Origin of the sequence: Allobosea sp. WAO (assembly GCF_001509835.1) — a bacterium.
Taxonomy (GTDB): domain Bacteria; phylum Pseudomonadota; class Alphaproteobacteria; order Rhizobiales; family Beijerinckiaceae; genus Allobosea.
On record NZ_JXTJ01000020.1, the window covers coordinates 57,672 to 115,342 of the forward strand.

Consider the following 57,671-nt stretch of genomic DNA (forward strand, 5'->3'; position numbering starts at 1 on the left):
CGCATCAGCCGCATCGCCGCAAAGGAATAGCCGGCGGCGATGCCGGCGCTCGTGCCGATCGCGACCGAGAGCAGGAAGCCGAGGCCGGCGCGCTGCGCCGTCTCCAGCGCCGCGACGCGGAAATCGGGCTCGCCGATCAGCCTGGCGACCTCCCTTCCGGTCTCCAGCGGCGAGGGCAGCACGAAGGAGCCGTAGATCTCATGCCCGGCCTGCCAGGCGGCGGCGAGACAGAACAGCCCGGCGGCACCGGCCCAGCCCGACCAGAGATAGCCGCCGAGCCAGCCGAGGAAGGCGAGGATGGAAGCCATGCCGTCAGAGGGCGTAGAAGCCGTCGCCCGGCAATTTTCCGCCGATGATGCGGGGATCGCCCTCGGCCAGCGCCGCGAACAGCTTCTCCAGATCGGGACGCGCGGCCGAGGCCGGCTGGGCAACGAGATTGCTGAACGGCACGGCGCGCGCCAGCACGGGGCCTGGCAGCTGGAACAGCGCCGCGGCTTCCGAGGCGACGGCCGAGGGATCGGCGAGCACCCCGGCGAGCGCCGCCTCCACCGCCTGCTGCAGTGCGCGGATGCCGGCCTCGCCGATCTCGCGGCCAAGCGGGTCGCTGACCGCAAGGCCGGCCTGCGGCAGGCTCGCCGCCCCGGTCGCTTCCTGCCAGGCCAGGCGCGTATCAATGGCGCGCTCAAGCCCCTTGCCGCGCAATCCGGAGAGCAGGAGGGCGCCGGCCGAGGCCGGTTCGGAGAGCAGCGCGGCATCCGCCCGGCCGGCGAGCAGAAGCTGCACCGCCTCGGGCGGCGTGCCGGAATAATCGATGCTCAGTGCGTCGGGCGCGATGCGGCGGGCGGCGAGCAGGCGCCGGAAGATGAAGTCCGGCATGTCGTTCTTGAACGGCACGACGACCCGCTTGCCCTTGAGGTCATCGAGCGTCTTCACCGTGCCGGCAGGCGCGACGACGCTGAGCAGGCCGTGGGTCAGGATGTTGACCAGCTTCAGGCCGAGGCCGCGATTATGGAGATTGGCGGCGGCGTAGCTCGGCATCACCACAGCCTTCATCGTGCCGGAGGACAGGCCGGCGCGCATCTCGTCGGGCGTACGCCAGATCCGGACCTCGACCGGCATCGGAAGTGCCTTCAGCGCCGCCTCGCGCGCTGCGGCGACCAGCAGCAGGCCGGGCGTCGCCGGCGGTCCCCAGAGCAGCAGCGGCTCGGCCGCGCGCGCGACATGGGGCATGGCGAGGCTGGCCGTGGCGACGGCGAGGAAATGGCGGCGGTCGAGCATGATGCCCTCCTTGACGCGGCCGCACCGGCAGCCGCGCGGTCTGGTTCGGTCAGGTTTTCAGAAGGTCGCCTTCAGGCCGGCATAGAAGGCGCGGCCGGTTCCCGGCAGGAACGCGGCCTGGTCCGGCCGCGCCTGGTCGACGATCAGCGTCGAGGCGGCATAGGTCTTGTCGAGGAGGTTGGTGACCTCGCCGAACATCGTCAGCCGCTCGTTGAACTGGTACTCGGTGCGCAGGTCGAAGAGCGCATAAGGATCGGCATAGAGCGTGTTCATGTTGTCGACCGGGGTCTTCTCCGGATTCCAGCGCAGCGCCGCCTGCAGCATCCAGGCCTCGGTCGCCTGGTATTGCAGCGTGGCGTGGATGACGTGGCGGGGCGCGCCGGCGACACGGTTGTCGCCGCGCACGGGATCGTAGACGAAGCGGAAGTCCTGATAGGTATAGGCGAGGCGCCCGGTCAGCCGCTCGAAGATCTGCGCGCCGAGGCCGAGCTCGACGCCGAAATGCCGGGTCTTGTCGGCGTTGATCGCGCCGAGTGAGGCGCCCGTGGCGTCGCGCAGGCTGAGCAGCTCCTTGTCGACCCAGGAATAGTAGACGACGCCGTCCCATGAGAAGGTGCCGTGCCGGCCGCGCCAGCCGCCCTCCAGCGTCGTCGCCGTCTGGGCCTTGAGGTCGGGTGTCGAGAAGGCCGCGGCCGCCGCCATCGGCGCTGCCGGGTTCGGGCGGCCGGGGCTGCTGTTGGGCGTGCCATTTATCGTCGCCAGCAGATCGTCATGGGTCGGCGGCTCGAAGCTGCGCGAGACCGCAGCATAGACGATCTGGTTGGCGTCGGGCCGCCAACTGGCGCTGAGGCTCGGGCTCCAGCCGTCATAGCTGCGCGAATAGGTCGTGCTCTGCGTCGGCACTGAACCATTGGGTAGCAGCGTATAGGGCGAGGCCGGGCTGTAGGCATTGGTCGGCCGCCGCGCAGGGAGGTAGGTGTCCGAATTGTCGCGCGTCGCATAGGCATAAGACAGAGCCGGCGAGATGGTTACGTTCTGCCAGACCGGGATATTGGCCCCGACATAGAGCGAGAGCGTGCTGGCATCGAGATCGCTCTCCCCGAACAGCGCTCCGCTGACGCCGCCCTGGTTGAGGTAGTTCTCGCGCTTCGCCGAGCCGACCACATACTGCGCCGTCGTCTCGAACAGCGGCAGCGCCGCGCTCTCGACCGGCTTGTAGGCGTAGCGGGCGACCGCCGTGAGATCGCCGCCCTTGGTGACGCGCACGCCCGATGAGATCGGGAACCGGAACATGTCGTCGGTATAGGTGTAGCCGAGCCCGAGATCGACGAGATGCGGCCCGTATTCGGCGGTGGTGCGGTTGCCGATGAAGAACTGCTTGGCTTCGCGCCGAGGCTTGTCACGCAGCACGTTCGGGCCGGGATCGACCGCGACGCCACGGACCACGCGCGGGCCGCCATGGACCTGCTTCGGATCGAGACGCAGGCCCTGCTTGGTCAGCGGACCCGACACGTCGAAGCTGAGATCGGTATAGCCGGCGAAGAAGCGCGTCTTGATGGTCTCGCTGAGGGCAATGCCGACATTGGCGCTGGCGCTGATGCGCTGTGAGTCGTTGTAGGTGCGATAGCCGTTCGAGCGGCTGACATCGGCCTGGAGCAGCCCGTCGACGCCGTCCTTGCGGAAGCCGGTTTGGCCCGAGGCGTTGAACTGGCCGAAGCTGCCGCCTGAGATCTGCACTTTCGAGCCCGGCGCGCTGCTGCCGGTCGGCGAGACGAAATTCAGCGCACCGCCCAGCACGGTTGCGCCGAGCCGATGCGCGGTCTGGCCGCGATAGACCTCGATCGACTGCGCCTGGCCGGGATTGGCGAGCCCGACGATATAGGATCCGTCGGCCCGGTTCAGCGGCAGTCCGTCTCGCAGGACGAGGATGCCGCGCTCGACCGGGTTCTGCTGCAGGCCCGAGCCACGAATCTGGACCCGCGGCTGGTCGTTGCCGCCGAAGAACTGCTGCACGACGACGCCGGGCGCATTCTGCAGGGCCTGCGCCAGGGTCGGGTTGCCGCTTTGCGGGATGTCGGCCTCGGTCAACAGCGTCGCGCCGCCCGCCGTGGCGAAGAAGCGCTCGCGCACGAAGCTCGGCACGCCGTCAGCCGCCCCCTCGACGACGATGGTGTCGAGGCTGATCGTCGAGCCCGGCGAGGCGGATTGGGCGAGGCAGGCCTGGCCGGACACCGATGCCAGCAGCGCGCCAAGCATGAGCCGATGCACGAGGTGAGCACGCGTAGCGGCGGTGGGGGCGGTGTCTGAGGTCTTCTCGGTCATATCGGCTCTCGTCGGCGTGTCGTGAACGGGCGTGCAGAATCGGCGGGCAGCGCGGGCTGGCGCTCCGTTGCGGGACGGGGTAAACATGAATTTCAGATGGCTCTTTTCTAACTCGGAGCCCGCGACCTTGTAAACAGTGTTTCTGGGTCGATCTGTATAATCGCCCTGCCGTCGACCAATTTGAGCAGGATCAAACACAGGACGGCATCGAGATATATTTGAATTACTCAAATATAGACAAGCTATCTACCATTCATCGGCATCGTTGATTATTGAAACAACTCTCAAGCCCGACTGCCCGCACCACGAGCCCCGGAAGAACGATGCGCCTGACCCAATTCAGCGAGTACGCGCTCCGGCTGCTCGTCTTCGTCGCTGCCCACCCTGACCGGCTGGTCACGATCGAGGAGGCCGCAAAGGCCTATGACATCTCGCGGGCGCATTTGATGAAGGTAGCCAATCTCCTGGTGAGGCAGGGCTTCCTCAGCGGCGTTCGCGGCCGAGCCGGCGGGCTCGCGCTCGCCCGCGCCCCGGATCGGATCACGCTCGGCGAGCTGATCCGCGCCACCGAGCCGGCATTCTCCGTGGTCGAGTGTTTCGGGGAGGCGGAAGGGCACTCCGCCCTGCGCCTCGACCATTGGCGAGGCATCCTGACCGGCGCCATGGACGAATTCCTGGCGGAGCTCGACCGGCATCGTCTGAGCGATCTGCTCAACGAGCCCGCGGGATTCGGCCTGACACCGTCGGCCGCTGAAGGCTCGGCGGCATGAATTTGCGCAACGACAACGACCTTGCTTCGCGCCAAAGCTAGGCTTGGAGCCCAGTAGCTGCGCCAACTCCTCAAACGACAAGACCGAGATCAGAGGCATCGCCATGACGTTTCCGTCGTTCTTTCTCGAAGCCCCACGGCTCAGGCTGCGGGATCCGCTGGCTGCCTTTCTCGGCTCTACGACGGATGGTGTTTTGGAATACCGCTATGAGGACGCGGTCAGGCTCGCCGGCCATTCCTGCCCCGCCGTCGCCGGAGCCTATCTGATGGTCGTGCACGGGCTCGACTATCTCTATGACGAAGAGTTGCCGGAGCGAGGCGGCATCGATGTCTTCATGCGCGACGGGCGCGAGCAGGGCACCACTGGCGTTCTCGCCTCGATCGCCACCCTGCTCACCGGCGCCGCCGCCGAGACCGGCTTCCAGGGCATAGGCCAAGCGCAGCGGTTCGCCCGCCGCGGCCTTCTGGCCTTCGACGCACCGATCGAAGGCGTGCTCGCCCTGCGCCGACGCGACACCGGCGTCGGCGTGGCGATCGACATCGACACCGGGCATGTGCCGCACCATCCCGACATGGCAGGGCTGATGCCGCGAGCGGTCGCGGGGCAAGCCGACTCGGCCGAGCAGGCCCGCTTCGCCGAACTCTGGCAGGAACGCGTCCGGCGAATCCTCGTCGACCATGCCGACGACCCCAAGCTGGTCCATCTCTATGATTGGGAAGCCAGCGATGACTGATCGGATCTGGCCGGACGATCTCGTCGCCTACAAGCGCACGCCTCCCTTCACGGAAGCGACCGTGCCCGCCGGGCTCCTGCGAGCCCACGAGACCAAGCCGGGCGTCTGGGCGCGCCTGCATGTCACTGAGGGCGCGCTGCGCTTTCGCGATCTCGTCACCGGAGTGGAACGCCTGCTTTCGCCGGGCATCCATCCCCTCGTCTTCCCGGCCTCGCCGCACGAGGTCGCGCCCGACGGCATGGTCCGCTTCTTCGTCGAGTTCCTGCGCCAGCCGTGACGGCCACTCGGCAGGGTATCCCGACTGCCCCTGCTAGGGCCTCCCGTTCTCCGCTGTCAGATACGCCCACATCCGCTCCCGGATGGCGCCCGCCCACGTCGCGCGCTGCAATGCTTCCGCTCCGCTCAGGATCGCGCCGCCCTCGGCGAGACCGGCCGCTCTCGCCTCGAACTCGACGCGCGCAGCGTCCTCGAGATACCAAGTCAGCACCACCGCCTCTTCGAGGCTCGCCCCCGCGGTGACGGCACCGTTGCCGCGCATCACGATGGCGCGGGCTGCGCCGATCTGGTCGGCGAGCGCGGCGGCCTGCTCGTCGCTGCGCAGCAATTGCGGGTCGTCCCAGAGCGGCGGCTGCGGCGCGAAATAGGCGCCGAAACCATGCCGCGCCCGCGGCGTGAGCCGGGCGGTGCCCAGCGTCATCACCCGCTGCGGCATCGAGCGGGCGACGCCGCCGACCTCGGGCCGCCGCCGATAGATCTCGCGGTGGATGCGGACCTCGCCGAGCACGCCGTCCGGCAGCGGCCCGTCGAGCGGGACGACGCTGCAGGCATCCTCATCCGCGACGAGCCCGAGCGGCTTTGCCGGCGAGACCAGGAAATGCCCCTCGTCGAGGCGCATGCTGCAATGGCCATAGGCATGGACGAGGCCATGGCGGGCCAGAGCGCGCCCGGCCTGCCGGACCAGATCTTCCTGAGCGGCGCTCGGCCGCACTGATGAAGCGCTCACTTGTTGAATTCGGCGATGTTGGGCTTGGCGCCCCATTTGCAGAAGCCCCTCGGCTCGAACACGTATTGCCGCTCGCGCCAGAGCAACTCGTCGGCGATCTCGCGCACGCCGCTCGAATACTCGAAGACCATGCCGTCCGGCCCCTCGAAATAGAGGAATTTTGCCGAGGAGGTCGGATGCCGGCCAGGGCCGAAGACCATGCGCACCTGCCGGTCCTTCAGGAACTGGTGCGAGCGCATGATGTCGTCGCCGGTCTCGACCTGGTGGTTGATATGCTGGATGCCGGGCTTCGCCGAGGGGAAGAGCGCGATGGTGTGGTGGACTTCGTCGATGCGCAGCAGGGGGGCATCGCCGATCCGGTCGGAGACCTGGGCATTGGTGACCTTGGTCCAGAACGCCTCGTCGCGGGCGAGATCGCTGGAACAGAGGCCGACATGGCTGAAGCCGGTGATGCCGGCATCGCGCGCGCCGTGATAGCGCCGGCTGCTGTAGCCCGGCCGCCAGGCGAGCTCGATCGGGTTGCCGGTCGGGTCGCGGAAGGCGATGAAATCATGGACCTTGCGCAGCGCCGCCTCGGAAGCCGTACCACGCCGGACCGGATGGCCGAGCGCTTCGAGCTGTGCTGCGGCTTCATCGAGGTGGAACTGCTCCTCGACCTCGAAACAAACGACCTGGTCGCCCGGATCGCCCTCGAAATAGCAGAGCGTGTGTTCGCGCTCGTCCGATTTGAAATAGACCGAGCCCTTGGCGCGCTCGGCGACGTCGAGGCCGAGATACTCGGTGGCGAAATGCGTCGCGCCCTCGAGATCGCGGGTCCCGAGCCGGACATAGGAAACATCGGCAAGCTTGATCATGGATCGCTCCTTCCTGCCGGTTCAAAGCCGGCGAAGACGCTTCACTGATATTCGGGGATATGCGTGTCGCTGCCCCAGGCGCAGAAGGAGTCGCGCTTGCGCGGGAACTGCCTGGCGCGGCGCGGCGCGGCGAGCCGCTCGCCCTCGGCGACATAGGAGAAGTTGACGCCGTCGGGGCCGGCAAAGCTCAGGAAGAGCTGCTGCGAGGCGGCGCGCCTTCCGGGACCATCGACGATGCGGGCCTGGGCGCCGCGCAGGTGATAGGCGTTCTGCATGACGAGATCGACGTCCTCGACGCCGAACTCGATGGAGAGGATTCCCTTCTCCTGCGAGGGATGCACGGCGATGCGATGATGCGCCTCGTCGAAGCGGATATAGGCGGCCTCGCCGACCCAGTCGCTAACCTTGCCGCCGAGCAGTTTCGTCCAGACCTGCTGGTCGGAGGCGTCGGGCGCGCCACGCAGCGCGATCCCCTCCAGCCTGGTGATCCCCGCATCGCGGGGGCCGTGATAGCGCCAGCCGGATTGCAGCGGCCTGACCACGAGCTCGATATCGTAGCCGGCCTTCATGCGAAACGAAACGAATTGCCGGACTTTTCTGATGGCGCAGGCCTCGGCGTCGCCGCGCGCCACCACGAAGCCAGCCTCCTGCAGCACGCGCTCGGCATGAGCGAGCCCATCGGGATCGCGCACCTCGAAGCCGATCGCCTGGCCCGCATCGAGCCCGTCGACATAGACCAGCGTGTGGTCGCGATAATCGGAGCGAAAATAGGCCGCCGTGTCGGTGCGGTCGACGAGTTGCAGGCCGAGGATGCGCGAGGCGAAATCGGCGGCGCCCTTCAGATCGGCGGTGCCGAGCCGGACATAGCGCAATTGTTCGATGGTGATCGCGTCGCTCATAGCCCGAGATGCTCTCTTTGAAGGTCCTTGTCAGCCAGCAGCACCGCCGACGGCCCGTCGAAGACGACGCGGCCATGGTCGAGGACCAGCGCCCGTTCGGCGAGCTTCAGCGCCATGGCGAGGTTCTGCTCGGCGATCAGCAAGGTATAACCCTCGCCGCGCAAGCGCCCGACCGTGCCGATGATGACCTCCTCGATCGCCCGCGGCGAGAGGCCCTCGCTCGGCTCGTCGAGCACGATCAGGTCGGCCTGCGTCAGCAGGGCACGCGCGATCGCGAGCAATTGCCGCTCGCCGCCGCTGAGTGCGCCGCTGGAGAAGGAGCGGCGCTCGGCGAGGCGCGGGAAGTCCTCGTAGATGCGCTCCTTGACCCAGCGCCGGTTCGGCTGCTTGCGCGACCAGAGCGCGGCCATGGTCAGGTTTTCGTCGACGGTCAGGTTGGCGTAGACGCCGCGGCCCTGCGGCACCAGCGCGACGCCGAGCCGGGCGATGCGATGCCCCGGCCAGCCGGCAACCTGCTGCCCCTTGATCGCGATGCGCCCGGAAACCTGTGGCTCCAGACCGAACAGGGCCGAGCAGAGCGTGCTCTTGCCGGCGCCGTTGCGGCCGAGCAGCGCCACAGCCTCCCCCTTGGCCAGCGAGAAGTCGACGCCGTGCAGGACGCGCACCCCGTCATAGCCGGCATCGAGGCCGGAGACTTCGAGATCGATGGCGGGGCCCGCCACGCTTTGAGCTTGCGCGGACATCATGCGGCCTCCCCGAGTGTCGCGCCGAGATAGGCAGCCTGCGCACCCTCATGCGCCTTGATCGCGTCCGGCGTATCGCAGGCGATCAACCGGCCGAGATCGAGCACGGCGACGCGATCGCAGACGCCGAAGACGATATCGAGATCATGCGCGATCAATATGGTGGAAACGCCGTCGCCGAGCGCGCGCACCACCTCGACTAGGTGTTCGCCTTCGGCGCGCGAAAGTCCCGCCGTCGGCTCGTCGAGCAGGAGCACGCGCGGGCGCATCGCCAGCGAGACCAGAACGTCGACGATGCGCTGCTCGCCATAGGAAAGGCCTGCGACCGGCAATTCGGCCCGCTCCCGCAACTGGGCACGGGTCAGCAGGGCGTCCGCCGCCTCATCCGCCGCCGCGACGGCCTTGCCGCTGCCGAACCAGCCATAGCCTTCCCCTGTCCGCGAGCGCGCGGCCAAAGCGAGGTTCTCGCGCACGCTGAGCTCCGGGAAGGCCATGCTCTTCTGGAAGGTGCGCACCAGCCCGGCACGGACCCTGGCATCGGGCCTGGACCTGGTGATGTCTTCGCCGGCGAAGGCGACCCGCCCCTGATCAGGGATGAGGAAGCCGGTGACGATATTGAACAGCGTCGTCTTGCCGGCACCATTGGGGCCGATCAGGCCGAGGCATTCGCCCTGGCCGAGCGTGACCGAGACGTCGCTCAGTACTTTCAAGCCGCCGAAGGATTTTGCGACGCCCTCGATCGCGAGGGCGGGAACAGCGTTCGCGCTCATGGCCGGCCCTCATCGTTCGTCCGCCGTCCGAAGGCCGCCTTCAGCCCGGCGACGACGCCCTTCGGCATGATCATCACGGTCAGCACGAAGACGAGGCCGACGACCAGCTGCCAGCGATCGGTATAGGACGAGACATAGGTCTGGATGCCCAGATAGATCGCCGAGCCGATGAAGGCGCCATAGAGCGAGCCGACACCGCCGATCACCAGCATGATGATCATCATCGCCGACATCGTCCAATGCACGGCGTTGGGGCCGACATACTGGTTGACGAAGGGATAGAGCGCGCCGGCCGCGCCGGCGATGCCGCCCGACGCGACGAGCGCCATCAGGCGGATGCGCGGGATCGAATAGCCGAGCGCGCTCATCCGCAGCTGCCGCTCGCGCGTGCCGAGCAGGGCCCGGCCGATCGGCGCATTGACGAAGGATCGGGCGGTAAGCCAGGCGGCGAGCGCCAGCACCACCGAGGCGAGGTAGAGCGCGACGCCGTTGTTGAGCGGGATCGTGGCGAAGCCGGTGTGCAGCGTCAGCACCGGGAAGCCGCGCAGACCGTCGGCGCCACCGGTGACCTCGCGCCAGTGGAACACCACCTCCCAGACGATCTGGCCGACGATCAGGCTGAGGATCAGGAAGAACAGCGCAATGGTGCGCATCACCACGACGCCCATCAGGAGCGCCGCCGCCATGCCCGTCACGATGCCCACAGCGAGCATCACGACGATGTCGGCGCCGAGCGCCTGCGAGGCGACCGCAGCGACATAGGCCGCCCCGCCGAAGAAGACGGCATGGCCGAGCGAGACCAGCCCGCCGAAGCCGACCAGAAGGTCGAGGCTGAGCACGGCCGTGCCGATGATCAGGATCTCGGCGAGAAAGCGCAGCTGATAGTCGCCGGCGAACAGCAGAGGAACCGCGGCGGCGAGAGCAAGGAGCGCAGCCCTTGCGGCGAGCGGCAGGCTTCGCCGCTCACTGGCGGGGCGCGCTTCCACGCGGCCGGTCCCGTCGGCGATCGAGCTCATACCTGCCTCACCTTCTTGGCGACCAGACCCTCGGGCAGCGCCACCAGCAGCGCGGCCATGATGGCGAGGGCGACGACGTTCGAGAATTCCGGCACCCAGACCTTGGAGAAGGTCATGGCGAAGCCGAGCAGCAGCGCGCTCAGCACCGTGCCGCGGAAGGTGCCGAGCCCACCGGCGACGACGACGATCAGCGCCAGGATCAGCACCTCCTCGTCGAGGCCGGGATAGGCGGAGAGGATGCCGGCGCCGAGCGCGCCGGAAATGCCGCCGAGCCCGGCCGAGATAACCAGCACGGCGGTGAAGATCCGGCGCGTGTCGAGGCCGAGCGTCTCGACGAAGCCGCGATCGGTGACGCAGGCCCGAACCACCGCGCCCCAGATGGTACGGTCGATCACGAACCAGAGCGCGAAGGCGAGCGCCGCGCCGAAGCCGATGATGAAGAGCCGGTAGATCGGGAACGGCATGTCCATGATGAAGACGACGCCGCGCAGCGCTTCCGGGATCTCCGCCGACAGGATCTGCGCGCCAAAACCCCAGCGCATCAGATCGGCGAAGATCACCGACAGCCCATAGGTCAGGAGCACCTGCATCAGATGGGTGCGTGCGTAGAATTGCCGGAACGGGAAGCGCTCCAGCAGGAAGCCGGCGAGGCCGGCCGCCGCGAAGGCGACCGGGAAGGCGAGCCACCAGGGCGCGCCGGAGGCCAGCCAGTAGACGCCGACATAGGCGCCGAGCAGGAAGAAGGAGCCGTGGGTCAGGTTGACGAAGTTCATCAGGTTGAGCACCACCGACAGGCCGAGCCCGGTCAGCAGCAAGAGCATCGAGAACGACAGCGCGTTCAGGCTCTGGACGGCATAGAAGCCCACGGAAACGCTCCTTCGCCGCGTCAGGCCACCGGGCCGGGGTCGCGCACACCCTTGTAGGTATGGATGACCTGGTTGACCGGGACGCCACCGGCGCCTTCCTTGACCTCGTTGACGTAGATATCGAGGATCGCCTGGTTGTTGCGCGGGTCGAACGGCATCGGCCCGAACACCGTCTCGACTTCCCTAGCGAGCAGCGCTTCCTTGACCTTTTCCTTGTTGGAAAGGTCGCCCTGGACGCGCTCGACCGCAGCCTTGATCACCTGGCCAGTGACATAGCCGGCCGTGCCCATCTCGCCCGGCATGGCGTTGCGCGCCGCCTGATAGGCCTTGGTGAAGGCAGCCGAGCTCGGCGCAGTCGGCGACTGGTTGCAGGTATTCAGACCGCCGAGCGCCGCTTCCTTGACCGCCGAGACCACGTCTTCCTGGTCGAACAGCGCGCCGCTGCCGATCAGCTTGACCTTGCCGCGCAGCCGGTACTCGCGCATCTGGCGCAGGAAGCGCACCGCATCCGAGCCGGCGAAGAAGGAGAAGATGAACTCCGGCCGCTCGGCCGCGATCGTCGTCAGCAGCGGCCCGAAATCGGTGGTGCCAAGCGGCGCCCAGAGCTGCTTGCCGACCTTGCCGCCCTGCTGCTGATAGCTCGCGACGAAATCGCCGACGGATTCGCGGCCGGCGGCGTAGTCGGCGGCGATGGTCAGGCAACCGGACTTGCCGAGCTTCTCATAGGCCCAGAGGCCGGCGGTGTGGCCGAGCATCCAATTGGTCTTGGTCGGCCGGAAGACGAAGGGGCTCGCCGCCTTGCGGGCGAGATCATTGGCCGAGCCTGCCGAGATGAAGGTCAGCGCCTTGGCCTCGGTCACCACGTCGCGGACGGCGAGCGCCACGGCCGACGAGATCACGCCCGAGACGATGTCGACATTGTCCTGCCCGAGCAGCTTGCGGAACTTGCGCACGCCCTCGTCCGGCTTGGCCTGGTCGTCCTCGACGATCAGCTCGACGGCGCGGCCTGCGAGCTTGCCGCCATTCTCGGCCAGGAACATCTGCATGCCCGCCCGCATGCTCTCGCCGAGCGCCGTGAACGGACCGGACAGCGAGGTCACCATGCCGATCTTCAGCGGCTTGTTGGCGGTCTGCGCCAAAGCCGGCGCCGCGATCGTGCCGCTCAAAGTCGTAGCGCCGGCAGCGGCGAGGAAGCTGCGACGGGAAAGCGGAAAGCGCTCGATCATGGGACGTCCTCCAACGGGGCGGTCTTGATGCCACCCGATTTCCGCCATCCGACCAGATCGATATTGGGCTGTCAATCTTATTTCGATATTTTTTCAGAACCGGCGACTGAGACAAGCCGGAAAGCTAGGTCAATAAGCCTTATACTTCAACAAATAGGCGACGAATCTCTGATTATCGCCCTCTTCATAGAAAGTCTCGCGCCCTCCTCAGGATTGTAATTTCGAAATTTTCTGCTAGAGAGAGGCGACCGACCATAGGAGCTCTGCGCTTCGGCATGTCCCCTTCCGACAAGACCCTGGCCGACCGGACCTACCGCCAATTGCGCGGCGACATCGTCAATGGCCGCCTCGCGGCCAGCAGCAAGCTGAAGCTGGAAGCCCTGGCGCAGGACTATGCAGTCGGCATGTCGCCGCTGCGCGAAGCGCTGGCCCGGCTGATGGGCGACCTGCTCGTCATCTCGGAGGGCCAACGCGGCTTCTGGGTGGCGCCGCTCTCCCTCGATGAGCTCGACGATGTCTCGCGCGTCCGCGCCCTGATCGAGACGGAGGCCCTCAACGCGGCGATCCGAAACGGCGATGCAAACTGGGAGCGCGAGGTCACGGCGGCGTTCGAAGCACTGGCCGCGGTCGAGGAACATCTGCCGCACACCAGCGACGCCCTGCCGCCGGAGCAGCTCGAGACCTGGGAGGCACGCAACCGCGCCTTTCACGCCGCGCTCGTCTCGGCGGCGGGCTCGCCGATGCTGATCAAGCTGCGCGACCTGCTCTACCAGCAATCCGAGCGCTATCGCCGCGTCTCGCTCAACGTCTCGCGCGGCTGGCGCAACGTCCATGACGAGCATCGCGCCATCTACGACGCCACAATGCAGCGTAACGCGCTGCGCGCCTGCCGGATGACCGAGCTGCACCTTGCCCGCACTGCCGAAGAGGTGCGCAAGGCGATGGCCACGCTGGCCCAGGACGATGATCGGATTTCCGGAGGCAAGGCATGAGCGGTTTTGATCTGACCGGCCAGACCATTCTGGTCACCGGCGCGGCCGGCGGCATTGGTGCGGTGACGGCGAAGGTCCTGGCAGGCCTCGGCGCGAAGCTCGTCCTCACTGACCGCATCTCCTGCGTCGCGACGATCGCCGGACTTGGCGAGAAGACCAGCGCAGCCCGTGAGATCGTCGTCGACCTGCTCGAAGAGGATGCACCGCAGCGCCTGTCGGAGCTGGCTGGGCCGATCGATGCGGCCGTCCTCGGCGCAGGCATCTACCGCCCGGTCGACTGGGATGCGGATGGCTGGGAAGAGGTCGCCGAGACCACCCTGTCGCTCAACCTGATGGCACCGATGCGGCTGGCGCGCGAACTCGTGCCCGCCATGGCGGCGCGCGGCGGTGGCCGGGTCGTCCTCGTCGGTTCGATCGTCGCCGCGACCGGCGGATCCTTCCCCGGCGTCGGCCCGCACTACGCGGCATCGAAGGGCGGTCTGCACACGCTGGTGCGCTGGCTCGCCGCTCGCTTCGGCGGCCAGGGCGTACTGGTCAACGGCATCGCGCCGGGGATCACCGACACGGCCATGGTCGGGGTTCACGACCTTTCGGCGGCGCTGGCGAAGCATCCGCTCGGCCGCGCCGCGCGGCCCGAGGAGATCGCCTGGCCGATCGCCTTTCTCTGTTCACCGGCGGCGAGCTTCGTCTCGGGCGCCATCCTCGACGTGAATGGCGGCGCGATGATGCGCCCATGACGACAACGACAACAAACCGGGAGTGAGACGATGAACAGCGCCGTTCCGCGCTACAAGGGTGCTGCCGCAGGCGCAGAGACCGCCCGCCTGTCGCATTTCATCGACGGCCGCTTCGTGCCGGCCGGCCGCAGCAGCTTCGAGAACCGCCATCCGGCAACCGGCGAGCTGATCAACCTCGTGCCGGAGGCCGACTCGGCTGCGATCGACGATGCGGTGAAGGCCGCCAAGCGGGCTCTCAAGGGCCCCTGGGGCAAGATGAGCGAGCAGCAGCGCTCGGCCATATTGCGCAAGGTCGCCGACGGGATCATGGCCCGTTTCGACGATTTCCTCGCCGCCGAGGTGCTCGACACCGGCAAGCCGAAGAGCCTCGCCTCGCATATCGACATTCCGCGCGGCGCCGCGAACTTCAACGTCTTCGCCGACCAGGTGCTGACGCTCTCGACCGAGACCTTCCGCATGGCGACGCCGGACGGCGCCGGCGCTCTGAACTACGCGATCCGTGGGCCGCGCGGCGTCATCGCCGTGGTCTGCCCGTGGAACCTGCCGCTGCTGCTAATGACCTGGAAGGTCGCGCCGGCGCTCGCCTGCGGCAACACCGTCGTGGTCAAGCCCTCCGAGGAAACGCCGACCACCGCGACCATGCTCGGCGAGATCATGAACGAGGCCGGCGTGCCACCCGGCGTCTACAATGTCGTGCACGGCTTCGGCGAGGACAGCGCCGGCGAATACCTGACCAGCCACCCGCTGGTCGACGGCATCACCTTCACGGGCGAGACCCGCACCGGCGAGGCGATCATGCGCGCTGCCGCCAAGGGCGTTCGCCCGGTCTCGCTCGAGCTCGGCGGCAAGAACGCCTCGCTGGTCTTCGCCGATTGCGACATGGACAAGGCGATCGAGGGCGTGACCCGCGCCGTCTTCGCCAATTGCGGCCAGGTCTGCTTGGGCACCGAACGCGTCTATGTCGAGCGGCCGATCTTCGCTGAGTTCACGCAGCGCCTGAAGCAGGCGGCGCAGAAGCTGACGCCCGGCAACCCGTTCGAGGCCGCGACCACGCTAGGCCCGCTGATCAGCCAGGTCCATCGCGACAAGGTGCTGTCCTACTATGCCAAGGCGAAGGCCGAGGGTGCCGAGATCATCACCGGCGGCGGCGTGCCCGAGCTTCCGGCTCCCTATTCCGCCGGCTCCTTCGTCGAGCCGACGATCTGGACCGGACTTCCTGAGGATTCGGCCGTGATGCGGGAAGAGATTTTTGGGCCCTGCTGCAACATCGTGCCCTTCGACGAGGAGGATGCCGTCATCGCCCTGGCGAATGACAGCCCCTACGGCCTCGCCACCTCGATCTGGACTGAGAACCTGACGCGGGCCCATCGCGTCGCGGCGCAGGTCGAGGTCGGCATCACCTGGGTGAACTCCTGGTTCCTGCGCGATCTGCGCACGCCCTTCGGCGGCTCGAAGCAATCCGGCATCGGCCGCGAGGGCGGCGTGCACTCGATGGAGTTCTACACCGAGCTGCGCAACGTTTGCGTCAAGCTCTGAGTCCTCTTCGCTTTCTTCATCACATCCGGCGGCCGCAAACGACCGCCGTCTCCACAAGCGCGCTCAGCGCCGCAAATCACAGGAAACGTCCATGCTGACCGAAGCCCAGCGCGCGCAGGTGGTGCGCTCCCTGCTCGAGAGCCATCGCACCAAGAAGCAGGGCGAGCGGCCCTCGCAGATGTTCCCGGAGATCAAGATCGAGGACTCCTACGCGATCTCCTCGGCGGTGGCGCAGGAGCGGGTCAAGGCGGGAGCCCGCATCATCGGCCACAAGATCGGCCTGACCTCGAAGGCGATGCAGGCCTCCTCGAAGATCGACGAGCCCGACTATGGCTATCTCTTCGACGATCTCATCTTGAACGACGGCGCCAAGGTGAAGTTCGAGGATTTCTGCGTACCGCGCGTCGAGCCGGAACTGACCTTCATCCTGAAGGAGCCGCTGAAGGGGCCGGGCATCGGGTTGATCGATGTGCTGCGGGCGACTGAATATATCGTGCCCTCGATCGAGATCATCGATGCGCGCGTCACCGAACCGCGCAAGATCTTCGACACGGTCGCCGACAACGGCGCAGCCGCGGGCATCGTACTCGGCGGCCGGCCGGTCCGGCCCGAAGATGTCGACCTGCGCTGGGTCGGCGCGATCTTCTACCGCAACTCCGAGATCGAGGAGACCGGCCTCGCCGCCGGCGTTCTCGGCCACCCCGCCATGGCGATCGCCTGGCTCGCCAACAAGCTCGCTCCGTTCGACATCACCCTGCAGCCGGGCGACCTGATGCTGTCCGGCTCCTTCACACGGCCGGTCTGGGCGGCTAAGGGCGATACGCTGCACGCCGATTTCGGGCCGCTCGGTAGCGTCTCCGTGCAGTTTGTCTGAGAGGGAGCGCCATGGATCTGCCCCGCAACGCCTTCAAGGCCGCGCTCGCCCGCGGCGAATTGCAGATCGGGCTGTGGAGCAGCCTGTGCAGCCCGATCGTCGCCGAGATCATCGGCTATAGCGGCTTCGACTGGATCCTGGTCGACACCGAGCATTCGCCGAACGAGCCGCCGGCTGTGCTCGCCCAGCTCCAGGCCTTGCAGGCCGGCACCGCGACGCCGATCGTGCGCCCGGCCTGGAACGATCCGGTGCTGCTGAAGCGCCTGCTCGACATCGGCGCGCAGGCGGTGCTGGTGCCTTTCGTGCAAAACGCCGAGGAAGCCGCCAAGGCGGTCGCCGCCTGCCGCTATCCGCCGGCCGGCATTCGCGGCATCACCGTGAGCGGGCGCGGCAGCCGCTATGGCCGCGTGCCCGACTATCTCAAGCGCGCCGATGCCGAGATCTGCGTGCTCGTCCAGGTCGAAACCGGCGAGGCGCTGGCGCAGCTTGAGGCGATCGCCTCGGTCGACGGGGTCGATGGCGTCTTCATCGGTCCCGCGGACCTCTCGGCGTCGCTCGGCCATATCGGCAATCCCGGCCATCCCGAGGTACAGGAAGCGATCAAGGGCGCCGCGGCCCGCCTGACCGCGATCGGCAAGCCGGCTGGCATCCTCACCGCCTCCGAGGCCGACGCCCGCCGCTACATCGAATGGGGCTACCGCTTCGTCGCCGTCGGCTCCGATCTCGGCCTGCTGACCAAGCACGCCGACGCGCTGGCGAAGACGTTCAAGTCGTAACGCGGCGACATGTCCGAGCGGATAGTTCTTCTGCCGTGACACGGGTGCCCAGAAGATCGCAACCGGGGGGCACCTCACGCCGCCCGGCAGCTTGCCGCCCGCGTTGGGGTAAAATGGCCCTCAGGATGCCAACGTCATCCTGACGAGCAACCCCGCCGGTTCAGCCGCCCGCCGATCCGTCGCGCTCACGCCGGGAAACGATCGCGACGTTGTCTTGCAGCCGCTTCACGATCAGCTGCATGACGGACAGCGTCATGTCCGGGAACTCTTCCAGCAAGGCGAGGAACACCTCTTTGCGAAGCTTCAGCGCCGTGAGCTCGGTAGTTGCACGGACGGTCGCCGAGCGCACCTCTCCTGTGACCACGCCCATTTCGCCCACGATCGCGGGCGCCTGGACCTGGGAAACCCGCACCGACTTCTCTGACGGGCCGATCAGGATGTCCGCCGTGCCGGTGATCACGACGTAGGCAGCGTCGGATTCGGTGCCCTGCTCGAACAGCACGTCTCCAACCGCAAACACGGTTCGCTCGCTGGTGAAAGCCAAAAGCTTGATGCGCGCCAGATCGAGATTGGCGAATATCGGCACCGCCCTCAGCGCAACGACATCGTCGCGGTCGCTGCCCTCGCGCTCGCCCGAAAGCCCGGCTGCGGCCGGTTGCTGACCGGGTGTCGGCCGCAATCTGGCGCCCTCGAAGACCACGGAGACATCCATCGGCACCTCCCCATCATATTCGCGCGCGACGACGATCAGGGTCCGGCCCGCCATGGCGTCGCACACGCGCCTCAGGATTGCCTTGCCCTCGGTCGGGCTCAGGCTGCTCAATGCGTTGTCGAGGATCAACAGTGCGGGGCGCTTGATCAGGCAGCGCGCCAGCGCGATCTGTGCTTTGACCGCCGGAAACAGCAGCCGACCGGCATACCCGGCCGGCTGGGCCAAACCGATCCGGTAAATCTCGCTATCCAGTCCGAGTTCGACCATGGCCTCGCAGATGGCCGCGTCGACGCGCTCGCGGACGCCTGCAGCTGCAGACGTCACACGTCCGAACAGAAGGTTCTCCCGAACCGGCACGGCCCCCCATTCGTTTGAATCGTAGAAATCGATGATCCGCGCCGTGTCCTGCGAGATGCGTGCGCGGAAGGCCTGGCGCGCCAGCAGAATGCGCTGCTCCATCTGCTCATCGAGAAAACCGAGCCGGTGCTCGGGCTCGATGTAAAGGAGCGCGAGCCCCTTGAACTTGGTCCGGTCGACATCGTCGCTCAGCCCGGCATCCGCCCGCGCCAGGCGCTCGCGATAGGCCTGGAACTCTTCGGCCGCGATGAAGGAGAAGCGCTCGAACAGAAGATGGTCCGGGGTCAGATCAGAGAAGATCTCGAGCATGGTCGCGGCGATCCGCCGGCCGATGATCGTCAGCTCATCGGTCAAGCCCAGCCTATCGAGGATGTCCCGCGTGAGATCGTGCTCGGCCAGCCTGGCTCCGCTGATCGCGACATCGTTCGGAACGCCGAAGAGGATGTTCTCGCCGATCGTGGCGGTGCGGATGTACCGAGCCGGATCATAGGGCTCGACGACGCCCTGCTCTCCTCGCGCGGCCAACACCTTGCGGATGTGGGCCCTGATCTTCGCCAGGTGGGCGGTCAGGACGGGAACCTCGTCCGCTACCGACCTGCTCGCAAGGCCATAGCGGAACACGGCCTCGGAAAGACCGACGACGCGCAAGGTCGCCGCAAGACGAGCCTCCGACGCCTCGTCGTCGGCCGTCTTCGTACCCAGGCCGCGCAAGCCGTAGACGATGTTGTCGCGCAGGGTTCCATCGAAGATCGCAGCCTCGGCGCCGGCATAGGCGATGCAGCGCCCGCGGGTCGCTTCCGAAATCGACTCGACCGCGGCATCGCCAATCATGAGCGTGCCGTCGCTGGCCGTGAGACGCCCACCAAGTATGCGGGCAAAGCAACCGGCACCTTCCCCGGCCCCGGAGATCATGGTGTGGCGTCCCAACGGTATGATGAGGGAAACCCGGTCGAGCATCCGGTCTCCCGCCGCACTGACAGCCGTCAGGCCTTGCGAAGTGATTGTCCCGGTTTCCGGAAGCCGGTCGGCGCTCGGCTCGGCAGCCCGGGCTTCGGCTCGCGCCGAGGGAGTGGCCAAGGCAAACTGCTCGGTGACCTGCTGAAACTTGGCTTCGACATCCAGCCGCTGCTGGTCCCAGTCGATCAGCTCCTTCACCGGCGGAGGCAAGTCGCGATAAGCGGCGATCACGGCCACAAGCTGCCCGATCCCGAGGCTCCCCGTCAGGGCGGCGTAACCGCCGATCGTATAAAACAGGAACGGCGTCACCTGCGCCATCAGGTTGTTGAGAGTCTTGACGGCGAATTTCCGCCCGAACAGCTGGTAGCGGATGCCGAACAAGGCTTCGAGCCTTTGCGCCACCAGCCCGCGCTCGAGCGTGGCGGTCCCATGGTTCGACACCTCGTCGAGCGTCTCGACCACCTCTCCGATCTTGCCCGCCAGGGCTCGGGAGGCGATTTGGCGCTGCTTGCCGAGACGTATCTGCTCTCGCCGCAAGCGTGGAATGACCAGAACCTGCGAGGCGATCATCGCAAGAGCAACGAGGCCGAGCAGCACATTCTGCATCAGGATGAAGACGAGGGCGGTCAGCGCCTGCCCACCCAGGAAAACCGGCTGGACGAATGCGTCCCCGACGAAACCGCCGATAGGCTCGACTTCGTCCTTGATGATGGAGGCGGCCTCGGAGGGCTTCAGACGCTGCCGTTGCTCCGGCGTCGACGCGAGCAAGGACGAGAACAGATCGAAACGGAGGCGCTGCAGCAAGCGTTCGCCGAGAGCGCCTTTTCGGAGATTTATGAGATACTTGAAATAGCCATTGATCAACATCAGAAAGAGAAACGCAAAAGACAATATAAATAGATACGATATACGATCAACATCGATCCCGGAGAATCTTAATTCAAAACCAGCAATCCGAATACCGGAGTTGAAGGACAATATATTCGTAGGACCACCGCCATCCGGAAAGCCTTTGCCCTGCAAGGCGCCGGAAATAATGAGCTTCGGCAACTCCAGAGACAAATAATAAAAGGGCAGAGACGCGATAACGATCGCAATAATTCTGATTTGCTCAGAATTACTGTTACGCCAAACATAAGAAAACAAGCTGCCTTGAGCAGATTTCATCCTCACAGAACCGACATCGACGCAAGCTCCCGAACACTCCCGGCGTTAGCGATCACCCGCCCCTGAAGCAGATTTCGATCCAGAAAGGCAGTGAATGCCGCCTCAAAGAGCGTGAGGCGAAGCGGATAGATCAGAAAGACAGCCAGCCTCAGGTCTATTTCTGCTGCGCGTTAACAAAGAAAAAACAAAACGATCACAGACGTCGTGTGGCGTGGGCCGAAATCAGAACGCAACGCGCCACCTTTCGCCGCTGCAAAGCGACGAATTCTCTAGCCTCAAGCAGACAAATACTCCCACGCAGGGGAACGCTCGAGATTTCGTACGCCCAGCACCCCGCCGTCAATGGGGTTCGGCCGCACAGCAGGCCCTGCGACGCCGCTCTTACCCGAATGCGTCGCTGACTCGCTGGTATCGACCAGAATCCGAAAGCCCTCGCCGGCGCTTGACCAATTATGATGCATCATAATATGATGCATCATAATCGAGAACCAAGGAGGAAGCCGGAAGCGCGCTCTGGCACAGACGCCTTCAGGCCGCCCCGGGATCAGCCGATGCAATTCGGCGATCCGGGTCAGGACCAAAATCAAAGTGCGAAGAATCGCAAAAAACAAAAGCACCCGGAGGAAAACAATCATGGTTCGTTTGACACGACGCGGCGCGCTCGCCGCCGGCTTGATGCTTGCCGCGACCGCTGGTGCGGCTGCGCAGGAAACGCCGATCAAGGGCGGTGTACTGAACATGATTGCGCAGCCCGAGCCGCCCATGCTGATGGTCGGGCTCAACACGCAGGGGCCGACGCTCTATGTCGGCGGGCAGATCTACCAGAGCCTGCTCACCTACGGCAAAGACCTGCAACCATTGCCTTCTTTGGCCAAATCCTGGGCGGTTTCGCCCCATGGCCTGACCTACACCTTCACCCTCCAGGACAACGTCAAATGGCATGACGGAAAGCCGTTCAGCGCCGATGACGTGGTCTTCACCGCCGACAAGTTCCTGCGCGAGTCGCATCCGCGCTGGCGGCTGATCGCCGCGACCTATGTCGAGAGCATCACCGCGCCCGCGCCCCACCAGGTCGTCTTCAAGCTGAAGAAGCCGTTCTCGGCGTTTCTCTACGCCTTCGAGCTGAGCTCCTTCCCGATCATCCCGAAGCATCTCTACGACGGCACGGATTATCGCACCAATCCCGCCAACCAGACGCCGATCGGTACCGGCCCGTTCAAGCTCAAGGAATGGAAGCGCGGCTCCTACATCCATCTCGTCCGCAACGAGGACTATTGGAAGCCGGGCAAACCCTATCTCGACGAGCTCTATTTCCGCATCATCCCGGACTCCGCCTCGCGTGCGGTCGCCTTCGAGAAGGGCACGGTCGACGTGCTGCGCGGCGGCGATGTCGAGGGCTTCGAGGTCCGCCGGCTCGTCAAGCTGAAGGATGTAGAGAGCACGACCAGCGGCTGGGAGGTTTATGGCCCCCTCGTCTTCATGCAGCTGAACCAGCGCAAGATGCCGTTCTCGGACAAGAACGTGCGCAAGGCCCTGATGCATGCGATCGACCGCGAGTTCATCGTAAAGAATATCTTCTTCGGCCTCGGCAAGCCTGCCACCGGCCCGTTCGCATCGACCACGCTGTATTACACGCCCGAGGTCACGGCCTATCCTTTCGACATGGCCAAGGCCAAGAAGCTGCTCGCCGATGCGGGGATCAACCCCGGCGACTACAGCGTCAACCTGATGCCGCTGCCCTATGGCGCAGCCTGGGACCGGATGGCCGAGTATATCAAGCAGCAGATCTCGCAACTCGGCTTCAAGATCAACATCCAAGGCGTGGACGCCGGCGGCTGGTCGCAGAAGCTGGCGGATTTCGACTTCGATCTGACCTTCAACTTCACCTATCAATACGGTGAGCCGGCGCTCGGCGTGGCCCGCCATTATCTGTCCAGCAACGTCGTCAAGGGCACGCCCTACGGCAACAACCAGAATTACCTGAATCCGAAGGTCGACGCCCTGTTCGCAGAGGGCGCCAGCGCGGTCAGCAAGGAGGCCGCGACGAAGGCCTATGCGGAAGCACAGAAGATCCTTGTCGACGACGTCGCGCTCAGCTGGCTCTACGAGATGCAGAACGTCACGATCAACCGCAAGAAGGTAAAAAATCTCGTCAACACCGGTATTGGTCTCAACCAGTACATGGACGAGGTCTGGATCGCAAAGTAAGCGCGCCAACCGCCCGGGCCGGCACTTGCCGTCGGCCCGGCCCCGCACGATGCGGCCGTCGGGAGAATAGTCTTGAAATCGCTTGATTTCGTGTTTCAACGCCTGCTCAAGGCGGCCTTCGTCGTGCTCGGCGTCGTGATCCTGAACTTCCTGCTCATCCACATGGCGCCGGGCGATCCAGCTTCGGTGCTCGCCGGCGAGGCGGGAGCGGGCGATGCCAAATACATCGCCCAGCTGCGCGCGCAGTTCGGGCTCGACCAGCCGCTCTACCAGCAGCTCTGGACCTATCTCCGGGGCGCGGCGACCGGCGATCTTGGCTTCTCCTACCGCAACCAGCTGCCGGTAATGACCCTGATCCTCGACCGGCTGCCGGCAACCCTGCTGCTGACCGGTTGCGCCTTCGTCTTCTCCCTGGTGCTGGGCATCCTGCTCGGCGTCGTCGCCGCCTATCGGCGCGGCAGCGTCACCGACAGCGTCGTCATGACCGGCGCCCTGGTCTTCTACGCCACCCCGCTGTTCTGGGTCGCCCTGATGGCGGTGCTGGTGTTCTCGCTCCATCTCGACTGGCTGCCGCCCTTCGACATGGAGACCATCGGCAGCGGCTACACCGGCTGGGCGCGGGCGCTCGATATCGGACACCATCTCATCCTGCCCACCGTCACGCTCGGCCTGTTCTTCACCGCGATCTACACGCGCCTGACGCGGGCCTCGATGCTCGAGGTGATGTCGCTCGACTTCGTCAAGACCGCCCGCGCCAAGGGTGTCCCCCAGGCGCAGATCATCCGGCGGCATGTGCTGCGCAATGCGATCCTGCCGGTCTTCACCTTCGCCAGCATGCAGGCCGGGCAGCTCGTCGGTGGCGCCGTTCTGACGGAAACCGTGTTCGCCTGGCCCGGCATCGGGCGCCTGATGTTCGATGCGCTGCTGCAGCGTGACTATCCGGTGCTGCTCGGCGTCTTCCTCGTGACCGCGGCCGTGGTCGTCTTCGTGAACCTCATCTCGGATCTGCTCTATCGCTTCGTCGATCCGCGCATCGAAGCCGCAAGCTGAGGATCGCAATCGTGAAATTCTTCCAACGCTACGCCAAGAATTACGGCGCCCTTCTCGGCCTCGGCATCCTGATCGTGGTCGCGGCCGTGGCGCTCGCGGCCCCCCTGCTCTTCCCGGTCAGCCCCTGGCAAAGTGTCGGCGACCCGCTGCTGGCACCGTCCGAGGACCCGGCCTTTCCGCTCGGCACCGACATGCTCGGGCGCGACATCGCCGCCGGCCTGGCCTATGGCGCGCGCGTCTCGCTGCTCATCGGCCTGATCTCGACCGCGGTCGCGGTCTTGATCGGGGTCTCGATCGGCGCCCTCGCCGGCTATTATGGCGGCAGGACCGATGACGTGCTGATGCGCTTCACCGAGTTCTTCCAGACCATCCCGGCCTTCGCCATGGCGATCGTTCTGGTGGCGATCTTCAATCCGAGCATCACCTCCATCACCCTGGCCATCGCGATCGTCTCCTGGCCGCCCGTGGCGCGCCTGGTCCGCGGCGAGTTCTTGAGCCTGCGCTCGCGCGAATTCGTCCAGGCGGCAGTGGTCATCGGCCAGAGCGGTCCGCGCATCATGCTCACCCAGATCCTGCCCAATGTGGTCTCGCCGATCATCGTAACGGCCTCTCTCATGGTGGCCACCGCGATCCTGACCGAGAGCTCGCTGTCCTTCCTCGGCCTGGGCGACCGCAACATGATGAGCTGGGGCTTCATGATCGGCGCTGCCCGCACCATGCTGCGCGAGGCCTGGTGGATGAGTGTCTTCCCGGGTGTCGCCATCCTGCTGACCGTGCTCGCCATCAACCTGATCGGCGAAGGCCTCAACGACGCGATGAACCCGCATCTGCGCGGGCGGAAGGGCTGAGATGACGGACCGATCCGCTCCCCTTCTGCGCGTCGAAAACCTGGCGATTCCGCTGCCGGCCGGGCTCGACCGCGCCTTCGCCGTCGAGAACATCTCCTTCGACCTCCAGGCAGGCGAGATCCTGTGCATCGTCGGCGAATCCGGCTCTGGCAAATCCCTGACCGCCAACGCCATCATGGGGCTGCTGCCGCGCTATCTGCAGCCGAGCGACGGCCAGATCCTGTTTCGCGGCAGGAATCTGCTGGACATGAGCGAGGCCGAGCTCGAGGCCGAGCGCGGGCGTGCCATGGCGATGGTGTTCCAGGAGCCGCTTTCGGCGCTCAACCCCTTGATGAGGGTCGGCGATCAGGTCGCCGAAGTTCTCGAGGTCCATGGCGAGAAGAACCCGGCGACCCGCGAGCGGCGCGTGCTCGAGCTGTTCGAGTATGTCGGGCTCCCCGATCCCGCGAATCTGCGCGACGCCTATCCGTTCCGGCTATCCGGCGGGCAGCGCCAACGCGTGATGATTGCCATGGCACTGGCGCTCGAACCGGCACTACTGATCGCCGACGAGCCTACGACGGCGCTCGACGTCACCACCCAGGCCCAGATCCTCGACCTGATTCGCAAGATCCAGCGGGCCAAGGGCATGGGCGTGATGTTCGTCACACATGATTTCGGCGTGGTTGCCGACATCGCCGACCGTGTCGCCGTGATGGAGCGCGGCCGCATCGTCGAGCAGGGCCCGGCCAAGGACATCCTGAACAGGCCGCAGCACCCTTATACGCGGCGCCTGATCGCCGCGGTCCCCCATCGCGAGGCCAGAGCCGAAGCGACCGAAACCCGCGCCGATGAACCGACGCTGCTCGAGGTGAACGGTCTGCGCAAGGTCTACAGCAGCGGCGGCGGATTCTTCTCCAAGCCGCGCGTTGTAAACGCCGTCAACGATATCAGCTTCGCGCTGCGGCGCGGCGAGACGCTCGGCGTCGTCGGGGAATCCGGCTCTGGCAAATCCACGCTCGGACGCTGCCTGCTGAAGCTCACGGAGGTCGAGGCCGGCGAAATCCGCTTCCGCGGCCAGGATATCGTGCCGCTGTCGGCCAGCGCCTTCCGCCCGCTGCGGCGCCACATCCAGATGATCTTCCAGGATCCCTTCGCCTCGCTCAACCCGCGCCAGACAGTCGGGCGCATACTGACCGACGGGCCGATGGCCAATGGCGTGCCGCCCGCCGAGGCTGAGCGCAAGGCGCGCGAACTGCTCGGCCTGGTCGGTCTGGAGGCATCCGCCTTCGACCGCTATCCGCAGGAGTTCTCCGGCGGTCAGCGGCAGCGTGTCGGCATCGCCCGCGCGCTCGCGCTGGAGCCGGAGCTGCTGGTCGCCGACGAAAGCGTCTCGGCCCTCGATGTGTCCGTTCAAGCGCAGATCCTGCGGCTGCTGCAGGAGCTCCAGCGCAAGCTGAACATCGCGATCATCTTCATCACCCATGACCTGCGCATCGCGGCCCAGATCTGCGACCGCATCGCGGTGATGCATCGCGGCGAGATCGTCGAATACGGGCCGCCGGAGCAGATCTTCGACGCACCGGGTCACGCCTACACGCAGCGCCTGATCGCCGCCATTCCCGGGGCCCACTGGAACCCGCGCCTGGCGGTGCTCGAAGGAGAATCGCAGTGAGATCGAACCAAGCAATGCCCGTCAGGTCCGGTGGCGACATTCTCGTCCGCCATCTCATGCTCAACGGCGTGCGCCGTGTCTTCATGGTCGCCGGCGAGAGCTTCCTGCCCTGCATCGACGCCCTCTACGAGAATCGCGATGCGATCGACACCATCTCCTTCCGCCAGGAGGCCGGGGCGGCCTTCGCCGCCGAGGCCCATGGCAAGCTGACGGGCGAAGCTGGAATCTGCTTCGTCACGCGCGGCCCGGGCGCAAGCAATGCCTGCATCGGCGTGCACACCGCCTATCAGGACGGCACGCCGATGGTGCTGTTCATCGGCCAGATCGGCTCCGACACCGTCGAACGCGACTGCTTCCAGGAGGTCGACTACCGGCGCATGTTCGGGCCGATGGCGAAATGGGTCGCCAGCATCGACCGCACCGACCGGATTCCCGAATTCGTCGCCCGGGCCTTCCAGGTCGCGCGCAGCGGGCGCCCCGGCCCGGTGGTGCTGGCGCTGCCGGAGGACACGCTCTGGGGCAAGGCCGCGGTGGCCGATGTCCCGCCGGCGGAACCCGCCCATCCCCACCCAGCACCGGCGGAGATCGAGCGCCTCGCGACATTGCTTGCGGCAGCGGAGCGTCCGTTCATGATCGTCGGCGGTGCGGGCTGGAACGAGCCGGCCCTCGCCTCCATCCGCGACTTTGCCGAGCGTTTCGACCTGCCGGTCGGCGTCTCCTGGCGGCGGCTCGAATGCTTCGACAACCGCCACCCCAACTTCGCCGGCCATGTCGGCTACGGCATGGATGGCAAGCTGGCGCGGCGCCTGGCGGAGGCCGACCTGCTTCTCGCCGTCTGCACCCGCCTCGACGAGCCGACGACCGAGGGCTACGTGCACGTCGCCAGCCCCCTGCCGCGCCAGAAGCTCGTGCATGTCCACGCCGATCCCAATGAGCTTGGCCGGGTCTATCGGCCGGAGCTCGCCATGGTCGCCGATCCCACCGGGTTCGCGGCCGCGGTCGCCGGGCTTTCGCCCAAGGGGAGCCTTCGCTGGGCCGGCGCCGCCAGGGCCGCCAATGACGAGTATCTGGCGACGCTGGTGCCCGGACCGATGCCGGGCGAAACCAACCTCGCGGAAATATCGGCCTCGCTGCGTCCGAAGCTGCCGAGGGATGCCTGTGTGACGCTCGGCGCCGGCAATTTCGCGCTGTTTCCGCACCGCTTCCTGCAGTTCTCGGGACTGGGCACGCAGGCCTCGCCGATCTGCGGCGCGATGGGCTACGGCCTGCCGGCGGCCATCGCCGCCAAACTCGCTTTCCCGCAACGCCAGGTGCTCTGCTACGCCGGTGACGGCTGTTTCCAGATGACGATGCAGGAACTCGGAACCGCGGCGCAGAACAGGCTCGGGATCGTCATCCTGGTGTTCAATAACGGCATGTGGGGCACGATCCGCCAGCATCAGGAGCGCGAGTATCCGGCAAGGGTCTTCGGCCTATCACTGACCAATCCCGACTTCGCGGCGCTGGTGCGGGCCTATGGCGGGCATGGCGAAACCGTGGCGCAGACCGGTGACTTCATGCCGGCCTTCGAACGCGCACAGGCTTTCGCCGAACGCGAGTCGATGCCGGCGCTGATCGAGATTCGCTACGACCCGGACGGAATCACGCCGGACACCACGCTGGTGGCGGTGCGGGCTGCCGCGCTGGCGCGGGCAGCCGCCTAGGCCGGGAACAGGACGACAGGAGCAAGGCGCCATGCGAGCATTCTTTCATCCCGACCAGAGCCTGCACGATCCCCAGCAGTTCATGCAGGTCGGCCGCATCCGCGAGCCGAAAGACCTGCCGAGCCGCACCGCGGCGTTGCTGGGCGCGCTGCAGCAGCGCGGCATCGCGCCCGAGCAGCCCTCCGATTACGGGTCGGCGCCGGCATTGACCGTCCACACGCAAAGCTATCTCGACTTTCTGGAAAGCGCTTTCGAGCGCTGGCGCAAGGTTCCCGAGGCCGGTCCCGAGGTGCTTCCCAACGTCTCGCCCTATTGGAACGGCCGGCCGGATACGGCGCATCGCCGGCCATGCCGCTCCAACTGGATCGTCGCCGAAGCCGGTTATTATCTCGGCGACATGGCGGTGCCGATCGGCCCGAACACCTGGCGCTCGGCCCTGCGCTCCAACCACACCGCGGTCGCTGCAGCCGATGCCGTGATCGCCGGCGAAGCGGCGACCTATGCCCTGTGCCGCCCCTCGGGGCACCATGCCCGCGCCGACCGGGCCACGGGCTTCTGCTATCTCAACAATGCGGCGACCGCCGCCGAGCGGCTACGCGGGCGCTTCGGCAAGGTCGCGGTGCTCGATGTCGACGCCCACCATGGCGACGGCACGCAGGAGATCTTCTATCGCCGAAGCGACGTGCTGACCGTCTCGATCCACGTCGATCCCAACAGCTACTACCCCTACTATATCGGCTATGCCGACGAGCATGGCGACGGTCAGGGTGAAGGTTTCAACGTCAACCTGCCACTGCCCCCCAAGGCGAGCGACGCAGCTTTCCATGGCGCCGTCGATACCGCTCTAGCGCAGATCAAGGACTTCGGCGCCGAGGCGCTCGTGCTGGCGCTCGGCTACGACAGCCATCGCGAAGACCCCATCGGCCTGCTCGACGTCTCGACAGCCGGCTTCCGCGGCATTGGCGAGCGGATCGGCGCCGCAGGCCTGCCGGTCGTGATCGTCCAGGAAGGCGGCTACCAGATCTCGGTGATCGGCGATTGTCTCGGGCAGTTCCTGGACGGGCTGCGCGGCGCTTCTCCTCTGGCCCGCTGAAGCCGGCCGGATCGCCTTCCACGGAGCAGGAACAGCTCATGACTCATAATCTCCAGTTCTACATCGACGGCTCCTGGGTCGAACCGTCCGGAAGCGACACCCTCGAGGTCGTCAACCCGGCCACGGAGGAAGCCTATGCCCGCATCGCGATGGGCGGCCGAACCGACGTCGACAAGGCGGTCGCGGCAGCGCGGCGCGCCTTCGCCTCCTATTCCCGCACCAGCCGAAAGGAGCGGGTCGAACTGCTCAGCAGCGTCATCGCGGTCTACAGGAAGCGCTACGACGAGATGGCGGCCACCATCTCCGACGAGATGGGTGCCCCGCTCGGCTTCTCCCGCGATGCCCAGGCGGCCGCCGGCCTCGGTCACCTCTCGCAGGTCCTGGAGGTCCTCAAGACCTACGAGTTCGACGAGATCATCAACCGGACGCTGGTCACCCGCGAGCCGATCGGTGTTTGCGCCTTCATCACGCCGTGGAACTGGCCGATGAACCAGATCACCTGCAAGGTGGGCCCGGCCCTGGCCACCGGCTGCGCCATGGTGCTCAAGCCCAGCGAAGTCGCCCCGATGTCCGGGCTGCTCTTCACCGAGATCATGCACGAGGCGGGCGTCCCCGCCGGCGTCTACAACATGGTCAATGGCGATGGCCCCTCGGTCGGCGCCGCGCTGTCCTCGCATCCCGATGTCGACATGGTGTCGTTCACCGGCTCGACCCGGGCAGGCATCGCCGTGGCACGCGCCGCCGCCGATACGGTGAAGCGCGTCGCGCAGGAACTGGGCGGCAAATCGCCGAACATCATCCTGCCCGGCGCGGATCTGGCGAAGGCCATCACCCATGGCGCGCGCCAGTGCTTCAGCAATAGCGGCCAGTCCTGCAACGCCCCGACGCGGCTGCTGGTCCCGAGAGACCAGCAGGAAGCGGTGATCGAGATCGCCCGCAAGGTTGCGGAGCAGACGGTCGTCGGGAATCCGCGCGAGGCGAGCACCACCATCGGGCCGGTCGTCAGCCAGGTGCAGTTCGACAAGATCCAGGCGCTCATCGAGGCCGGCATCGCCGAGGGCGCCCGCCTGGTGACCGGTGGCCCCGGTCGCCCCGAGGCACTCAACCGCGGCTACTATGTCCGCCCGACGATCTTTGCCGATGTGCGCAACAATATGACGATTGCACGCGAGGAGATTTTCGGGCCGGTATTGTCCATCCTGCCTTACGGGACCGAGGAGGAGGCCATCGCCATCGCCAACGACACGGTCTACGGGCTGTCGAGCTATGTCACCGCCGGCGATCTCGAGCAGGCGCGCAGGGTGGCGCGCCGGATCCGCGCCGGCATGGTGCACCTCAACGGGGCGCCAGGCGACCTTGCGGCCGCCTTCGGCGGCTACAAGCAATCGGGCAATGGCCGGGAATGGGGCAAGTTCGGCTTCGAGGACTTCCTCGAGGTCAAGTCGATGTTCGGCTTCGAGGCTGCCTGAGGTCCGGTCAGGGCGCGGCGAGGTGACGAGCCTGGCCGCGCAGGACCGGCCCCGAAGCCGGGACGCCGTCAAGCTTATGGGGAGCTATCGTGACTTTCGAGCATCGGGTAGTCGGCCAGAACAGTCTCGGCGGCAGCGTGTACCAGCACATCGCCGAAGCACTGACCAAAGGCGCGCTGAAGCCCGGAGACCGTCTCAAGATCCGCGATCTCGCCCAGCAGATGGGCACCAGCGTGACTCCCGTGCGCGACGCGGTGCTCCGGCTCGTGCATGAAGGGGCGCTGGCGCTGCGGAGCCCGCGCGATATCCGCGTCCCCAGCCTGCCGCAGGAGCGATATCTCGAGATCCGCACGATCCGCCTGAAGCTCGAGGGCCTGGCGGCGGAAGGCGCCGCCACGAACGCGACGCCGGCCGACATCGCACGGCTGGAACGGCTGACAGAGGACAATGAGCAGGCCCTGGCCCGCAGCGAATTCACCCGCGCGACGGCGATCAACCAGATCTTCCATTTCGAACTCGCCGAGATCGCCGCCATGCCGATTCTGCGTGGCATCCTGCAAAATCTGTGGCTCCAGATGGGGCCCGTCATCGCCGCCGCCTATGCCGATGGCGGACGGACGATGATCGAGCATCACTACGACGTCATCGAAGCGATCCGGCGCCACGAACCCCAGGCGGCGAAGCGGGCGATCCGCGAGGATATTCTCGCGGGAGGCGACGTCATCCTCAACAACCACATCCTGATCCCGCCCGACGGCGCAGGCCCGCAGTCCTAGCCGATCACGAAACCTCGCCTTGATGACGCTTTTCCCCTTGGACCCGGACGATGGCGAGCCTTCCACCATCGGACCGGACTGCCAGCGGTGGCGGGAAAGCGCTCCGGGAACCATCAAGATGCAATGCCGGCTCAGGGCGATGCGTCCAGGAAACTTGCCATGACCACCAGCCATATCTTGGAACCGAGCGTCCTGCTCGACACCGCCTCGCCGGAGTTGTCGCTGCATGATGTCGAGCGCATAGCCCGCGACGTCTTCGGCCTGGTCGCAGAGGCCGCGGAACTGTCGGGTGAGCGCGACCGCAACTACCATCTGCGCGCGGGCGATGCGCATTATGTGCTGAAGGTCAGCAACCCCGCCGAAGATCCCGGGGTCATCGACTTCCAGACCAAGGCGCTGCTCCACATCGCCGCCGTCGACCCCGAGCTGCCGGTGCCCCGCCTGCTGCGCACCCGCACCGGAGCCGCCGAATGGTGGCTCGAAGGGGCGGGCGCCGCGCCGCGCCTCGTCCGGGTGCTCTCGTATCTGCAGGGCGTCCCCATGCAGAAGGCAAGCCCCGGCAAGGACCTGCAGCACGCGCTCGGGCGTCACACGGCGCGCCTCGATCTTGCGCTACGCGGCTTCTTCCATGCCGGTGCCGGCCATAAGCTGATGTGGGACCTCAAGCACGCGAACACCGTGCGCCCCTTGCTCGTGCATGTTCAGGATCCGGCGCAGCGGTCCCTGGCCGAACGCGTGCTCGACCGTTTCGAACACCACGCCCTGCCCCGGCTGCCCGGCCTGCGCGCGCAGGTGATCCACAATGATCTCAATCCGCACAATGTGCTGGTGGCGCCCGACGATCACAGCCGCATCGCCGGCATTATCGACTTCGGCGACATGGTCCACGCGCCGCTGATCAACAATCTGGCGGTCGCCGCCGCTTATCAGGTCTCGGAAGCCGGTCACCCGCTGGAAATGGTGGCGCCGATGGTCGCCGCCTATCACCGGCTCGTGCCGCTGGAGCCCGTCGAGCTCGACCTGCTCTTCGACCTCATTACGACGCGCATGGTTCTGACCGTGGCGATCTCGGGCTGGCGCGCCGCCCGATACCCTGAGAACCGCGCCTATATCCTGCGCAACAATCGGCAGGCCTGGGCGCGATTGAACTGCTGCGACACGTTGGACCGGGCGCAGGCCCAAGCCTATCTGCGCCAGGCCACCCGGGTGGAGTGACGACAATGACCATGATCAACGCCTACGATCCCGCCACCGCCGACGCGCTGGCCGCGCGCGAACAGGAGATGGTCGAGCGCCGCCGGCGCCTGCTCGGTCCGGCCTATCGGCTCTTCTATGCCGATCCGGTGCATGTAACCCGCGGCGAAGGCGTCTGGCTCTACGACCCGGAGGGCCGAGCCTATCTCGACGTCTACAACAACGTCGCCTCGGTCGGGCATTGCCACCCGCATGTGGTCGCAGCGCTCGCCGATCAGGCCCGCCAGCTCAACACTCACACGCGCTATCTGCACGAGGCGGTGCTGGACTATGCCGAGCGGCTTTTGGGATATTTCCCGGCCGAGCTCGGGCATGTCATGTTCACCTGCACGGGCAGCGAGGCCAACGATCTCGCCTTCCGCGTGGCCCGCGCCCATACCGGCGGGACCGGTTTCATCGTCACGCAGTTCGCCTATCACGGCGTCACCAATGCCATCGCCGAGATGTCTCCCTCGCTCGGCGCCGGCATGAAGCTCGGCCAGGGCGTCTACCGGGTGCCGGCACCGGACGCTTACCGCAACCCGGACCAGGATGTCGGCAGCATCTTTGCCGACCATGTACGCGAGGCGCTCGCCACGATGCGGGCCGACGGCGTCAAGCCGGCGGCGCTGCTGGTCGACACGATCTTCTCCAGCGACGGCGTCTTCGCCGATCCACCGGGTTTCCTGCGCGAAGCGGTCGAGGCGGTGCGCGAGGCCGGCGGCCTCTTCATCGCCGATGAGGTCCAGCCCGGCTTTGGCCGAACCGGCCACGGCATGTGGGGCTTCCAGCGCCACGGGCTGGTGCCCGACATGGTCACCCTCGGCAAGCCGATGGGTAACGGGCATCCGATGGCGGGCATGGTCGCGCGGCCGGAAGTCCTTGCGCGCTTCGGCGAGCGCCTGCGCTACTTCAATACCTTCGGCGGCAATCCGGTTTCCGCCGCCGTCGGCATGGCGGTCCTGGATGTCATCGAGCGCGAGAAGCTGATCGAGAACGCCGCGGCGGTCGGAGCCCATCTGCGCGATGGCATTCAAGCCCTGGCCCAACGACACCCGATCATCGGCGATATCCGCTCCGCGGGTCTGTTCGTGGGGACCGAACTGGTACGCGACCGCGCAACACGCGAGCCCGCGACCGAGGAAACCGCCAGCATCGTCAACGGGCTGCGTGCGAGGCGGGTGCTGATAAGCGCCGCGGGGCCGGCCGCCAACGTGCTCAAGATCCGGCCGCCGCTCGTCTTCTCCAAGGAGAACGCCGATCTCTTCCTCGCCACCCTGGACGAGGTCGTGACCGAGGTCGCCAACGGCACTGCGGCCTGAAATCCCCCCAACCGATTGCCACGAGAGATCTCAGTTCATGGCGATCCGGCGAGCCGCCAGCCGGGTCGCAGATGCGGACGACATTCCGAACGCCTGACCGCGGGCGTCTTTCCCGGCACCATGGTCGCAGGAGGCTTCTTGCGAGCTGACCTCCAGCTCGGCGGCGGAAGCTAGCCGAGCCGGATCCTGGAATTCCAGTTCACGTCCGGCTGGCCGACCTCCATCGAGATCGCGGCCTTGAGCAGATCGCGGATGTTCTCGCTGATCAGCCTGTAGATGACGCTCCTGCCGTCCCGGCGCGTTGCCACGAGCCCTTGAAGGCGGAGCCTGGCGAGTTGCTGGGACACGGCCGCCTGCGGGAGGTTGAGGATCGCCTCCAGCTCGGTGACGGATCGTTCGCTCTCGGCGAGCTGGTAGAGCAAGAGCAGCCGCGTCCGATGCGCGAGAGTCTTGAAAAGCTCGCTTGCATAGTCCGCCTTCGCCCGCTGTTCGGCAACGCGAGGAGCCATCTCCGGACCCAGCTTCTCGCCTCCCGCCGCCAGCATCCGAGCCCCGTGGTCTCGATCCACTTTCGTATCAACTCCATGCCATCGTTATATTCAAGATAATATAACCAATGACATTGCGGCGTGTCGATGCCGTTGCCCCCGCAACATCGGCCAACACGCGCCGCGCGCCACGTGAGTTCCGTGGCCGACCTCGGTGATCCCTGCTGCATCTCACGGCAGGCGCGCGCCACCGTTGCCCCCAGCAAGGACGGGGGCGACGCAGATTGGTGAAGATGCTTATTCGCCGGTCTGGAAATCGCCGGGTTGCGGTGGCGCTATCGGCGTGAACAGCGTTCGGTCCGGCTTGATGTCGAGCAGCGGCGTGTCGTCGAGACAATCCAATCCGCGGACCAGCAGGGTCGCGTTCTCGCGCCCCGTGAGCGTCACGATCGACGTTCCGATCGGGTTCGGCCTCACCGGCGAGCGCAGGGCGAAGGTGCCATGCACCTCGCCATTATTGGCAGGGCTCTGGCGCACCAGGTCGCGGCGCGACCGGTGCAGCCAGTAGAGCACTTCCAGCCTCTCGAAGCGCTCGATGCCGTCGAGCGCCTGGCCCCATGGCGCGAAGAGCTCGATCCGGCAGAGCGGGCCATCGTGCCGCCCCTGCCGGGGGCAGGTCAGCCGTGAGGTCCAGGGTGTGCGAATGCGGCCGATGAAGACGAGGCCGGCATCCGTCGCCGCGGGTGCGGCGACAGCGACCTCGGCGTCACGGATTTCATTTTCCCGGACCATTGCCTGTCAGTCGATGGCGATCATCACGTCGGAGGCCTTGACCACGGCATAGGCTTTCTGGCCGACCGCCAGCTTGAGCTCGTCGACGGCCGCATTGGTGATCGCCGAAGTCACGATCGTGCCCCCGATATCGAGGCGCACGTGAGCGGTCGTCGCGCCCTTCGTGATCTCCACGATCGTTCCCTTGAGCTGATTGCGAGCGCTGATCTTCACGGTGATGTCTCCGTTGCTGGGCAGGTTGGCCGAATTTCGTATCGAAGCAGCAGGCGGCCTTGTCCAGCTGTCCCAAGGTAGCCTCTCGACCTGCCGGCCCATTGGCTATATCCAATCAAACTGAACGTACACGAACCGGGAGAGGACGAGAACCATGATGATCCGCCGCCAGATGATGGGAATGGCCGCCGCCTTCCTGATCGGTCTCGTCCCTGCCGTCGGCACGGCCCAGGCGCAGACGAAGGAGCTCGTGATCTTCGCCGCCGCCAGCCTGAAGAACTCGCTCGACGAGATCGCGGCGAACTGGGTCAAGGAAACTGGCAAGCCGGCGCCCAAGATTTCTTATGCCGCGAGCAACGCGCTCGCCAAGCAGCTCGAGCAGGGAGCCCCGGCCGATCTCTTCCTCTCCGCCGATCTGGACTGGATGGACTATGCGGCCGGCAAGGGCCTGATCAAGCCGGACACCCGCGTGACGCTGCTGGCGAACCGCATCGCGCTGATCGCGCCCGCCGATGCTGCGGCCTCCGTCACGCTCGCGCCGGGCGTCGACCTCGCCGCCGCGCTCGGCCAGGGCAGGCTCGCCATGGGCAATGTCGATTCCGTTCCGGCCGGCAAATACGGCAAGGCCGCGCTGGAGAAGCTCGGCGGTTGGGACAAGGTCAAGGACAAGGTGGCGCAGGCCGACAATGTCCGCGCCGCGCTGCTCCTGGTCTCGCGTGGCGAAGCCCCCCTCGGCATCGTGTACACGACGGACGCCGCCGCCGACCCCAAGGTCAAGGTCGTGGCGGTTTTCCCCGAGGATTCGCATCCCCCGATCCTCTATCCGGTCGCCATCACCAAGGATTCGGCCAACGCTGACGCGAGCGGCTTCCTGTCTTATCTGCGCAGCAACGGCCCCAAGGCCTCCTTCGAGAAGCAGGGCTTCACGGTGCTGAACAAGCCCGCCAGCTCTTCGTGAGCGACTGGCTTTCGCCGGAGGAATGGACGGCGGTCAGGCTCAGCCTGATCGTCGCGACGACGGCGATGCTGGCGAGCCTGCCTCTCGGGCTCGCGGTCGCCTGGCTGCTGGCGCGCGGGCGCTTCTGGGGCAAGTCGCTGCTCGACGCGGTCGTTCACCTGCCACTGATCCTGCCACCCGTCGTAACCGGCTACCTCTTGCTGATCTGGTTCGGCCGGCGTGGTCCGGTCGGGCAGCTTCTCTATGACTGGTTCGGCATCGTGCTATCGTTCCGCTGGACCGGCGCGGTGCTCGCCTGCGCCGTAATGGGCTTTCCGCTGATGGTCCGGGCGATCAGGCTCTCGATCGAGGCGGTCGATCGCAAGCTCGAGGATGCCGCCGGGACGCTCGGGGCCAGTCCGTTCTGGGTCTTCCTGACCGTGACGCTGCCGCTCTGTCTGCCGGGCGTTCTCGTCGGCATGATCCTGTGCTTCGCCAAGGCGATGGGCGAGTTCGGCGCCACCATCACCTTCGTTTCCAACATCCCCGGCGAGACGCAGACCTTGCCCTCCGCGATCTATACCTTCACGCAGGTACCCAATGGCGATGCCGGCGCGATGCGGCTGACGCTGATCTCGATCGCGATCTCGGTCGCGGCCTTGTTCGTCTCGGAGTGGCTGGCGCGCGCCGTCGGACGTCGGATCGCAGTCGAATGAGCGAGGTCATCGAGGTTGCCGTCCAACATCGGCTCGGCCAGTTCGCGCTCGATGCCGCCTTTTGCTCGGATGGCCGGCTGACCGCCTTGTTCGGCCGCTCCGGCTCGGGCAAGACCTCGCTCGTCAACATCATCGGCGGGCTGATTGCGCCGGAGCGGGCGCGTGTCGTCGTGGACGGCGAGGTTCTGGTCGACACCCAGGCCGGGACCTTCGTACCGAAGCATCGCCGCCGCATCGGCTACGTCTTCCAGGAAGCGCGACTGTTCCCGCATCTCAGCGTCCGCCAGAACCTCCTGTTCGGGCACTGGTTCTCGCCACGCAGCGCCAGGGCCAGCAGCGATCTCGACGGTGTGCTCGGCCTGCTCGGGATCGGCCACCTGCTGGAGCGCCGGCCGGGAGCGCTTTCCGGCGGCGAGAAACAGCGCGTCGCAATCGGCCGAGCATTGCTGTCGCGGCCGCGCCTCCTGCTGATGGACGAGCCGCTCGCTTCGCTCGACGAAGCGCGCAAGGCGGAAATCCTGCCCTACATCGAGCGCCTGCGCGACGAGATCGGTGTTCCCATCGTCTACGTCTCGCATTCCGTCGCCGAGGTGGCACGGCTGGCGACCACGCTGGTGACCGTCGATGCGGGCAGGGTCACGGCCTGCGGTCCGACCGCCCAGGTGATGTCCCGGCTCGATATCGCCGGCTTTTCGGGCGCGGCAGAGGCCGGCTCGATCATCGAGGCCGGCATTGCCGGCCATGACGAGGTCTATGGGCTGACCCGGCTGGAGACGCGCGCCGGATCACTGCAGGTCGCGCGCATCGGGCTGTCCCCCGGAGCGAAAGTCCGCGTCCGCATCCTCGCCAGCGACGTGCTGATCAGCCTTGCCCCACCCGTCGGCGTCAGCGCGCTCAACATCCTGCCCGGCACCGTGGTCGAGATCGGCGCGCGCCGCCCCGGTGGCGCGGTCGAACTGCTGCTCGACTGCGCCGGGGAAAGGCTGCTTGCCCGCCTGACCGCCAAATCCGTCGACGCCTTGGCGCTCGCCCCCGGCCGCGCGGTCCATGCCGTGATCAAGAGCGTCTCGATCGACGCGCCCTGACCGGCCGCACGGTGCCTATGAGATGCCCGTCGAGCTTCATGCAGGCCGGGCTCTCGACGAGACGGCCCCGGTTGCGATCGATCGGGCACCGTTTCGGAGCGGTGCCATTCGCTGGAAAATGTTTAGAATGGGGGCAAGCGCAAAGGATACCGTTATGCCCGACCCCGTCCAGCAGAAGCCGGCTGCCGCGATCAGCGTCAGGGTCGACCTGGCGTCGAGCGGCCGGCTCGGGCCGGGCAAGATCGACCTTCTCGAGGCCATCGAGGAGACCGGCTCGATCTCCGGCGCAGGGCGATCGATGAAGATGTCCTATCGCCGCGCCTGGCTGCTGGTCGACGACCTCAATCACATGTTTCGCCAGCCCCTGGTCGAAGCCTCGACCGGAGGCGCCAATGGTGGTGGCGCTCATCTGACGCCGATGGGGCGCGAGGTCGTCGCACATTATCGCGCTATCGAAAGCAAGGCCCTGAAAGCCGCCTCGCTTCACATCGAGGCGCTGCGGGAAGCGGCCGCGGAACCCGCTCCCGCGTCGTGACGCCCTGAAGCCCCCGCGGAGGCATGCCGGGATAAGCATGAGGAGGCGCATCATTGCGGCTCACGCCACCAGTCTTTTGGTCGCGGCGATATCTCCGGATTGGGTGGCAGCCCGTCGGTTGTCGAGTGCCGTTGATTGGCTGCTTTGGTCCTATCTCTCGCGAAACATGCGCGAAGCGTGGTCGAGGAAGGGCTTTGCGAGATAGGAGAAGGCCGTCCGCTCCTCGGTGGAGATGAACACCTCCACCGGCATGCCCGGGAGCAGCTTGCGCTCGCCGAGCGCCGCCACATCACCGTCGATCTGCACTTCGCCGATGTAGAAGGTCGCGCCGCTCGCCGGGTCCTTCGACGTCGCGGGCGAGACATGCACCACCGTGCCGGGATATTCCGGCGTGCTGTTGCGCGCAAAGGCCGAGAAGCGCAGCCGCGCCGTTTGGCCTTGCCGGACCTGGTCGATATCGGCCGGCGAGATCCTGACTTCGACCGTGAGCCTGGCGTTGCGTGGGACGATCGTCGCAAGGCGCGCGGCAGGCGTGATCACCCCCCCGATCGTAAAGACCGTGAGCTCGTTGACGACACCTGCGATCGGCGCCCGGATCTGGGTTCTCGACAGCCGATCCTCCGTCGCCAGGCGCCGCTCGGTCAGTTCCGAGACCTTGGCCTCGATCTGGCGGAGTTCGCGCTGGGCTTCGGTACGTGCCGTGTCGTCGACTGCGATGACCTGCAGACGCGCCTCGCTGATGCGCAGTGACGCGCGCGCCAGGGCCGCCTCGATCTCGCCGCGCTCGCCGAGCAGGCGCGCCCATTCACGGTTGATGTTGTAGACCTTGGTGCCGTCGATGAAACCCTTTTCGAAGAGGCCGAGATATTTCTTGCGCTCGAGCTCGACGAGCCTCAATTCCTCGACCTTCGCGACCTTGCGCGCATTGAGGCCTTTGATCTCTTCGCCGGACTGAACGATGCTGATCTCGAGCTGCTCTTTGCGGCTTTCCCGGTTGGTCTTGTTCCCGGCGAAGAGCCGGGTCTCGCCCTCGATGATGTGAGGCGCCTCTTCGGAGAGCTCGGCCAGGCCCGGCGGAAACACGATCTCGGGAAGGTTGTCGCGCTCGGCGATCAGACGGATCTTCCGACCGAGGTTTTCGCTGAGCTGCGAACGGACGATGCTCAGCTCGGCGCGCGTCTGAACATCGTCGAGCTGAAACAGCATCTGGCCTTCGGCGACGCTGTCGCCCTGCTGGACCGCGAGCTTCTGAATGATGCCGCCGTCGCGATGCTGCACCTCCTTCAGGTTCTGGTCGACCTTGACGGTGCCCTGCGCGATGATCGCGCCGCTCAGTTGTGCGGTCGCGGCCCAGCCTCCGCAACCGACGATCAGCATGAGCGCCAGCGTCGAGCCGATGATGACATGGCGCTTGAGCCGGAAGCTGCTTTGGCGCTCCGGGACCTCGTTCACCTTGGGTGCCGTGTCGAACCGGCGTGCATCGAAGTTCTGCATGTTCACGGCGGCCACTCCATCCGCACCCGAGCTGCAATACGCGCAGCTCTGCGCTGGCTAGAAGTAATAGAACTTGTGGTTTCCGAGGACCTGGATCGAGAAATCCCGCTCGTCATCCTGCTCTAGGTAGACGTCGACGATCGTATGTTCGTTGCCGTCGATCTTTTCGATGCGGAACCTGAACGGTTGCGAGCTCTCCGCGTCGCCATAGGTCGCGTCGAAGCGGTCATCCTCGCCTTCCGCTTCGGCCTGATCGTCTTCTCCTTCGTCGAAGTCACTACGGAGCTGGTACTGCTTGACGACGATACGGTCGCCGGCATCGAGGTCCAGGATCTCATGAATGAGATCGCGCTGCTGATCGCCCAGCGAGACCTCGAAGACGAAAGCATCGTCCCCCTCGCCACCGGTTAGCGTCGTCGACTTGTCGCCGACCACGAACTTGTCGTCGCCCTTGCCGCCGATGATGGCTTCGATGTTGACGGCGATATCCTTGCCGATCTCGGCGCCCTTCGCCGTGCCGGCGATTGCATCGACTTCGACGCCTTGCGTGGTACGGGAGAGGTCGAGGGTGTCGGTGTCGTCACCGCCATCATAGCGATCGTCATCCTGGTCGAGTGTCACGACGAACGTGTCGTCGCCCTCGTCGCCCGTGACCTGATCGGTACCGGGGCCGGCGTCGATCGTGTCGTTCCCCTTGCCGCCGGAGACGATATCGTTGCCCGCGCCGGCGGAAATCTCGTCATCGCCGTCCTCGCCAAAAACCCGGTCGTCGCCCGCACCGGATTCGACGACGTCATTGCCACCGCCGAGGCGTACGGTGTCGCGCCCGGCACCGAGCCGAACCGTATCCTGACAGTCTCCCCCGATGACGACGTTGTCGCCATCGGCAGCGACGACCCGGTTCTTGCCGCTCCCGGTCTGAATGATGTTGTTGCCCCGGCCGCCGTCGATGTCGTCATCTCCCGCGCCTCCATCGATGAAATCGTCGCCGTCCTCACCGAGAAGAACGTCGTCTCCCGCGCCGCCGAAGAGTTGGTCGCCGTCGTCGCCGCCGGAAAGCCGATCGTCACCGGCGCCGCCATCGATCATGTCGGCGCCGGCCCCACCGGAGATCACGTCGTCGCCCTCGTCGCCCGCCAGGGTGTCGTCACCGTCTTCGCCATGGATCTCGTCATTGCCGGATCCGCCGGAGATCTGGTCGGCGCCTGTGCCGCCAAAGGCGATATCGTCGCCTTCCTCGGCGTAGATGACGTCGTCGCCGTCATCGCCGAAGATGCGGTCATTGCCCGCTCCGCCATGGATGACGTCGTTGCCGGCGCCGCCGAACACGATGTCATTGCCCACTCCGGCATAAACGAGGTCATGGCCCGCGCCGGCGACGATATGGTCGCTGCCGAGGCCGCCATGGATGATGTCGCTGCCGCCGCGGGCGTGGATATTGTCCGCCCCGTCGCCGCCCATGATGATGTCGGCGCACTCCGTCCCGATCAGGATATCGGCCGCAGCGGTGCCGTTGATCTCGGTGAACTCTACCACCTCCAAGCCCGCCGTCTGCGCGACGGCGACCTTGCCGTCGCTGACCTCGTATTCCAGCCGTACCGGGCCGTGGGAGCCTGCGGCCGGCTTGAAGAGCCAGCCGCCTTCGACCGGGGTCAGGGTCCCGCTGGAGACGCGCAGATTGACGATGGACAGGGTATCGCCGTCCGCGTCGAACGCGCCTGAGAGCAGCGCCGCGACGGAGACGAGCAGCGTCTCGCACATCCCGATGCTCGGCAGGGTGACGACGCCACGCAGGACCGGCGCCTGATTACGCGGGGAGCGATCGTTCGGGCTGGCGCTGCCGGGCTTTTCGTCTGGGCTGTCGTCACCGGGTTTCTGGTCCGCGACCTGATCATCCTGATCAGGCTGTGGCACGTCGCTAACCGGTTTCAGCGAAATCGCCCTGCCGGCTTCCTCTCGCGGAAGGCTCGCCGGCCTGGAAGAACTCCCGCCATTGTCGCCGACAGGCCCGATGGCCTGGAAGCTGCGTGCCAGGCGGTTGTCGTTGCTCGGCAGGTCGAGACCGAACGGAGCCCTTGGCGAATCCGAGCGCGGCAATGGCAGCTGCTCATAATCGATCGGCGGCGAATCGATCCCGAGAAAATCCGCGATCCCGCCCACCGGCGCGCTTGGGGCGCCGGAACCCAGCGCCGGCTCCCTTTCGCCCTCGCCGAGCGCTCCCGTCTCCTCTTCCGCCACAGCGCCCAGCACGTCTGGCGCGTCGCTGCCCTTCGCCTCCGGCTGCTCGGTGGCGGGCTCCGGACTGGATCTGGCGAAGCTGGGGAACAGGCTCGCGATGTAGGTCGCGATCGCAGCCATTGCGAGCAGGACCGCGCCGACCAAGCGCGCGGGCCGGCTTTCGGCCTCGGGCGTGCGATAGATCTGCTCCGCCGTCGGGAGGTTGGGTGATTGGGGTTTGAGAGCCTTGACCTCGATCATGCCGACACCCGTTCGTGCTTGGCATTGAAGTGGCCGGTCATGGGAGCGACCGGGGCGGCGCTCGGCTGCGCAGGGGGCGCCCCTGCGCCATGTCCCGCCGAGGGCACCAGGATCTCGCTTTTCGGGCCGAAGGCGATGAGCTTGCCGCTCTGGATCAGGCAGACATAGTCGACGGCGACGAGGGCGCTTGGCCGATGCGCGACGATGATGGCGATGCCGCCGCGTTTCTTGATCGCCTCGACCGCGGCGTTGAGAGCCGCTTCGCCCTCGCCGTCGAGATTGGAGTTGGGCTCATCCATGACGACGAGAAACGGTCTGCCATAGAGCGCGCGGGCGAGGCCGATCCGCTGCCGCTGCCCGGCCGATAGCGCGGTGCCTTGCGAGCCGAGCTGCGTCTGGTAGCCGTTGGGCAGCCGAACGATCATTTCATGGACGCCGGCGGCCGCGGCGGCTGCGACGATGTCGAAAGCGTCGGCGCGCGGATTCAAGCGCGAAATGTTCTCCTCGACCGTCGCGTCGAGCAGGCTCACCTCCTGCGGCAGATAGCCGATCGAGGCGCCGAGGCTCTCCTCCGGCCATTGGCTGAGTTCGGCCCCGTCGAGCCGGACCGAGCCGCGCAGCGTCGGCCAGATGCCGGTCAGGGCGCGTATCAGGGTGGTCTTGCCGCCGCCGCTGGGACCGATCACGCCGAGGGCCGTCCCGGCCGCCATCTCGAAACCGACCTCGCTGAGCAGGACCTGCCCCGTACCCGGCGCGGCCACCGTGATCTTCTCGACCTTGAGGGATTTGGCCGGCGGCGGCAGCTTCATGGGCTCGATGGCCTGGCTGAGCGCCACCACCGTGTCACGCAGCCGGGCGAAGGCGAGACGCGCGGCGACGAAGCCCTTCCAGTTGGCGATGGCGAGATCGACCGGAGCCAGCGCCCGCGCGGAGGCGACGGAAGCCGCGATGATGGCACCGGCGGACAACTCGCCCTTGATGGTGAGATAGGCGCCAAGGCCGAGGATCGCCGATTGCAGGATCATCCGCAGCACGCGCGAGATCGCGCCGAAGGTGCCGCCGAGGTCGTTCGCCTGCGTCTGCAGCTCCAGATGCTCGCGATTGGCCCCGTCGAAGCGCGCAACGGCCTGGTGGGCGAAGCCCATCGCCTTCAGCACCTCGGCATTGCGGGCATTGGAATCGGCGATCGCGTTGCGCACGATGCCGGCCTGGCGCGTGGTCCCATTCAGCCGGCGCGTCAGCACTTCGCTGAGGATCGTCAGCAGCGTCAGGATGAAGGCACCGCCGAGCGTCAGGGCGCCGAGCCAGGGATGCAGGAAGTAGACGAAAGCGAGGTAGAGCGGAATCCAGGGCAGATCGAACAGAGCGCTCGGGCCCTGGCTCCCCAGGAAGGCACGCACCGTGTCGACATCGCGTCCGCGCTCCAGCGCCTCCGCGCTCGAGAATCCGAAACGGGGCATGTCGATCGCGACGCGATGGGCGATCGGCGCGATGTCCTCGTCGAGCCTGGCTCCGACGCGCACCAGAACCTGCGAGCGGATCACGTCGAAACCGCCCTGGAACAGATAAAGACCGATCGCCAAGGTCGAGAGCGCCACCAGGGTCTGCACGCTGCCGCTGGTCAGTGCCCGGTCATAGACCTGGAGCATGTAGAGCGAGCCGGTCAGCGCCAGGATGTTGATGATGCCGGACATCACGAACAGGAAGATGAAGGCACTGCGAAAGCCCTGCGTGAGCTTCGCTGCATCGCGCCTTCTGGCGCTCGCCAGTTCTCGTGAAGAAGCCATGATCGCAATCCGTCAGCATTCACACGCGGGGGAATGTCGGAAAGGCAGGGAGTGGTCCGGGGCGCGGACCACTCCCTGAAGTCGGACCTCAGAGATTGAAGTTGTCCGAGGTCAGCGTGTGGCTGCCCTTGAGCTCGATGCGGAACTCGGCGTCCGTCGCCGCATCGACGTTCCCCTTGACGATCGTGTAATCGCCGTCAGCCCGCGTCTCATAGGTCACCACCAGCTGGGCGGTGGCGGTGAAGTCGGCGCCGGGCACCAGCGTGAAGGCCTGGTTGCCGGCAACCGCCGTGTTGGCGTCGATGCCGCTGACGTCGAGCCGGTCGCCGGGCTCGAAGCCGAGGATCGTATCGCCATCCGCCCCTTCCTTGCTCAGGAAGCGGAAGGTGTCGTTGCCGGTCCCACCTTCCATCACGTTCACCGCATTGCTGGCCGTGATGGTGTCGTTGCCGGATCCGGTGGCGACATTCTCGATGTTCCAGAGCGAGTCCGTCCCGCTCTGGCTGCTGCTGGCGCTGCCGCGCCCGAGGAGCCCGTTGCCGAGATCGACGGTCAGGTTGGCGGTGATCGCCGACAGGTCGAGCGTGTCGTTGCCGACACCGCCGTCGGTGCCGTCTCCGTAGTAGGAGTCGTTGCCGTCACCGGCTTCGCCGACGATCACGTCGTTGCCGGCGCCGCCGACCACGGTGTCGTTGCCGGTCCCGCCGGAGAGCAGGTCGTCGCCACCGTCGCCGAACAGCTTGTCGTCGCCAGCCTCGCCATAGAGCATGTCGGCACCGGCGCCGCCGAAGAGCTGGTCGTTCCCCGCCGCCCCGAAGATCACGTCGCGGCCGGCGCCGCCATCGGCGACATCGTCTCCCGCACCCGCCGAGATGGCGTCGTCGCCACCCAAGCCGGTCAGCACGTCATCGCCGCCCAGGCCGACCAGCGTGTCCGCTGCACCGGTCCCGGTCAGGACATCGTCGTGCGGGGTGCCGGTCCGCGGGCTTCCCGCGGTCGGCGCCGGATTGGTCGGAGCGTCGTCATCGTCATCGTCGTCGCAGCCGGAGCCGTTGTGATGGTCGTCGTCATCCTCGTCTTCGTCGTCATCCTCATGGTTCGAGAATTGCGGCATTCCGCCGTTGGTCTTGAAGGAGAGGGTGTGCGTCGGGCTCGTCATCTTGGTGACGCCGTCCTCGGTCGTGACGTCGTAATCGTCCGGGGTCGCGCTTCCCGGCAGCTCGATTACGTCCTGCGGCCGCAGCGTCCCGATGATCGTGTCGTTGCCGCCATTCGACCTGAAGACGATGCGGTGCGCCGAGGACAGCGAGGTGATGTCTATGGTGTCGTCACCGGCGTTGCCGTCGATGGTGATGGTGTTGAGTGCCAGGCTCGTCCCGGTGAAGTCGCCGAAGATCTGCACGGTGTCGCCCGCTCCGGCGCCGCCATTGACCGGGTCGGTGGCTTGCGTGCCGATGCGGATCTCCTCGATGTTGTCGAGTTCCGCGATGATCGAGGTGTTGCCTCCGGTGGTCCGGGTGATGACGATCTCGGTATCCGGCTGCAGTCCGCCGAGCAGGAGCGTATCCTCCCAGTAGTCCCGGGCGTAGACGCGATAGGTCTCCGCCTCGCTCGCCCGGGTCGTGACCCGGAAGGTATCGGTGCCGAAGTCGCCATTGACGATGTCGAAGCCGTCAGTGGCGTTCGCGGCGTTGGCATTCCAGGTGATCGTGTCGATCCCGGTGCCACCGAGGATCACGTCGTCGCCGAGGCCGCCGGAGATCGCGTCATTGCCGTCGCCGGCGTCGATCCGGTCGTTGCCGGCTCCGGCATTGATGGTGTCGACGCCGGCGGCGGCGAAGATGATGTCGTTGCCGCCGTTGGCGTTGACCGTATCGTTAGTGCCGGCGAGGACATAGATTTCCGCGGCGTCGTTGCCAGTGACCGTCGTGCCGGTGACACGGGTCACGTTCACGGTCGCTCCGTCGGTCAATGTTCCGTCGCTGCCGGTATAGGTGAAGGAACCGCCAGCGTTGCCGGTATCGGAAACCGTCACGGCGTCGGCGCCCAGGACCGGAGCGCTGAGGCTGTTCGCACCGCCGACTGCGGTGATCGTCACGGGCGAGCCCTCGGGATCGCTGTCGTTGGCGAGCAGGGCCGACCGCTGGATCGCGAAGCTGGTGTTCGCGGCAACGTTGGTGATGACCGTATCGTTGGCGGCGATCGGAGCGTCGTTCGTCGCCACGACATTGACCGTCGTGGTGGCGACCGCGCTGTTAAGCAGGCCGTCATTGACGGTGACGTTGATCGTCCGGGCCACCGTGGACGGATTGTCGGACGTATTCGAGAACCGAATCTGCTGGAGCGCCGTCTGGTAGTTCGCGATCGACGTGCTGCCGGTCAGGTTCAGGACCAGCTGCCCGGCAGGCGGATTGGGGTCGAGTGAAGAGTTGATCCCGCCTGGCAGGCCACCCACCACCGACAGGGCATCGCCTGCGCTGGCATTAGTAATGACGATCCGCGCCGATGCGATGGTCGTGCCGTCATCGGTGATCCTGACGCCCGCGCCGATGGCGACCGGGGTGCCGTTCTCGGTGAAGGTGGCCGCAAAGTTGTTGCCGGGCGTGCCGGGCGTCGTCGTCGTGCTCGTCGTGGCGATGTTGAAGTTGTTGATGAGTACGTATTCGCCGGCGCTGATCCCGGTGGTGACGAAGCGAACTGCCGAATTCGCGCCCGCCCCGGTGAGATTCAGGCCAACGCTATAGATATCGGCGCCGTCACCTCCGCCAGAGTTCTCATTGATCGTCGTCAGGACGGTGAAGTTCCCCGCCGTGAAGGATCCGGTCGGGGAGTACAGCACCTGGACGAATTCCCCGGCATCGATGCTGCTGGTGCCGTTGTTGCGATCGTAGCTGAACGACAAGGTCGCGCTGGTCAGGCCGCTGAGATTGACGGTACGGGTGATCTCAGCGCCATCGCCAGCGGTGAAGCGCAGCTCGTTCGATCCCTGCCCGCCCCCGGCATCGAGCTGAATCTGGCCATTGGTGACGGCGCTTCCGCCCGACGGATCGTTGGTCTCCACCCAGGGGGTCGCGGCCCAACCCACGGTGCCGTTGCTATTGTTGTGGTTAGGGGCGTCGAAGGTGTCGCGATAGGCCTCCGGGGTCGTCGTCGTCGTCGTGACGTCGCCATGCAGGTCCAGCGTCGGCGCCAGCAGCGAGATGTCCTGGTCGGTAAAGTCCAGGATCTCGACATTGCGGATCGTGTCCGTGCCGTCAGTCGCGAGGCCGCCGGTATGGGCCACGGTCACGGTGCCGTTGGGATTGAAGGTGATGTCGTACTCGGCTCGCGCACCGGAGAACACGGCGCGGTCGATATCGGCGATGCCGTCGCTGTCGGTGGTCTGGCCGAGCGCTTCCTGCGCCGTGCTGTCCCGGATCGTCCGGACGATCGAGAGCTGGCCGGGATTGATCGTGCCGTTGAACATGGCGTTCGCCAGCGTCGTCATGCTCTTGTGCAGGGCGATCGGCGTGCCGGTGTGATTGACGTCGTTGACGGCGAAGACGCCGATCTGCACGTCGAGCCACTTGTCGCCATCGATGATGTCGTCGCCGGCAAGGCCCGTGATGACATCGCTGCCGTCGCCGCCGAGGATGATGTCGCCCGCCGAGAAGGACGTCACGCCCTGGCCGAGCAGTTCCTGGAGGCCGGCGATCAGAGCAATGCCTTCCGCGTCGAGCGCGCTGCCGGCAAAGCCTTCCGTGCCGCCCTGGGCGGCGGGCAGCCGGTCGGCCGCCGTCGCCTCGGAGCCGGTCAGGACGTCGTTGAAGCGGGTGCCCGACAGGCCTTCCATCGATGCATATTCGTCGAGTGCCGCGTTCTGGGGCAGGGTCGGGGCTTCGTCGAAGACGATCGGAATCGACAGGTTGGCGTTCACCCCGATGGTGTTGTCCTTGTAGGTCGCCCAGTCGAAGCCCGACATGCCGGCCATTTTGCCGCGGCCGGCGCTGCCGACCATGATGTCGTCGCCGCCTTCGCCGATGAACTCGTCGAAGCCGCCGTCGCCGAGGAACACGTCATGGCCGTCGATGCTGTCATGCGCGAAGACCTCGTCGAAATTGTCGCCGGGCGCGCCATCGAAAGTGCCGGTCTCGATCCAGTCATTGCCCTCGTTGCCGAGGATGCGTTCGGCGTTCTTGTTGCCATAGATGAAGTCGTTGCCCGTTCCGGCGAAGACTTCCGAGCCCATGTCGGTGCCGAGGAAGATGAAGTCCTGGCCGTCATTGCCCATGACGAGATCGAGGCCCGGGCCGGCATGGACCACGTCGTTGCCGGCACCGGCCTTGATATTGTCGTCGCCGCCGCTGTCCTTGATGATGTCGTCGCCGTCACCACCATTGATGATGTCGTTGCCGAAGCCGCCTTCGAGCTTGTCGTTGCCGGCGTCGCCGAACAGCGTATCGTCGCCGATACCGCCGATCAGCGTGTCGTTGCCGTCGGTTCCGCCGAGAACCACATGGTCCGAGCCGGTATAGCGCAGATAATTCGTGTCGGGCCCGACGGTTGACGGGTCGTTGCGGATCACCAGTTGCGTCAGGATGCCGGTTCCGACCGGATCGGTGCTTTCGAGCGTGCCGTTCCCGTCGAGATCGTTGAACTGCCTAGACTGGTTGACCTCGAGGATCAGGCCGGGGGTCGAGAACACGTCCGACGGCAGGTGCGTCGCATCGGTGTTGCGCATGATCATGCCGGCGAAGGAGTTGTTCTCCATCTCGCCGAACAGGTGCAGGCCGTCGAGCCGCTGCAGATAGTAGAAGCGGTCGCCGTTCTGCAGCTTCTCCATCTGCACTTCGAAGACGAAGTTGAAGGTCGAGCCGAGCATGCCGCCGAACGGCATGATCTCTTCCGCCAGGCCGCCGATCCAGAGATCGACATTGTTGAGGCCGCCGAGCGCGCCGTTCGGCCCATAAGCGCCCTGGCCATTGAGGAACTCAATGGCGTCGGTCGGCATGACGAAGCCCGGCAAGGTGGCGAACTTGCCCACGGCCGAGCCCTGGATCAGCGTCAGCGCCGCATCGCGCTTGCCTTCGATCGTGGTTTCGTTGGTGATCAGCGTATGCGTGCCATAGGCCGCTATGAAGTTGATGATCGAGGCCTCGTGCTTGAGGTGCCCGGCGAAGTCGACCCAGCTCTCATAGGGCTTCAGCAGGACGTCCTGATTGGTCGCCTCGTAAAACTGCGCACGCGCCTGGTTGAGCGAGGGAACGCCGGTGTCGCGCCCGCGGGCGAGGTTGATGGTCGCAAGGTCGAGCGGCAGGCCGAGCAGATTGTTGCGCAGCGCGCTGGTCACGAACTCGTCGATCTCGTTGCCGACCTGGCGGGTCATGCCCCGGATGATCGAGCCGGCGGCGATCTCGTCGTCGATCACGCCATTCAGGCCGTTGAAGGCCGTCGGGTTGAGGAAGCCTTCGATCAGGCTGATCGAGTTCGATGCGTAGTTGGTGTCGAGCCGGTCGATCTGCTCGGTCAGCATCGAGTGGCCGAAGCGGTAGACCACATGGGCGAACTCGGCGACGATCGAGGGATCGATGGTGGTGTCGAACCCGTCGGGCACGAGGAAGACGTTGATGTTCGGCTGAACCTTCCGCGCGAACTCCTCGAAGACGAGGTGCTGATACTGCATCTCGGTGCCGAATTTCGCCGCCTGGAACAGGCGCTCGCCGTCCCAGATCAAGCCGGTGGCGCTGCCCGGGACGGTCGTCACATCGTTGACCAGCCATTCGTTCAGGAAGGCGACCGCCTCTGCCTGCGAGGCTCCTTCGGCCAGCATGGTGTTGGCGTCGGCCAGCACGACCTCTTTGGTATGCTCGACCAGCCGGTTGTGCTCGGAATGGAAGACATGATGCACGGCGGTGAGGCCGATATTCTCGTTGGCGCGGCCGTCGCCGGCGATGAAGTGCGCATCGAGCAGCTCGTTGTCGTATTCGGTGTCGCCATTGCCGGGATTGCCGAGGCCGATCGTGATGTCGCCATCGGCGATCTTGCCGATCGGGACCGCCTCATGCGCGATATCGGCGAGGAAGGCATGGCTGGTCCGGAGGGCAGTGGCCGTCGAGATGCCCAGCCCGCCATTGGCCAGCGGGTTGCCCTCCATCACGACGTCGTCGGCGGTGTTGGGAATACCGTCGAGGCCGATGCCGGTAATGATCTGCGGGAAGCCGTTCGCGCCCGGAATGAAGTTGCCATAAGCGTCGGTCCGCATCAGCGGCACGCTGCCGACGTCGTTGTCGGTCAGCTGGATGCCGAGCACCGTCCGGGCCTGGAACTTGACCTCGCCCCAGGTCGCCATCCCGCCATTGGCGCCTTCGATCAGCTTGCCGGTGGCGACGGGGTCGCCCGCAGCGTTCAGCACATACTGGCGCAGGAAGACCTGGTGCGAGGGATGCGAGGTATAGGTCTGGTTCTGGTCGACATAGGCGGTCGTGGTGTTGACGGGGCGTGTGTCGTCCGCGCCTTCGTTGATCCCCACCGTAGCTGGGTTGTCGCCCATGATGCCGTCCGGGCCCGGTCCTACGGTCGCGCGCGTCAGCACCATGAAATTGGTGTGGCTACCCTCGACGTAGAGCGGATCATCCGGCTGCAGCGGGATGAACACGGTGCCGCTGCCGCCCTTGTTGACCAGGTCGAGGCCGTGATCGAAGAACTGGCCGAACAGCGTGAACCACGAATTGAACGGCGCCGAGAGGCCCTCGTCGGGAGCGACGGCCGGGAGATGGACGTTGTCGCCGTCCATCGCGATGCCGAACGGAACGAGGGCGGCATCGCGAACCACGCGCGCCGCTTCCAGCGCGGTCACCGTGGCAGCATGCGCGGTGGTTGCGGCCGCCAGCGCATCGAGCGCCGTCTGCTCGGCGGGCGACGGGGGCGTATTCGGATTGCCGTCGCCCAGCGCATCGGCAGCGGTCTTGGCGTTCTGCATCACGACGCGCGCCTGGTATTCGGCGTCGAATGCCGGCTTGAACGCTTGGTAGATCGTCGTGATTGCCGCGAGATCGGTCATCTGCGTCGCCGAGCCGGCGCGCTGCAGGGCCGTCAGGATCGCCGCCGGGTTGCCCAGCGTCTGGTCGACGAGCAGGTTGGAAATGGTGCGCAGGCTCGAGTCGAAGACGAGCGAGTTGGGATTGTTCGACGGGTTGTAGTTCGCCGCCGTCGGCATGGGCGGGGCACCCACGCCGGGGCCGTCAGGATCGAAGACCGTGCCGTCTGCCGGCCGGTACTGCGGCGGCAGCAACTCGGGGAAGGGATTGTCGGCAGCGCCCCACTCCTCCTGCCCCGGAAGCAGATGGTTGTAGGAACCATCGACGGTACGAAGCCCCCAGGCAATGTTATAGGCTGGAATTTGCCCACCGGGACCGAACAGCGGCTGGCCGTTCGCATGGTTCTCGGCGATCTTGATCTGCGCGAGAATGAAATCGAGATCGCTTCTGATGTAGGATACCATCTTACCGTCTCCGATTTTTTGTGACCGACCGCAAGGACAGTTCAGGCGACAAATAGACAGAATCTATATTGCTACTATTGATATTATTACTGTTGATTTATAAAATTTAGTGCGAATAACATAGAATCCGTATCGTCGATCATTGTTTCGGATTGGCGGTTTTCATAGCTCGGAAGGTCCAGCCAAAAATACCGACCTTGGTCGGCAGTCGGCGGCAGACTTTCGTACGCTTGAGATCGGGGTCGGAGCGGCTAGATTTCGCCAGAAGTAGCGCGCCTTGCGCATGCTGCAATGAGCGCCCCGCCGGGCGCAGGCAGCCGCAAGGCAATCTCCTTGCAGAAGCTCAAGCAACGATTCTGGAGCGAGGGCAGGTTTTGGCGAACGCCCTTTATTATCTTGTTATTTCATAGGAAATTGGTTTTCACTGGCAGTGACCTGGCACGCCCGGTCGGAGGGTACTCGGCCTGAATCCATGAGGATTGCGGATGAGCTCGCCTGCAGATGGAAAGCCCCGGCAAGGCCCCGACCTTGCCGCTCCGCCACCGGCTTCGATTGCCCCAACGCGTTGGTTGGGGCTCGGCCTGCCGAGCGCTGTTGCACGGCATTGGCGCGCGCTCAGCCTGGAACGGAAATTCCTGATTACCGCCGCGCTGGCAGTCGGACTGTCGATGGCGACGCTTGGCTACTGGGTCGAGAAACGCATCCGAGACGGCTGGGTCCAGGGCATGGCGGAGACAGGCGCCCTGTACCTGGAGGGTTTTCTCTCAAATCACGTGCAGTTGCTGGAGCATTCGAACCGCCTGACCCCGGAGAGCGAAGCGGAGATAGACGATCTGCTTTTCAAGACGAATCTTGGAAGTCGCGTCGCCATCATCAAAATCTGGGATACCAGCGGAAATCTCGTCTACAGTACGAACAAGTCAGACTCGCATCAGAAGATGCATCCAGATTATATTTCCAGGACCCTCTCGGGAAATGTTGTTATAGACACGGACCCGGACGATGAAAAAGGAGAATTTAGATCATCCGATAACAGCAACCGACTTATTGAAATATACGCTCCAATTTATAAAAGAAAGACAAAAGAAATAATTGCCATTGGCGAATTTTATGAGTTCGATACTAGAATTCAAAAAGAATTGTATGAAATGGAGATTACAACATGGATGCTGATTGCACTGGTTGCATTAATTATTGTATTTCTACTCTACCTAATTGCGAGTCGTATTAGCCGAACGATTGGGATGCAGCAGGACTTGCTGGAAACGAACCTTGCACGTGCGGCGGCGCTGGCCAAACGCAACAACGCCTTGCGTCGAGCGGCGGATCGCGCCCGTCTCAATGCTTCCGCCTTGAACGAGACTTATCTGGCCAGCATCGGTGCGGATATCCATGACGGCCCAATCCAGATTCTGAGCCTGATGATGCTGAAGCTGCCGCGGGCCACGGACCAGGACGGGCACTCAGGAGAGCTCGCAAGGACCATCCGTCAGAATCTGGAGCCCTTGATCCAGAAGACCCTGGCCGAATTGCGAAATCTGTCTGCCGGCCTCGTCCTTCCCGAGCTTGAGCATCTGTCCCCCGCAGAAACCATCGACCTGGCGGTGACACGCCACGAGGAGCACACCGGAACCCGCGTCGCGCGCGATCTCGTGAACCTGCCCAAGCACACCCCCCGCGCCATCCGGGTCTGCGCCTATCGGGTGATCCAGGAGGCGCTGAACAATTCCTACAAGCACGCCGGAGGGCGCGGGCAACGCGTAACGGCGCGGCTGGAAGGCAAGATGCTGGAGATCGCCGTCGCCGATAGCGGGCTGGCCTCGTCATCGCAGCTGCACCGCCCGGCTGGCAGCGGCAAGCTCGGATTGCGTGGCATGGAGAGCCGCATCAAGGCCCTGCGCGGCAGCCTGGCGATCGTCAGATTGCAGAACGGCGGAACCGAGATCCGCGCGAGCCTGCCGCTGCGGGCCTAGTGCTCAGGGGAATGCCGGCTTGCTTATTCTGGGCGAGGCGCCTGCGGCCTCGAGCGCCGCCGCATTCAGCCGCTGGGCAGCAATGACGACTTCCAGCCTGTTGCGCGCGTTCAGCTTGTGCATGAGGTGGGTCATATAGCCCTTGACCGTCTTCTCGCTCAGCGAAAGCGCGCTGGCGATCTCCCGGTTCTGCTTGCCGCAGAGCAGCAGCTTCACGATCTGGTCCTCGCGAACGCTGAGGCGGGTGGCCTGGACAGCCTTCTTCTCCAGCGCCTTGCACTGCAGGGCGCCGATCACTTTGGCGGAGAAGCACGGGGTGATGTAGATTTCGCCGCGGCAGGTCGCCTCGATCGCCTCGATCAGATCCTCTGCCGTACTGCCCTTCAGCACGTAGCCCTTGGCTCCGGCCTCCAGGGCCTGAATCGCATGATCCGTGCTGGTCGAAGCGGTGAAGACCACGATCTTCATGTCCGGCGCAACACGTTTGGCGTCCGCGATCGCCTGGAATGCATCGCCGGGCATATTGAGATCGACGACCATGGCGTCAGGTTTGTGCTTGGTCGTAATCGCGCAAATATCACTGGCTTGCGACCCCGCCGATGCCAAGGCGAATCCAGGCTTTCTCTGCATGAGAGAAACGATACCTTCCATCAGGAGAGGGTGATCGTCGACGACTGCGATCGTTATCCGTTCCATAGCCCTCTCTCTGCAAAACATCGCCGCGGCTTTTTGATTAAATTTAACCAATCGCACCCAAAAGACAGGCGAAGAGACAGCTCTTGATCGTCGAATACCTATCGGCTTCTACTCTCCCAGTACCTTACACGCCGGCCATCGAACCGCGATACGCTCACTGTGATTACCCCCCTTGGTACGGCCTGCTCGGCACAGGCTGGCCGTACCAGCGGCACAGCAAGGCCGACGACGGCGCTCTCGGAGTTCCGGAAAGACGGAACGATCGCAGTAGAAGCTGTCCGGAAGTCTTCGCCGGCATGCACTTCAAAAGAGGTAGTTGACCGACAACGACTCTGCGCGGTGGCCGCCTCCGATGCTATCGCAGTGAGAAAGCCATCTCTCCTGGAGCGTAGTCGGCGTCACGGCGCCAACCGAAGACGAGAGGCCCTTCGGCAAAGCCGAATGCCGGGTCAGCCCGCCATTCTCGGCGGGAGGCTCATCAGATACTGGGCCTGCGCCGCGGTCTCGACGGCCTCCGCGGCATGCTGCCGGCGGATGGTCGCGATCGCGTCCGCGGGGGCCTGCCCCGCTTCGACTAGGAGCTGTGCCGCCATCGTGCCGGTGCGCCCCAGGCCGGCCCGGCAATGCATGGCCCAGCTCTCCCCGGCCCGGAGGCGGCCGAGCAGATCAAGCCGTTGCCAGGAAAGGGCGAAATTGTCGTCGGGTATGCCGAAATCGCGAATGGGAAGATGGGCCCAGCGCAGCCCGGCCCGTTCGACGGCGGCTGCGAACTGCACGCGCCCGCCCGGCAGCTCCGGCGCCTCGACGAGACTGACCATGCCGTAGGCACCGAGCGTCACGATATGCGCGAGATCGTCGATGAGAGCCGCGCTCGCCTCTCGCTCCGACCCCGCGGGCGTTGACCATCGCCCCGGGCACGGCGAGAGCAGAAGCCGTCCGGCAATGCCGGGCAGCGCGATGGTGGAAACAGGAGGGACGGTCAAGCTGCGCACGATGCGAGGCCCAGAATGCTGTGCGCAGGATACTGCGGCTCGGGACGGACGATGTCGCGCAGGACGCCGATAGCCGGTCGCGCGTTCGATGATTGACATCAAGACATAGCTGTGTACAGCTATTCAATCATGTTGTCCAGCTCTCCGCGCCCCGCAGAGACCAGCGCGTTACCGCCACCGACACCGGGCTGGCGGGATCGTCTCGCCGCCTGCCTCTGGCCGGCCGTGATGCTGCTGGGCCTCGGGCTGCTCCTCGCTCTGGCCGCGCGCAATGTCTCCGCCAATCTTGCGGCGGCCGGAATGGAGATAGACTTCTCCTTCCTCTGGCTGGAAGCGGGCTTCGACGTCAGCGAAAGCCTCATCGCCTACTCGCCGCGCGACACCTATGCGCGCGTGCTGCTCGTCGGCATTCTGAACACGCTTCTGGCCGCAGCCGTCGTGCTCGTCCTGGCGAGCGGCCTCGGGCTGGTCGTCGGCGTCGCTATGACAAGTTCGAACTGGCTCGTCCGGACCTTGGCCCATGGCTATGTCGAACTGCTGCGCAACCTGCCCAAGCTGCTGATCCTGATCGCGCTTTATGTGATGATGGTGCGCTATCTGCCCCATGTCCGCTCGGCCTGGACTGGGCCGTTCGGCGCCATGCTCAGCAATCGCGGGCTGTTCCTGCCCTGGCCGGTCATCGAGCATGGCGGCAGGCTACTGACCCTGGCGAGCGGGCTCTGGCTGGCCGGCTGGGTTCTGTGGGCGCGACTCGCCCGGCGCAGGCAGGATCGCACGGGCCAGCGCCACCCCGTTGCCTTGCCGGCCATCGCGATCGGTGCGCTGCTCATGGTCGTCCTCGCCCTGCTCGGCGTGGTTCGGATCGGCTGGTCGGTGCCGGAGCTGAAGGGCTTCAATGTCGCCGGCGGCATGAGCCTTTCGCTGCAGTTCACTGCGCTCGTCGTGGCACTGGCCGTCTATCACGGCGGTCAGATCGGCGCGATCGTCCGTGGTGGCATCATCGCAACCTCGCCCGGGCAGCGCGAGGCGGCGCAGGCGCTCGGGCTCGACTGGTTCAAGACCATGCGGCTGATCGTGCTGCCGCAGGCGCTACGCGTGATCACGCCGCCGCTCGGCAACCAGTACTCGAACCTGCTCAAGAACACGTCCATCGCTCTTGCCGTCGGCTACTCCGACCTGCTCAGCGTGGTCAGCACTTCAGTGAACCAGACTTTCCGACCGATCGAGCTGATGATGCTCGTGGCGGGCTTCTTCCTGATCGTCAACATGCTGATCTCGGCACTGGTGAACTGGTTCAGCCACGCCTACCGCCTGAAGGGACGCTGATCATGGCGATGGTCTCCGTTCCGCTCCCGCTCTCGGGCACACCGCGCGCAGGCCGGGCGAAGGCGCTGTTGGCCTGGCTGCGCGCAAACCTGTTCTCGAACTGGTGGAACGCGCTGCTGACCATCGCGACCCTGATGCTGCTCTATCGCTTCACGGCGGCGGCGCTGAACTGGGCGGTGCTCGATGCCGTGCCATTATCGGGCAGCCGGGCGGATTGCCTGAAGGCGGCGGGCGCCTGCTGGGCCTTCCTCAGCGAAAAGGCCGATCTCGTGCTGACCGGCACCTATCCGGCGGCAGAGCGCTGGCGCGCCTATCTCGCGAGCGCGCTGATCATCGCGACGATCCTCGTCTTCGCGCTGGCCCCAATCGGGTTCTACGGTCGCGTCGGCATGACCGGTCTGGCTGCGGCTGCCTCGTATTTGCTGCTGCGCGGCGGGTTTGCCGGCCTGCCGCTGGTCGAATCCCATCGCTGGAACGGCCTGCCTCTGGTCCTGTTTCTGTCCACCTTCACGATGGCGGTGGCCTTTCCCTTGGGCGTCGTGCTCGCGCTGGCGCGCTGGTCGCGGCATCGGGCGCTGAATCTGGCAGCGGTCGGGTACATCGAGACGGTACGCGCCATCCCGATGGTCGCTGTGCTGTTCGCCGGCATCTTCGTGCTGCCGCTGCTGTTGATGCGCGGCGCGACGATCGAGCCCGTGATCGCCATTCTGATCGTGCTGACGCTGTTCTACGCCG

Annotated in this window: 47 protein-coding genes (2 of these 47 cut by a window edge); 25 read left to right on the top strand and 22 right to left on the bottom strand. The window is 65.8% G+C overall.

The genetic code is table 11. The annotated features are described in order from the left end of the window. The 3 genes in view from DK26_RS27365 to DK26_RS27375 are tightly spaced (at most 57 nt apart) and all read right to left on the bottom strand, a layout consistent with a single transcriptional unit that may run on beyond the window. Positions 1–308, bottom strand: the beginning of a protein-coding gene (locus DK26_RS27365) for an ABC transporter permease subunit (protein ID WP_066479783.1). The gene continues 502 nt to the left of window position 1, outside the view; 308 of the gene's 810 nt are visible here — the first part of the coding sequence; the start codon lies at positions 306–308; its stop codon lies off the left edge, out of view. 4 nt (positions 309–312) lie between these two features. Next, positions 313–1,278: a PhnD/SsuA/transferrin family substrate-binding protein gene (locus DK26_RS27370; protein ID WP_066479785.1), complete on the bottom strand. Its 966-nt coding sequence runs from the start codon at positions 1,276–1,278 to the stop codon at positions 313–315. A gap of 57 nt (positions 1,279–1,335) precedes the next feature. Further along, on the bottom strand, positions 1,336–3,534 hold the full coding sequence (locus DK26_RS27375) for a TonB-dependent receptor (RefSeq protein WP_248310125.1): 2,199 nt from the start codon (positions 3,532–3,534) through the stop codon (positions 1,336–1,338). Positions 3,535–3,923: 389 nt separating this feature from the next. Between DK26_RS27375 and DK26_RS27380 the strand changes: the two genes are divergently transcribed. From DK26_RS27380 to DK26_RS27390, 3 genes are all read left to right on the top strand, one after another. Then, a complete protein-coding gene (locus DK26_RS27380) occupies positions 3,924–4,370 on the top strand; it encodes an Rrf2 family transcriptional regulator (RefSeq protein ID WP_066479789.1) in 447 nt (148 codons plus the stop codon). A gap of 103 nt (positions 4,371–4,473) precedes the next feature. Continuing rightward, positions 4,474–5,103 (top strand): hypothetical protein, encoded by a 630-nt coding sequence (locus tag DK26_RS27385; RefSeq protein WP_066479792.1) that lies wholly within the window; start codon positions 4,474–4,476, stop codon positions 5,101–5,103. Next, on the top strand, positions 5,096–5,380 hold the full coding sequence (locus DK26_RS27390; protein WP_066479795.1) for a DUF1971 domain-containing protein: 285 nt from the start codon (positions 5,096–5,098) through the stop codon (positions 5,378–5,380). The genes DK26_RS27385 and DK26_RS27390 overlap by 8 nt, the downstream gene beginning before the upstream one ends. A 33-nt stretch (positions 5,381–5,413) precedes the next feature. Here DK26_RS27390 and DK26_RS27395 read toward each other — a convergent pair whose 3' ends face one another. The 8 genes from DK26_RS27395 to DK26_RS27430 are packed head-to-tail and all read right to left on the bottom strand — an operon-like array spanning position 5,414 to position 12,480. Further along, positions 5,414–6,106 (bottom strand): class II aldolase/adducin family protein, encoded by a 693-nt coding sequence (locus DK26_RS27395; protein WP_066479797.1) that lies wholly within the window; start codon positions 6,104–6,106, stop codon positions 5,414–5,416. Then, positions 6,103–6,960 carry a VOC family protein gene (locus DK26_RS27400; protein WP_066479799.1) on the bottom strand — a complete coding sequence of 286 codons (858 nt, stop codon included), beginning with the start codon at positions 6,958–6,960 and terminating at the stop codon, positions 6,103–6,105. The genes DK26_RS27395 and DK26_RS27400 overlap by 4 nt, the downstream gene beginning before the upstream one ends. 41 nt (positions 6,961–7,001) lie before the next feature. Beyond that, positions 7,002–7,859 (bottom strand): VOC family protein, encoded by an 858-nt coding sequence (locus tag DK26_RS27405; RefSeq protein ID WP_066479802.1) that lies wholly within the window; start codon positions 7,857–7,859, stop codon positions 7,002–7,004. Further along, positions 7,856–8,602, bottom strand: coding sequence for an ABC transporter ATP-binding protein (locus DK26_RS27410; protein ID WP_066479803.1), 747 nt, complete (start codon positions 8,600–8,602; stop codon positions 7,856–7,858). The genes DK26_RS27405 and DK26_RS27410 overlap by 4 nt, the downstream gene beginning before the upstream one ends. Continuing rightward, the gene (locus DK26_RS27415; protein ID WP_066479804.1) at positions 8,602–9,372 is read right to left on the bottom strand and encodes an ABC transporter ATP-binding protein; all 771 of its coding nucleotides are present in this window, start codon (positions 9,370–9,372) and stop codon (positions 8,602–8,604) included. The genes DK26_RS27410 and DK26_RS27415 overlap by 1 nt, the downstream gene beginning before the upstream one ends. Continuing rightward, a complete protein-coding gene (locus DK26_RS27420; protein WP_083533651.1) occupies positions 9,369–10,388 on the bottom strand; it encodes a branched-chain amino acid ABC transporter permease in 1,020 nt (339 codons plus the stop codon). Before DK26_RS27420 ends, DK26_RS27415 begins: the two co-directional genes overlap by 4 nt. Then, on the bottom strand, positions 10,385–11,254 hold the full coding sequence (locus tag DK26_RS27425) for a branched-chain amino acid ABC transporter permease (protein ID WP_066479813.1): 870 nt from the start codon (positions 11,252–11,254) through the stop codon (positions 10,385–10,387). Before DK26_RS27425 ends, DK26_RS27420 begins: the two co-directional genes overlap by 4 nt. A gap of 20 nt (positions 11,255–11,274) precedes the next feature. Beyond that, a complete protein-coding gene (locus DK26_RS27430) occupies positions 11,275–12,480 on the bottom strand; it encodes an ABC transporter substrate-binding protein (RefSeq protein ID WP_066479816.1) in 1,206 nt (401 codons plus the stop codon). Positions 12,481–12,755: 275 nt separating this feature from the next. Here DK26_RS27430 and DK26_RS27435 point away from each other — a divergent pair, with 275 nt between their 5' ends. From DK26_RS27435 to DK26_RS27455, 5 genes are all read left to right on the top strand, one after another. Beyond that, entirely contained in the window at positions 12,756–13,472 is a 717-nt protein-coding gene (locus DK26_RS27435) for an FCD domain-containing protein (protein ID WP_066479818.1), read from the top strand. Further along, positions 13,469–14,209, top strand: a complete 741-nt coding sequence (locus DK26_RS27440; protein WP_066479820.1) for an SDR family oxidoreductase — start codon at positions 13,469–13,471, stop codon at positions 14,207–14,209. Before DK26_RS27435 ends, DK26_RS27440 begins: the two co-directional genes overlap by 4 nt. Before the next feature lie 30 nt (positions 14,210–14,239). Then, positions 14,240–15,745 carry a 2-hydroxymuconic semialdehyde dehydrogenase gene (locus DK26_RS27445; RefSeq protein ID WP_066479822.1) on the top strand — a complete coding sequence of 502 codons (1,506 nt, stop codon included), beginning with the start codon at positions 14,240–14,242 and terminating at the stop codon, positions 15,743–15,745. 91 nt (positions 15,746–15,836) lie between these two features. Continuing rightward, positions 15,837–16,619 (top strand): 2-oxo-hept-4-ene-1,7-dioate hydratase, encoded by a 783-nt coding sequence (hpaH, locus tag DK26_RS27450; protein WP_066479823.1) that lies wholly within the window; start codon positions 15,837–15,839, stop codon positions 16,617–16,619. Between the two features lie 11 nt (positions 16,620–16,630). Continuing rightward, positions 16,631–17,395: an HpcH/HpaI aldolase/citrate lyase family protein gene (locus DK26_RS27455; RefSeq protein WP_066479825.1), complete on the top strand. Its 765-nt coding sequence runs from the start codon at positions 16,631–16,633 to the stop codon at positions 17,393–17,395. Positions 17,396–17,555: 160 nt separating this feature from the next. Here DK26_RS27455 and DK26_RS27460 read toward each other — a convergent pair whose 3' ends face one another. Then, positions 17,556–20,588 (bottom strand): cyclic nucleotide-binding domain-containing protein, encoded by a 3,033-nt coding sequence (locus tag DK26_RS27460; protein ID WP_083533652.1) that lies wholly within the window; start codon positions 20,586–20,588, stop codon positions 17,556–17,558. 275 nt (positions 20,589–20,863) lie between these two features. Continuing rightward, entirely contained in the window at positions 20,864–21,223 is a 360-nt protein-coding gene (locus DK26_RS27465) for a hypothetical protein (protein ID WP_066479829.1), read from the bottom strand. Between DK26_RS27465 and DK26_RS27470 the strand changes: the two genes are divergently transcribed. From DK26_RS27470 to DK26_RS27515, 10 genes are all read left to right on the top strand, one after another. Next, positions 21,222–22,796 carry an ABC transporter substrate-binding protein gene (locus tag DK26_RS27470; protein WP_066479831.1) on the top strand — a complete coding sequence of 525 codons (1,575 nt, stop codon included), beginning with the start codon at positions 21,222–21,224 and terminating at the stop codon, positions 22,794–22,796. The two genes, DK26_RS27465 and DK26_RS27470, sit on opposite strands and share 2 nt — an antisense overlap. Positions 22,797–22,868: 72 nt before the next feature. Beyond that, entirely contained in the window at positions 22,869–23,846 is a 978-nt protein-coding gene (locus tag DK26_RS27475) for an ABC transporter permease (protein WP_066479833.1), read from the top strand. 8 nt (positions 23,847–23,854) lie between these two features. Next, entirely contained in the window at positions 23,855–24,694 is an 840-nt protein-coding gene (locus DK26_RS27480) for an ABC transporter permease (protein ID WP_066479834.1), read from the top strand. Between the two features lies 1 nt (position 24,695). Next, the gene (locus tag DK26_RS27485; protein ID WP_066479836.1) at positions 24,696–26,348 is read left to right on the top strand and encodes an ABC transporter ATP-binding protein; all 1,653 of its coding nucleotides are present in this window, start codon (positions 24,696–24,698) and stop codon (positions 26,346–26,348) included. Between the two features lie 14 nt (positions 26,349–26,362). Then, entirely contained in the window at positions 26,363–28,051 is a 1,689-nt protein-coding gene (locus DK26_RS27490) for a thiamine pyrophosphate-binding protein (RefSeq protein ID WP_066479838.1), read from the top strand. 31 nt (positions 28,052–28,082) lie between these two features. Continuing rightward, positions 28,083–29,144, top strand: a complete 1,062-nt coding sequence (locus tag DK26_RS27495) for a histone deacetylase family protein (RefSeq protein WP_066479841.1) — start codon at positions 28,083–28,085, stop codon at positions 29,142–29,144. Positions 29,145–29,182: 38 nt separating this feature from the next. Continuing rightward, complete coding sequence (locus DK26_RS27500; RefSeq protein WP_066479842.1) at positions 29,183–30,613, top strand: aldehyde dehydrogenase family protein; 1,431 nt, start codon at positions 29,183–29,185, stop codon at positions 30,611–30,613. A gap of 89 nt (positions 30,614–30,702) precedes the next feature. Next, a complete protein-coding gene (locus DK26_RS27505; RefSeq protein WP_066479844.1) occupies positions 30,703–31,389 on the top strand; it encodes a GntR family transcriptional regulator in 687 nt (228 codons plus the stop codon). A 123-nt stretch (positions 31,390–31,512) separates the two neighbouring features. Then, positions 31,513–32,604 carry a phosphotransferase gene (locus tag DK26_RS27510; RefSeq protein WP_198162424.1) on the top strand — a complete coding sequence of 364 codons (1,092 nt, stop codon included), beginning with the start codon at positions 31,513–31,515 and terminating at the stop codon, positions 32,602–32,604. 5 nt (positions 32,605–32,609) lie between these two features. Continuing rightward, complete coding sequence (locus DK26_RS27515; protein ID WP_066479849.1) at positions 32,610–33,944, top strand: aminotransferase class III-fold pyridoxal phosphate-dependent enzyme; 1,335 nt, start codon at positions 32,610–32,612, stop codon at positions 33,942–33,944. Between the two features lie 170 nt (positions 33,945–34,114). On the opposite strand, the gene DK26_RS27520 is transcribed toward DK26_RS27515, so the two are convergent. The 3 genes from DK26_RS27520 to DK26_RS27530 all read right to left on the bottom strand — a co-directional run bounded on the left by DK26_RS27520 (position 34,115) and on the right by DK26_RS27530 (position 35,437). Beyond that, the gene (locus DK26_RS27520; protein ID WP_248310124.1) at positions 34,115–34,453 is read right to left on the bottom strand and encodes a metalloregulator ArsR/SmtB family transcription factor; all 339 of its coding nucleotides are present in this window, start codon (positions 34,451–34,453) and stop codon (positions 34,115–34,117) included. A gap of 276 nt (positions 34,454–34,729) precedes the next feature. Then, entirely contained in the window at positions 34,730–35,224 is a 495-nt protein-coding gene (gene tsaA, locus DK26_RS27525) for a tRNA (N6-threonylcarbamoyladenosine(37)-N6)-methyltransferase TrmO (protein WP_066479852.1), read from the bottom strand. Positions 35,225–35,230: 6 nt separating this feature from the next. Next, on the bottom strand, positions 35,231–35,437 hold the full coding sequence (locus tag DK26_RS27530) for a molybdopterin-binding protein (protein ID WP_066479859.1): 207 nt from the start codon (positions 35,435–35,437) through the stop codon (positions 35,231–35,233). Between the two features lie 172 nt (positions 35,438–35,609). Between DK26_RS27530 and modA the strand changes: the two genes are divergently transcribed. The 4 genes from modA (at position 35,610) to DK26_RS27550 (ending at position 38,710) form a co-directional block, all read left to right on the top strand. Further along, complete coding sequence (modA, locus tag DK26_RS27535) at positions 35,610–36,395, top strand: molybdate ABC transporter substrate-binding protein (protein WP_248310126.1); 786 nt, start codon at positions 35,610–35,612, stop codon at positions 36,393–36,395. Continuing rightward, entirely contained in the window at positions 36,392–37,090 is a 699-nt protein-coding gene (gene modB / locus DK26_RS27540) for a molybdate ABC transporter permease subunit (RefSeq protein WP_066479862.1), read from the top strand. Before modA ends, modB begins: the two co-directional genes overlap by 4 nt. Further along, positions 37,087–38,175, top strand: coding sequence for a molybdenum ABC transporter ATP-binding protein (modC, locus tag DK26_RS27545; protein ID WP_066479864.1), 1,089 nt, complete (start codon positions 37,087–37,089; stop codon positions 38,173–38,175). The genes modB and modC overlap by 4 nt, the downstream gene beginning before the upstream one ends. Before the next feature lie 154 nt (positions 38,176–38,329). Then, entirely contained in the window at positions 38,330–38,710 is a 381-nt protein-coding gene (locus DK26_RS27550) for a winged helix-turn-helix domain-containing protein (protein ID WP_066479875.1), read from the top strand. 150 nt (positions 38,711–38,860) lie between these two features. Here the strand turns inward: DK26_RS27550 and DK26_RS27555 are convergent, their stop codons facing one another. The 4 genes from DK26_RS27555 to DK26_RS27570 all read right to left on the bottom strand — a co-directional run bounded on the left by DK26_RS27555 (position 38,861) and on the right by DK26_RS27570 (position 51,949). Then, positions 38,861–40,204: an HlyD family type I secretion periplasmic adaptor subunit gene (locus tag DK26_RS27555; RefSeq protein ID WP_066479933.1), complete on the bottom strand. Its 1,344-nt coding sequence runs from the start codon at positions 40,202–40,204 to the stop codon at positions 38,861–38,863. A 57-nt stretch (positions 40,205–40,261) separates the two neighbouring features. Further along, positions 40,262–42,682 carry a cadherin-like domain-containing protein gene (locus DK26_RS27560; protein WP_066479877.1) on the bottom strand — a complete coding sequence of 807 codons (2,421 nt, stop codon included), beginning with the start codon at positions 42,680–42,682 and terminating at the stop codon, positions 40,262–40,264. Continuing rightward, positions 42,679–44,469: a type I secretion system permease/ATPase gene (locus tag DK26_RS27565; protein WP_083533653.1), complete on the bottom strand. Its 1,791-nt coding sequence runs from the start codon at positions 44,467–44,469 to the stop codon at positions 42,679–42,681. Before DK26_RS27565 ends, DK26_RS27560 begins: the two co-directional genes overlap by 4 nt. A gap of 88 nt (positions 44,470–44,557) precedes the next feature. After that, positions 44,558–51,949 carry a peroxidase family protein gene (locus DK26_RS27570; protein WP_066479885.1) on the bottom strand — a complete coding sequence of 2,464 codons (7,392 nt, stop codon included), beginning with the start codon at positions 51,947–51,949 and terminating at the stop codon, positions 44,558–44,560. 485 nt (positions 51,950–52,434) lie between these two features. Here DK26_RS27570 and DK26_RS29210 point away from each other — a divergent pair, with 485 nt between their 5' ends. Next, positions 52,435–53,922 carry an ATP-binding protein gene (locus tag DK26_RS29210; RefSeq protein WP_157089875.1) on the top strand — a complete coding sequence of 496 codons (1,488 nt, stop codon included), beginning with the start codon at positions 52,435–52,437 and terminating at the stop codon, positions 53,920–53,922. Positions 53,923–53,925: 3 nt separating this feature from the next. Here DK26_RS29210 and DK26_RS27580 read toward each other — a convergent pair whose 3' ends face one another. Together DK26_RS27580 and DK26_RS27585 are read right to left on the bottom strand one after the other, a co-directional pair. Further along, on the bottom strand, positions 53,926–54,618 hold the full coding sequence (locus DK26_RS27580; RefSeq protein WP_066479889.1) for a response regulator transcription factor: 693 nt from the start codon (positions 54,616–54,618) through the stop codon (positions 53,926–53,928). 449 nt (positions 54,619–55,067) lie between these two features. Then, positions 55,068–55,610, bottom strand: coding sequence for a protein tyrosine phosphatase (locus DK26_RS27585; protein ID WP_157089876.1), 543 nt, complete (start codon positions 55,608–55,610; stop codon positions 55,068–55,070). Positions 55,611–55,739: 129 nt separating this feature from the next. On the opposite strand from DK26_RS27585, the gene DK26_RS27590 reads away from it, so the two are divergent. Both DK26_RS27590 and DK26_RS27595 read left to right on the top strand, forming a co-directional pair. Beyond that, a complete protein-coding gene (locus tag DK26_RS27590) occupies positions 55,740–56,936 on the top strand; it encodes an ABC transporter permease subunit (RefSeq protein WP_157089877.1) in 1,197 nt (398 codons plus the stop codon). 2 nt (positions 56,937–56,938) lie between these two features. Next, a protein-coding gene (locus DK26_RS27595) for an amino acid ABC transporter permease (protein WP_066479905.1) crosses the window boundary here: on the top strand, positions 56,939–57,671 show its 5' portion. Its footprint extends 365 nt past the window's final position; only the first 733 of its 1,098 coding nucleotides appear in the window; the start codon lies at positions 56,939–56,941; its stop codon lies beyond the right edge, outside the window.

What these genes read in the sequence shown, in the direction of transcription:
- DK26_RS27420 (WP_083533651.1), bottom strand. Translation starts at nt 10,388, where the DNA reads ATGAGCTCGATCGCCGACGGGACCGGCCGCGTGGAAGCGCGCCCCGCC.
- DK26_RS27580 (WP_066479889.1), bottom strand. Translation starts at nt 54,618, where the DNA reads ATGGAACGGATAACGATCGCAGTCGTCGACGATCACCCTCTCCTGATG.
- DK26_RS27590 (WP_157089877.1), top strand. Translation starts at nt 55,740, where the DNA reads ATGTTGTCCAGCTCTCCGCGCCCCGCAGAGACCAGCGCGTTACCGCCA.
- DK26_RS27465 (WP_066479829.1), bottom strand. Translation starts at nt 21,223, where the DNA reads ATGATTGTTTTCCTCCGGGTGCTTTTGTTTTTTGCGATTCTTCGCACT.
- DK26_RS27445 (WP_066479822.1), top strand. Translation starts at nt 14,240, where the DNA reads ATGAACAGCGCCGTTCCGCGCTACAAGGGTGCTGCCGCAGGCGCAGAG.
- DK26_RS27440 (WP_066479820.1), top strand. Translation starts at nt 13,469, where the DNA reads ATGAGCGGTTTTGATCTGACCGGCCAGACCATTCTGGTCACCGGCGCG.
- DK26_RS27470 (WP_066479831.1), top strand. Translation starts at nt 21,222, where the DNA reads ATGGTTCGTTTGACACGACGCGGCGCGCTCGCCGCCGGCTTGATGCTT.
- DK26_RS27560 (WP_066479877.1), bottom strand. Translation starts at nt 42,682, where the DNA reads ATGATCGAGGTCAAGGCTCTCAAACCCCAATCACCCAACCTCCCGACG.
- DK26_RS27430 (WP_066479816.1), bottom strand. Translation starts at nt 12,480, where the DNA reads ATGATCGAGCGCTTTCCGCTTTCCCGTCGCAGCTTCCTCGCCGCTGCC.
- DK26_RS27370 (WP_066479785.1), bottom strand. Translation starts at nt 1,278, where the DNA reads ATGCTCGACCGCCGCCATTTCCTCGCCGTCGCCACGGCCAGCCTCGCC.
- DK26_RS27510 (WP_198162424.1), top strand. Translation starts at nt 31,513, where the DNA reads ATGCCGGCTCAGGGCGATGCGTCCAGGAAACTTGCCATGACCACCAGC.
- DK26_RS27380 (WP_066479789.1), top strand. Translation starts at nt 3,924, where the DNA reads ATGCGCCTGACCCAATTCAGCGAGTACGCGCTCCGGCTGCTCGTCTTC.
- DK26_RS27410 (WP_066479803.1), bottom strand. Translation starts at nt 8,602, where the DNA reads ATGTCCGCGCAAGCTCAAAGCGTGGCGGGCCCCGCCATCGATCTCGAA.
- DK26_RS27390 (WP_066479795.1), top strand. Translation starts at nt 5,096, where the DNA reads ATGACTGATCGGATCTGGCCGGACGATCTCGTCGCCTACAAGCGCACG.
- DK26_RS27400 (WP_066479799.1), bottom strand. Translation starts at nt 6,960, where the DNA reads ATGATCAAGCTTGCCGATGTTTCCTATGTCCGGCTCGGGACCCGCGAT.
- DK26_RS27415 (WP_066479804.1), bottom strand. Translation starts at nt 9,372, where the DNA reads ATGAGCGCGAACGCTGTTCCCGCCCTCGCGATCGAGGGCGTCGCAAAA.
- DK26_RS27495 (WP_066479841.1), top strand. Translation starts at nt 28,083, where the DNA reads ATGCGAGCATTCTTTCATCCCGACCAGAGCCTGCACGATCCCCAGCAG.
- DK26_RS29210 (WP_157089875.1), top strand. Translation starts at nt 52,435, where the DNA reads ATGAGCTCGCCTGCAGATGGAAAGCCCCGGCAAGGCCCCGACCTTGCC.
- DK26_RS27565 (WP_083533653.1), bottom strand. Translation starts at nt 44,469, where the DNA reads ATGGCTTCTTCACGAGAACTGGCGAGCGCCAGAAGGCGCGATGCAGCG.
- DK26_RS27490 (WP_066479838.1), top strand. Translation starts at nt 26,363, where the DNA reads ATGCCCGTCAGGTCCGGTGGCGACATTCTCGTCCGCCATCTCATGCTC.
- hpaH (WP_066479823.1), top strand. Translation starts at nt 15,837, where the DNA reads ATGCTGACCGAAGCCCAGCGCGCGCAGGTGGTGCGCTCCCTGCTCGAG.
- DK26_RS27550 (WP_066479875.1), top strand. Translation starts at nt 38,330, where the DNA reads ATGCCCGACCCCGTCCAGCAGAAGCCGGCTGCCGCGATCAGCGTCAGG.
- modC (WP_066479864.1), top strand. Translation starts at nt 37,087, where the DNA reads ATGAGCGAGGTCATCGAGGTTGCCGTCCAACATCGGCTCGGCCAGTTC.
- DK26_RS27460 (WP_083533652.1), bottom strand. Translation starts at nt 20,588, where the DNA reads ATGAAATCTGCTCAAGGCAGCTTGTTTTCTTATGTTTGGCGTAACAGT.
- DK26_RS27570 (WP_066479885.1), bottom strand. Translation starts at nt 51,949, where the DNA reads ATGGTATCCTACATCAGAAGCGATCTCGATTTCATTCTCGCGCAGATC.
- DK26_RS27555 (WP_066479933.1), bottom strand. Translation starts at nt 40,204, where the DNA reads ATGCAGAACTTCGATGCACGCCGGTTCGACACGGCACCCAAGGTGAAC.
- DK26_RS27375 (WP_248310125.1), bottom strand. Translation starts at nt 3,534, where the DNA reads ATGCTTGGCGCGCTGCTGGCATCGGTGTCCGGCCAGGCCTGCCTCGCC.
- DK26_RS27520 (WP_248310124.1), bottom strand. Translation starts at nt 34,453, where the DNA reads ATGGCTCCTCGCGTTGCCGAACAGCGGGCGAAGGCGGACTATGCAAGC.
- DK26_RS27435 (WP_066479818.1), top strand. Translation starts at nt 12,756, where the DNA reads ATGTCCCCTTCCGACAAGACCCTGGCCGACCGGACCTACCGCCAATTG.
- DK26_RS27500 (WP_066479842.1), top strand. Translation starts at nt 29,183, where the DNA reads ATGACTCATAATCTCCAGTTCTACATCGACGGCTCCTGGGTCGAACCG.
- DK26_RS27515 (WP_066479849.1), top strand. Translation starts at nt 32,610, where the DNA reads ATGACCATGATCAACGCCTACGATCCCGCCACCGCCGACGCGCTGGCC.
- DK26_RS27485 (WP_066479836.1), top strand. Translation starts at nt 24,696, where the DNA reads ATGACGGACCGATCCGCTCCCCTTCTGCGCGTCGAAAACCTGGCGATT.
- tsaA (WP_066479852.1), bottom strand. Translation starts at nt 35,224, where the DNA reads ATGGTCCGGGAAAATGAAATCCGTGACGCCGAGGTCGCTGTCGCCGCA.
- DK26_RS27455 (WP_066479825.1), top strand. Translation starts at nt 16,631, where the DNA reads ATGGATCTGCCCCGCAACGCCTTCAAGGCCGCGCTCGCCCGCGGCGAA.
- modA (WP_248310126.1), top strand. Translation starts at nt 35,610, where the DNA reads ATGATGGGAATGGCCGCCGCCTTCCTGATCGGTCTCGTCCCTGCCGTC.
- DK26_RS27405 (WP_066479802.1), bottom strand. Translation starts at nt 7,859, where the DNA reads ATGAGCGACGCGATCACCATCGAACAATTGCGCTATGTCCGGCTCGGC.
- DK26_RS27385 (WP_066479792.1), top strand. Translation starts at nt 4,474, where the DNA reads ATGACGTTTCCGTCGTTCTTTCTCGAAGCCCCACGGCTCAGGCTGCGG.